This is a genomic window from Streptomyces tendae (assembly GCF_008632955.1).
Lineage (GTDB): Bacteria > Actinomycetota > Actinomycetes > Streptomycetales > Streptomycetaceae > Streptomyces.
The window spans coordinates 4,046,202-4,103,872 of sequence record NZ_CP043959.1 but is presented as its reverse complement, the minus strand read 5'-3'; the positions used below and the strand labels follow the sequence as shown (position 1 = coordinate 4,103,872).

The following is a 57,671-nucleotide window of genomic DNA, read 5'->3' as shown; positions in this document are numbered from 1 at the left end:
CTCGGCGAGGCGGCTCTCCAGCCGCCGCAGGCCGTCTTCCGTCCCCGTCTCGTCGGGGCGGGCGCTCGTACCCGCCGAGCTCAGCGTCCACCCGTCGTCGGACAGGCCGGCCGCGCGGGCGCTGCCGGTGACGGCGCGGTACAGGGCGCCGAGGTCGGTGCCGTCCCGCAGGCCGACGCGCGCGGCCAGGCGGCGGGTCTGGCGCACGGGGGCCACGACGTGGCTGCGCACCCAGGGGGCGGTGCGGTCGGCCCCGATCAGCAGGTGCGGTTCGTCGAGGGTGCGGGCGAGGTCGAAGGAGCGCAGCGCGGCGGGAACGTCGAGCAGCCGGTAGCCGCGGGCCTCGGTGAGCGCGGTGAGACCGTAGCCGCGGCTCATGCCGCGTTCGCGCCACATGCTCCAGGCGAGCGACTGGGCGGGCAGGCCGAGGCCACGGCGGTACCCGGCGAGCGCGTCCAGGTAGGCGTTGGCGGCGGCGTAGGCGGCGTTCATGGCGCCGCCGAAGAAGCCGTTGACCGAGGAGAAGGTGACGAAGGAGTGGACCGGGTGGTCGGCGGTGAGCCGGTGCAGGATCCACGCGCCGCGCACCTTCGCCTCCAGCGCCCGGCGCCAGGTGGGGGCGTCCAGTTCCCCGACGGGGCGCTCCACGAGCGTCCCGGCCAGGTGCAGTACCGACGTCAGGGGCACGCCCCACGCCTCGGTGGCGGCCTCGACCGCGGCGCGGACGCGGGCCTCGTCGGTGGCGTCTGCGCGGGCGTAGCGGACCTCCCCGCGTTCGCGCAGCCGCGGCAGGGCGTGGGCCTCGTCCTCCGGGGTGCGCCCGAGGACGAGCAGCCGGGTGCCTGGGGTGCGCAGCAGGTGGGCGGCGATCTCGGTGCCGACGCCGCCGAGGCCTCCGGTGAGCAGGGTGAAGCCGTCGTGCGCGGGCGGCTCGGTGCGGGGCGGGCTGTCGGGCAGGGGGCGAGGCGGCGTTCGTAGCGCAGCCCGTCCCGGTACGCCACGTCCGCGCCGTCCGCGCCGGCGGCCGCCTCCGCCGTCAGGAGGGCCAGCGGGTCGGTGCCGTCGCCCGGTGACAGGTCGAGGTGCCGGGTCCGCAGCCAGCCGCACTCCTCGGCCAGCGACTTGAGCAGCGCTCCGGACAGGGCGTGGGCCGGGGAGGGTTGGTCACCGGGGCGGACGGCGTGGGCGCCCGCGGACACGTGGACCAGGTCCACGGGGCGCTGCCGGCCGGGCCGGGCGGTGAGGGCCCGGACGAAGGCGAGCAGCCGCTCCGCGCCCGTCGTGTCGTCGGGCGCCGTCGGGGGGCCTGGCCGGAACCCGTCGAGGTGGAGGACGGCGTCGACGGGCCGCTGGTCCTGCTCCAGCCGGTCCAGCAGCGCGGCGTAGTCGGATTCCTCGGCGGGCCGGACGCGGTAGTGCGCGGCGTCGGTCCGGGTGTACGCCGGTCCTTCGCCGACCACCGTGCAGAGGCCCCCGGCGGAGCGCAGCGCGTCGGCGAGCCGTTGCGCGAGTGCGCCGGCCTGCGGGTCGCCGCCCGCGAGGACGAGGGTGTGCCGGCCGGACGGCGTGGGACGGGCTGCGGGGCGTTCCGCGCGCTGCCAGACCGGGCGCAGGAACCAGTCGGGGACGGTGGCCGCGGTGCCCAGCAGCAGCTGGGTCCGGCGCACCTCGTCGTCGAAGTCGCCCGCCTCGAAGCTCTTGCGGAGCCTGGTGCGCTGGATCTTGCCGATCTCCGTCTTGGGGACGGCGTCCCGCGCCACGGGGATGAGGAAGGACGGGCTGACTCCGATCTCCCGGGTGACCTTGCCGGCGATCTCGCGCAGGGCGCGAGCCGGGTCGGCGGCGGCCTCCGGGGTGAGGTGCAGGAACAGGGCGAGTTCGTCGGTGGGTGACGAGGGGTCGGTGCGCACCGCGACCGCTGCGGTGAAACTCCGCTCCACGTACGGCAGTTCCTCGACGCACGCCTCGATCTCGTGGCTGTAGTGGTTCACGCCGTTGACGATGATGACGTCCTTGGCGCGGCCCGTGATGTGGAGCTCGCCGTCGCGCAGGAACGCCAGGTCGCCGGTGTCGAACCAGCCGTCCTCTGTGAACGCCTCGGCGTTGGCCGCCGGGTTGTCGTGGTAACCGCCGGTCACCGAGGTGCCGCGGACCTGGAAGCGGCCTGCCTCGCCCTCGGTGAGGACCGTGCCCTGTTCGTCGACGATCCGCATGGCGAACCCCGGGTAGGGCCGGCCGCAGCTGACGAACGTCCCTTCGCCCGGGACGGGTTCGACGGGCAGGACGGCGTCGGTGACCACGGAACACGTCTCGGACATGCCCCAGCCGGGGTGCATCACGTCCTGCGGCAGGCCGAAGGGTTCGAGCGTGTGCAGGAACGCGCGGGCGGCGGAGGCGACGACGACCTCACCGGCGTTCATGACCAGCCGCATCGGCGACAGGTCCCAGGCGCGGCCGGTGAAGCGGTGGGCCTGTTCGGCGAGGAGCCCGAAGGCGAAGTTGGGCGCCCAGGTGACGGTGACCCGGTGCCGGTCGGCGAGGTCCATCCAGCGCAGGGGGTCCTGCAGGATCCAGGAGGTGGGGGCGTGGACCTGGCGGCAGCCCAGGTACACGTCGCGCAGGTGGAACATCACCACGCCGGTGACGTGGTCGAGCGGTATCCAGTTCAGGGAGACGTCGTCGGCGCCGAGGCCGTTCATCTGCTCGGTGGCGGCCGAGCGGGTCAGCACGTTGCGGTGGGTGAGCCGCACCGCCTTGGGCAGGCCGGTGCTGCCTGACGTCATGAGCATCAGCAGGAGGTCGTCCGGTGCGGCGGCGTGCCAGTCGTGGTCCTCGGGCGCCTCGCGCAGGGCGTCGGCGGTGGTGATGCGCGGCCCCGGCCAGTCCTGCCGTGCGGCGACCGCGCGCAGACCGGCCTCGCGGCCGGCGGAGCACACGATCCAGGGGCGGCCGAGCATCCGCCAGATGCCCTCCAGCTTGGTCAGCGCCGCGGAGGGGGTGTCGTAGGAGGCGGGGACGGTCAGCGGGACGGCGACGAAGCCGCCCAGGACGCAGCCCCACAGCACGGCGAGGAAATCCTCGGTGACGTCGCACTGGAGGATGACCTGGTCGCCCGGGCGCAGTCCGGCCCGGCGCAGTCCTGCCAGGACGCGGGAGGCCTCGGGGACGAAGGACGCGTAGGTGCGCCGGTGCTCGCTGCCGTCGGCGTGGACGTGGACGATGTCGCCCCGGTCCAGCTCGGCGGCGCGGCGCAGGGCCTCGGCCCAGCTCGGCACGGACGGCTCGGCGAGGGCGGGGCCTTCGCTGACGGCCGGAACGCCGGAGGCTTCCCCGGTGCGGGCGGCCGGGGCCGCTCCGGCGGAGCGGTCGGGCAGTCCGGTGTGGCGCCGGTCGAGTTCCTCCGGGGCGTTCTCGACCGACACGTCGACCGTGGTGACGCCGGGCAGCTGGGCGAGCCGCTCCCGCCAGGTCCGGGCCGTGGTCGCGTCGACGGCGGGCAGGGCGCGCAGTGCCGCACTGTCGACGGTGCCGTCCTCGGCCCGGGGCAGGGCGTTGACCGCCGTGACGCGGACGGAGCCGTGGCCCGCGCGGTCCAGGAACTCCTCGACGCGTTCGGCGGCGTCGGACCGCCCGGGCACCACGTACAGGCGCGACGGGGTCTCGCCACCTTCGGGCAGGGCGTGGGCGTCGCGGATGCCGGGCACGGACAGCGCCGCGTCCTGAAGGACGGCGGGATCGGCCGCGGCCGGGGCGGGGGTGCGTTCGGGGAGCGCGGGCAGATGCCCGAGGCGGGTCCCGGGGTCGGCGCTCACCGTGTTCAGGACGTCGTGCAGCGCGCGGGCGAACGCCTCGGCGGTGCCGGCGTCGTAGAGGTCGGTGGCGTACTCGACGTGCAGCGTCAGGCCGTCGGGGGTGCCCTCGGGGCCGTGGCGCTCCAGGACGTCCACGAAGAGGTCGAACTTGGCGGTGCCGGTGGCGGTGGGCCGCAACTCGGTTTGGACGCCGTCGAGTTCGAGGACGGCCGGCTTGTTGTTCTGCAGGGCGAGCATCACCTGGAACAGAGGGTGACGGCCGGGTGTGCGGGGCGGGTTGAGGTCCTCCACCAGCCGGTCGAAGGGCAGGTCCTGGTGGTCCAGGGCGGCCAGGTCGGCGGTACGCAGCCGGGCGAGGAGCTCCTGGAAGGCGGGGTCGCCGGAGGTGTCGGCGCGCAGCACCAGGGTGTTGGCGATCAGGCCGATCAGGGGGTCGAGGCCGGGTTCGGTGCGGCCCGCCACGGGAGTGCCGAGAACGATGTCCTCGCCGGCCCCGCAGCGGGTGAGGAGGGCGCTGACGGCGGCGTGCAGCACCATGAACAGGCTGGCGCCCTCCCGGTCGGCGAGACGCAGCAGGGCACGGTGCAGGGCGGGGGCGACGGCGAGTTCGACGTGCGCGCCGCCGCCGCGCGGCGCGGTGGGCCGCGGCCGGTCGCCGGGCAGGGTGCACTCCTCGGGCAGGTCGTCCAGCGCGGTGCGCCAGTGGGCGGTGAGCCGTTCGATCCGGCCGGGGCCGTCGGGTCCGGGGGCCAGCAGGGCGCGCTGCCAGAGCGCGTAGTCGGCGTACTGCACCGCCGGCGGGTTCCAGTCGGGTGCCCGCCCCTGGCGGCGGGACGCGTAGGCGGCGGACAGGTCGGCGGCGAAGGGGCCGAGCGACCAGCCGTCGGCGGCGCCGTGGTGCAGGACGAACAGCAGGACCCGCTCGGTGCCGGTGCCCAGCAGCCAGGCCGTGAGGGGGCTTTCGGCGGTCAGGTCGAAGCGGCGCCGCAGCGCGGCGGTCACATGGGCGGCGGTCTCCGCGGCGGGGCAGTCGATCCGCCGCAGTACCGGGCGCAGCTCTCCCGGCGCCAGGATGCGCTGGTAGGGCACTCCGTCGTGCTCGGCGATCACCGTGCGCAGGCTTTCGTGCCGGTCGGTCAGGTCGCCGAGGGCCGCGTCGAGCGCGTCGGCGTCGAGGTCGGGCCCGACGGGGACGAGAAGCGGGATGTGGTAGGTGGCCGCGCCGTCGTCGAGCCGGTGCAGGAACCACATGCGTTCCTGCGCGAAGGACAACGGCACGCGCTCGGGGCGCACGGCCTCGCCGAGGACCGGCCGGGGCAGGGCGTCCTGCGCTCGTACGGCGACCCGCCGTGCGAGCGCTGCGGGGGTCGGCGTCTCGAACAGCGCGGTGATGGGAATCTCCGCGCCGGTCTCGTGCCGCAGACGGGCCAGCAGTCTGGTGGCGAGCAGGGAGTCGCCGCCCAGATCGAAGAAGCCGGCGTCCACGCCCACGGACTCCCGCGGCAGCTGCAGCACGTCCTCGAACAGGGCGCACACCTGCGCCTGTTCGGGCGTGGCGGGGCGGGTGCCGGAGGCGGCGGCGGTGAAGTCGGGGTCGGGCAGGGCCTGGACGTCGAGCTTGCCGTTCGCGGTCAGCGGCAGGGTCTCCACCGGGACGCAGGCGGCGGGGACCATGTGCTCGGGCAGGTGGGCGGCCGCGTGGGCGCGCAGGTCGGCAGGGCTCACCGGTACGTCGGCCGAGAGGACGGTGTAGGCGACGAGGTGCAGGGCGCCGTTGCCGGCGTGGCGGGGTACGACGGCGGCGCGGGTGACGCCCGGGTGGGCGGCGAGGACGGCCTCGATCTCGCCGGGTTCGACGCGGAAGCCGCGCAGCTGGATCTGGGAGTCGGCGCGGCCGAGGTAGTCGAGGGTGCCGTCGGGGCGGCGCCGGGCCAGGTCGCCCGAGCGGTACATGCGGGTGCCGGGCGGGCCGTAGGGGTCGTCGAGGAAGCGTTCGGCGGTCAGTTCCGGCCGGTCCAGGTAGCCGGTGGCGACACCGGCACCGGAGACGTACATCTCGCCGGTCGCGCCGGGCGGCACGGGGCGTCCCGCGGCGTCCAGCAGGTGGACCCGCAGGTCGGCGAGCGGAGTGCCGATGACACCGGCGCGGCGCGGGTCGTCCAGGTCGGCCGCGGTGAGCCGGTGGTGGGTGACGTGCACGGTGGTCTCGGTGATGCCGTACATGTTCACCAGCGCCGGGCGGTCCAGGCCGTGCCGTTCGGTCCAGGGGCGCAGCCGCGCCGGGCGCAGGGCCTCCCCGCCGAAGACGACGTAGCGCAACGCCCCCGTGTCGCCCCCGAGTTCCGCGTCGGCGTCGACCAGCTGCTCGAACGCGGACGGCGTCTGGTTGAGGACGGTGACGCCCTCCCGGTGCAGCAGGGCCAGGAACTCGCGCGGCGAGCGGCTGACGGCGTAGGGCACGACGACGAGCCGGCCGCCGTGCAGCAGAGCGCCCCAGATCTCCCACACGGAGAAGTCGAAGGCGTAGGAGTGGAACAGCGTCCACACGTCGTCGGCACGGAAGTCGAAGTGCTCGGCCGCGGCGGCGAAGAGCCGTACGACGTTGGCGTGCGGCACGGGCACGCCCTTGGGGCGTCCGGTGGAGCCGGAGGTGTGGATGATGTACGCGGTGTCGGAGGGGCCGGTCGGGCCGTGCCGTTCGGCGTCGGTCAGGTCGGCGCCGGAGCGGTGGGCGAGGTCCGCGGTCACCTGCGGGTCGTCCAGCAGCACGGCGGGCACGGCGTCATGGGCGAGGTGGGCGTGGGCCTGCTCGGTGACCAGCGCCACGGGGGCCGCGTCCTCGACGACCAGCCGCAGCCGCTCGGTCGGCTGGCCGGGGTCCAGGGGCAGGTAGGCGGCGCCGGTCTTGAGGACGGCCAGCAGGGCGGGCAGCAGCCGCGGGCCGCGTTCCAGGGCGAGCGCCACGATCCGGCCGGGCCCCGCGCCGTGCGCGGTCAGCAGCCGGGCGAGCCGGTTGGCCTCGGTGTTGAGCGCGGCGTACGTGAGCCGTTCGTGCCCGTGGCTGACGGCCGTCCGTTCGGGCCCGGCCGCCACCTGTGCCTCGAACAGTTCCGTGAGGGTCCGCTCGGCCGGGAAGGTACGGACAGGCGTGTCGCGGGGGTGTTCACCGGGCAGCAGGACGTCCAGGTCGCCCAGCGGCGTCACCGGTCCGACTGCGGCCAGCCGTTGCAGCACCGCGAGGAACCTCTGGCGGTGCAGGGCGAGTTCGTCCTCCTCGTACAGGGCGGGATTGGCGTCGAAGGCCAGCCACAGGCCGCCGCCGCGGGGCCCGGGGCGCACCGAGATCTGGAAGTCGTCGACGGCTCCGCCGGACAGGTGGTGCCAGGTGGTGGGGTGTCCGGCGAAGACCGGGGACTCGTCGAACGGGACGATGTTGAGCACCGGTCCGTACAGCCGGCGTCCGGTGCCCAGCAGGCCCAGGTCGCGGCGGAGGAACTCGCCCCGGTAGCGCTGGTGGCGGCGCAGGGCCTTCAGTTCACCGGCGACGGCCCGGACCAGCTCGGCGACGGGCGTGCCGGGGGTGGCTTCCACGCGCAGGGGGAGGACGTCGGAGGCGGTCCCCGGGGTGCGCAGGGCGGCGCTGCCGAGGCGGCTCATCGTGGCCAGGCCCAGCACCAGGTCCTCGGCGCCGGTCATCCGGTGCAGGTAGGCGGCGGTCGCGGCGGTGAGCAGGTCCGTGCGCCGGACCCCGAGGCGGGCCGCCGCGGCGTCGAGCGCTTCGGTCTCGGCGGGCGTCAGTTCGGCGGTGCGGCGCAGGAAGGGCGCCGTGGGGGCCGCCGTGCGGGAGGTGAGCCGGGCAGGCTCGGGCAGGTCGGCCAGGCGCCGCGCCCAGTGGTCACGGTCCCGGGCGTGCCGCTCGGATGCCAGGTAGGCCGCCTCCTCCTCCTGGAGCCGGCTCACCGGTGCGAAGGCGCCGGGCTCCGGTTCGCGACCCTCGGCCAGGGCGTTGTAGGTGTCGGCCAGGCGGCGCCCGAGGAGCTTGTAGCTGTAGCCGTCCAGGAGCAGGTGATGTGCCCTCAGCAGCCAGAGGTGGCGGTCGGGCGCCAGGGTCAGCAGGGTGTGCGCGAAGAGGGGGCCCTTCTCCAGGTCGACGCGGGTCGCGAGGTCGGTGCGGACGTGTTCCCACGCGGCGGCCTCGGGGTCCCCGGCGCCGCTGACGTCGACCCGGTGGAGGGGCCAGTCGTCCGCGTCCGGTGCGGGATGGCAGCGCGGGCCGTCGTCGGTGTCGGCGAAACGCAGGGCGAAGGTGTCGGCCTCGGCGACGACGCGCCGCAGCGCGGTCTCGAACAGGGCAGTGTCGAGGGGTCCGTGGATCTCCACGGCCTCCGCGGTGTTGTACGCGGCACTGTCCGGTGCGAGCCGTCCGGCGTACCAGAGGCCCTCCTGGGCTCCGGACAGCGGTCGACGTGCGTCCTCCTGGAGTGACATAGCGCAACCCTCACGTGGCAAGCCGTAGATGTCCCGGACGGCGAAGGCCCGGCGGGATCGGACGGGTGCGGCCACCCCCTTGCCGCCCGCGCGTGTGGTGACGCACCGGGCCGCCGGCCCACGGGGCGGGGAAGGGGACCGCACGCCGAGGTCAGGGGGTCCACGTCACCTGCCCCGGTTTCACGGCACAGCACGGTGCTGCACCGGAACCGGCGGGGTCAAGGTGAACCGGCTCCCGGGGCACCGGTTCAGGGGTTTCCCTGAATTTCGGGGTGCCGGGGAGTGCGCGCCGACACGCAACTTCTAGGGAAATCACGCGACTTCGCCGCGCACCGGGGACCTCGGCTGGCCTCGGCCGTGGTCGGCCGTGCACTCTCGAACAGCCCCCCGACCTCGCCGCGGACCGCCGCGGTGGCAGCTGTGTCCCGGGACCGTGGATGCCCGGAACGGACGACGGAAAGAAGGCTGACGGCATGCACCGTGTGCTGTGTCCGGTCGAGACGCTCTATGTGGGCCAGAGAAGCAGGGCCGTGCTGTCCTGCACCCTGCGCGGACCGGTTGACCTCGCGGCGCTGTCCGCCGCGTTCGACGCCCTGACGGAGGCGAACCCGCCGCTGCGCTCCCGCATCGAACAGGACGGCGGCGGGCACGTGCTGCGCGTCCTCGGCGCGGACGAGCGGCCCCGGCTGATCACCCGGACCGGTGACGAGGAGGAGGCCTACGCGGCGGAGCTGAACAGGCCGCTGCCGGTCGGCGGCCCGCTCAGCCGTGCCGTTCTGGTCAGCGCGCCCGACGGCCGGAGCCACCTGTTCGTGCTGGTGATCGACCACACCGTCACCGACGGCCACAGCAGCATCGCGGTGCACAACTCGCTGTGGGACCGCTACCGGGCGCTGGTCGAAGGCACCACCGACGACATCGCCGCTCCGGAACTCCCCCGCTGGCCCGAGCCCGTGAGCCGGCTGCTGCCTCCGGCCGACGAGGCCGACACGGCGAAGTACCTCGACGGCCGGCTGGAGGAGATACGGCGCCACCCGGTCGAGCTGGTCCCGTACGACGCCGCGAGCGGGGAGGGTGCCGGCCCGGACGGGCACATCGAGGTCCGCCGGCTGACCCTGGAAGCGGACCTCACCTCCCGGCTGCGCGGTACGGCGCGCGCCTCGGGCGTCTCCGTGCACGCCCTGATCGCCGCGACGCTGCTGGTGACCGCCCGGCGGCGGCTGGCCGGGGACGACGGGGCGCGCACGCTCGGCTGCCTCTCCCCCGTCGACCTGCGTGCGCGGCTCACCCCGCCGGTGCCCGCCTCCGACCTGGTCCCCGCGGTCACCACCCATCTGCAGACCCTGGACGTGGCCGCGCGTTCCGAGCCGTTGGAGCTGGCCCGCGCCGTGCACGCCCGGCTGGGCGACTTCCTGGCCCGCGGCGACCACTTCCACGAGATGCGCATCACGCCGGAGATCCCCCGCAATCCCGCGCTGCAACTGGCCACGGTGATCGCCACGAACATGGGCGTGGTCCCCGGTCCGCGGCTGCCGGACGGGCTGCGGGCCGCCGACGTGCGCCTCGTTCCGGCTCGCGAGCACTACTTCCCGCAGGCGGGACGCAGCCCCGTCATGGCGTGCGTCGTCTCCTTCGCGGGCCGGCTCTCCATCGAGTTCCCGCACTCCACCGCCTGTTACAGCCCGTCCTTCATGCGGGCGTTCCGCGACGAGGTGCGCACGGGGCTGCTGCGTTTCACGGACGTCGTGGAACCGGGGCTCTCGCCCACGCCACCGGCTGATCACCGCCCGTTCGCCCCTCCGACCCCCGCCCGCCCGGCTGTGTAAGGAACCTCTGTCCGCCATGACGACCGTCAGCGAACTGCCCTCCCCCCTGACGCTGCTCCCCCGGGCCCAGGCCGGCGACGAGCACGCGATGAACCACCTGCTGACCGCCATCACGCCCTACGTCGCGCGCATCTGCAGGTCCATCACCCACGACGACGGCGCCGACGCCACCCAGGAGGCATTGCTCGCCGTCTACCGCGGCCTTGGTTCCCTGCGGGAACCGGCGGCGTTCTACGGCTGGGTGCGCTCGGTGACGGTCCGCGAAGCCATCCGCACCGCCAGGCGCTTCGGCGCGGAGAGCTGCTGCTCCGAGGTGGACTCGCGGGAGGAGACCAATCCCCTGGACGCGGTGCACATCAGTGACGTGCTGGAGCGGCTGTCCCAGGCGCACCGGCAGGTCCTCACCCTGCGCGCCTACGGGCTGAACGAGGAGGAGATGGCCGAGGTGCTCGCGCTGCCCGTGGGCACCGTCCGCTCGCGTCTGTTCCGGGCCCGCCGCCGGTTCCAGGAGGCGTGGCAGCCCTCGGCGGCGTGACGCCGGCGCGCCATCCCGGGGCGGGCCCTACGACGGCGGCCGTGGCGGTGTGTCTCCGCCACGGCCGCCTCCGCGGGGCGCGTCACGCCCCGACCTCGCACTACCGCACGCGCTCCGGGAGGACCCGCGGCGGCCACTGTCCATCGGCGAACATCCCGAGCGCGTGCGCCCGCGCCACCAGAGCGGGCCGGTTGGGGGCGTCGAAACGCCGCAGCATCTGACCGACGCGATATTCGATTCCCTGACGGCTCAGATAGAGACGGGAGGCCAACTGCACCGTGGACTCGCCACGCGCCACACCTTCCAGCACCTGCGCGTCGAGAGCGCTGAGTACGGGTCCGCCGTCGGCCGCTTGTTCGGCCCGGCGCAGAAGGACGACCAGACCGACGATCTCACCCGTGGGCTGTCCGACGGCGATCGCGGTGACTTCGGCCGGGAAATTGCGGCCCTCTCCGTCGCGACACGTCACCCTTTCCCTGAATCTCCGGCAACGCCCGGAGGAAAGCGCGGTGAACTGTTCCCGCAATTGTCCGGGAACCGGGGAACGGAGCAGTTCGAGCAGGCCGCGTCCGCATATCTCGTCGACGCTCAGGCCGAACTGCCGGGAGAATGCCGGTTCCGCGGCTGTGACGGCCAGCGTCCGGGGGGACACGTGAGCCGTGCAGGCGGCTTCCTGGGTGGGACCGTCCGGCGCGCCGATCGGGTCACGGCGGGCCGGGACAGCCGCGGCGGCGGTCTTCTTCTTACGGGGCGAGGCGTCGGGGAAACTCGTGGTCGCCACGGACGTACCGTCCTTCTTCCTGCGCGTGGGGGGCTGGGAAGTGTGTGCGGACGCGGAGCGGACCGGTGCGCTGTGCCTGGGTGTCGGCGAGCGCCCGGTGACGGCACGCCACCTCGTCGGTGGCCTGAGCCGGGTGTCCGCGTCGTTCAGGGCCGGCGTCGGGCGCCGGGTCCCCGGGGCGGGTCGGGGTGAGCAGAGAAAGCGGTGCCGAGGCGACCGTCGTCCCGGTCACCTGGATAACGTTGTCATGACCATTCGATCCCGCGGCGCGGTCCCGTCGGCCGACGACGGGGCGGGCGGGCGAACCGTACGTCCTGCCGTGACGAGAAGCCCGTTCGGGCAGTGCGCGGCACTGGAACCTCCACGGTACGGAGAGGGGGGGTTCATTTGAGGGGTCGCCTTAGAGACTAAGGGGAGGCACCCCCTGAGGCAAGAGTTTGTCAGGTGAACTCAGCAACTCGCCAACTGTTCCGCACCCGGGCCCCTTTCGGGCACGGAGAACCCCCGATGCAAACAAATCCCGGCGGAGTGACGACACCCCTTCCGGAATGCACCACGAGCCACGCTCAACGGCTTGTCGCCCCGTGTCGCGCTCCCTGAAGCGTGGACAACTCACGCGCCCGTTCGGGCAAACGGAACCGCGAATACCGTGCCGACCGGGCCACCGAACCCGTCACCGAACCCGAGGAGGGATCTGCTGGATCAGCCGCAGCTCGACCGTCGGCCGAAAAGGGTGCGTGCCGCGCGGGGCGTGAGCCAGGCCGATGTCGTCGGTGAGGCGATGTCGACGGGTCATCTGTCGCGCCTGGAGGTCCGGTCAACGGCGCCCCACAGAGCGAACCGTGGCCCGTCTCGCCCGGCGGCTCGGCCCCGGCGACTGCCTGGCCCAGAGGCGCGCGAGGCGGCCACCGTCAGCGCCAGAGGGTCAGGTTGTCTTGGTCTGACCGCCGTCGATGAGGAATTCCGCGCCCGTGATGTTCGCGGCGCGGGGCGAAGCCAGGAAGAGCGCGAGGTCGGCGACCTCCTCAGGTTCGGTGAAGCGTCCCGTGGTGATCCCCATCTGCTGGGGCACCACCACGTCGACAGCCTCCTGGGCAGTGGTCCCTGCGCCGGCCGCCACGGCCTCGGCGAAACCGCCGGGAGCGGTCCAGAACGGGGTGCGGACCGGTCCCGGCGCGATGGCGTTCACCCGTACGCCGCGCGGCGCGAACTCCTCCGACAACGCCTTGGTAAGGCTGGTCAGCGCGGCCTTGGCCGCCGAATAGTCCACCACGTTGGGGAAGGGCAGCCGGGCGTTCAGTGAACTGATGTTGACGATCGCGCCACCGCCGTCCGCGAGCAGGTGGGGCAGCGCGGCGCGGCTGGCGCGGACGGCGCTGAAGAAGTTCAGGTCGAAGCCCCGTTGCCACTGCGCGTCGTCGACAGCGAGGAAATCGGTGCGGGGCTGGGTGGCTCCGACGTTGTTGACCAGGACGTCGATCCGGCTGTGGCGTCCCATCGCCGTCCGGATCAGTACCTCCACGCCCTCTGTGGTAGCCAGATCACCGGCAACGAAGGCCAGGTCACGCGTCTCGCCCAACGCGGCCAGCTCCAGGGTTTCGGAGCGGCTGCCCGCAACCACACGTACCCCCTCGCGCAGGAATGCTTCGGTGATGGCCAGTCCAATCCCCTTGCCGGCACCGGTGACGACGGCGACTTTGTCGATGAGCCCCAGATCCATCGTCGCGCACTCCTGTCTCTTGAACTCAGCATGCATTTTTTTCGCATATTGGGCGTCCAGGGCATTGTGGGCGTCGGGTCCCGCGCGCACTCGCAGGCACGCCGTCCCCTGCTGCCGGAGAGTGAGACCGCCGTCAGCTACGGCCGACCCTCGGCTAAGCCTCCGGCCCGAGATCGAAATCGGCCCCACGAGACCCTCTCGGCACAAGCAGCCTCAGCCGATCCGCAGGAGCCGGGATGATTTCAGGCACTCTTGCGCCGTATGTGCAGGTGGCCGTCGCGAGGGAAGGAGGGCGGTGCCGCGGGCAGGATGGTGTCGAAGTCGTAGCGGCTCTTCTGAGCAACTCGGCACGATGCCGGATTGTTCACCTGGTGCAGGATCTCGAGACGCTCCAGCCCGTCGGCTGCGAAGGTGTCGAAGGCCCAATTGGTGAGTGCCTCCAGCGCTCGGGGCGCCACACCCCGCCCGCGAGCGTGTGCCGCGGTCCAGTAGCCCACTTCGGCCGCCGGTTTGCCGGAGGTGACTTCCTTGAGGACCACGTTGCCCACCAACTGTTCGCCCGCTGAACCGGGTTGTATCTCTAGGACGGCGAAGCAGAACCGGTTCCCTGCCGCCCACCCCCGCTGCTGAGCCTGCACCCAGCGTGCCCCTTCGGCGTCGGTGTCCACGACAGAGCTCGCCCACCGGCGCAGTGCCGGATCCTGGCTCACCTCGACCAATGCGGCAACGTCTCTCATGCGCCACGGGCGAAGAAGGAGAGGGGGAGAGACCGGCGACGCGGCCACCTGGAGTTCGACCGGGGCACTCGTCAACCGATGACATGCGGCGGCGTTTTCACCCGGCGCCGACTGTGTCTGTCCCATGCCGCCTTGCGACCGCCTCGTCATTGCTGTGCCCGGACACGCAGAGCGTGGACGGACCAGTCGAACACCGGAGCCAGACTCTCCGGGGCCGGCCAGCCGTTGACCACGGCAAGCAGCTGGAGGTACCGCTCCCTGCGGGGGTCGTTCACGCTCTCCAGTCGAGTCGCCAGCCGGCGGCGAAGCTCGACGCCGTCGGGGCGGCCGAGGAGGTGCGCGTAGTGCGCCGTGAACGCCGCGACGATCGGATCGGCCTGGGGCGAGGCCGGGTCGATGCCGGCGGCCAGGGCCGGGCCGACCTGGTCACGGACGACTGCGGCGATGTCCCGGCACGGACCCGTCATGTCGCTTCGCGCCTGCTCGACTGCCTGGTCCTCGGCCATCCGCCGCACCACGGTGCGGAAATCCGGATCAAGGGACATCTCGGCCAACTCCACCCATGCCTGTACCTGCTCTGCCTCGGGGTCGTCGGGCAGCTCGGGGGTCATCGAGCGCATGGCCCCCGCGAATGCCGGTACGGCGCCAAGACCGCCGAAGACGGCGTCGAGGAATTCGCCGATCAGACGTCGGCGTTCGTCCTCGGAGAGCTGTGCCAGCCGGTGCATGAGTTCCGTCTCCTCAGGTGTGGACCCGCGCTCGGCCACCGCCGTCAGCACCGCGCGACGCAGGCGCAGGACGCCGATCTGCACTGCCAGTGCTTCGGCGTGCGCCGCGGCGACCTCGGGAAGCGAGAGCTCGCGGTCCACGACCTTGCGGATCGTGGGAAGGTCCAGACCCAGCTCGCGCAAGGTCCGCACGAAGTCCAGGCGTGCGACGGCATCAATGCTGTAGAGGCGGTAGCCGGCCGGGCTGCGGTCCGTCGGCGCCACGATTCCGCGATCGGAGTAGAACCGAATGGTCTTGACCGTGAGACCGGTCCGTCGAGCCAGTTCGCCGATCGAGTAGAGAGTGTCGCCGTCCATGACCCCACCTTTGCGTCTCCCCCTACTGGAGACTCAAGTCCCTTCGCCTGCCGGCAGGCAACAGCCCCTGATCCACAAGTCCTGACAATTCCTGCAAGTCCAAGGGCAGCCGCCTCGATCCGACTCGTGCAACACGGCACTGTCCAGCACGGTCCGCGGCCGCTGGGACAGGGCCTGGGTCTTCGTACGAGGCCGCACCCAGCCCGCCGGCGCGGCGCGTTGGGCATCGGTCACTGACAGGGGCTGAATCCTCGGGCCTGGGCGACTCGCGCCGGTCAGCGGTGGATCCGGTCGTGGCTCCGAAGAGTCACGACCGGATGCTCCGCTTGTTGTCCGAGCGGCGCGACTACCAGGAGGACTTGGTGACCCCGGGCAGGAAGCCGGCGTGGGCCTGCTCCCGGACGCGGACCCGTGACAGGCCGAACTTCCGCAGGTGGCCACGCGGTCGCCCGTCCACGCTGTCCCGGTTGCGTACTCGGGTGGCGCTCGCGTTGCGGGGCTGGCGCCGCAGTTCTTCCGCCGCGGCCCGGCGTTCGGCGTCGGTGGAGGCCTGCCGGCGGATGATCTCCTTCAGCTCCGCACGGCGGACCGCGTACCGCTCGACGACCGCCTTGCGCTTCTCGTTCTGCGCGATCTTGCTCTTCTTGGCCATCAGACCTTTCCTCCTCGGGCACGGATGCGGGCCACGGCTGCCTCGATGCCGATGCTGTCGACCGTCTTGATCGCCTTCGCGCTGAGCGTCAGCCGGACATGCCGCCCCTCGCTGGGCAGCCAGTAGCGCTTGCGCTGGATGTTGGGGTCGAAGCGGCGCGAAGTGCGCCGATGCGAGTGGGAGATGGTGTTGCCGAAGCCCGGTTGGGCGCCGGTCAGTTGGCAGTGGGCGGACATGGTCGTACCTACCTCTCGTCGGGGACGGCTAGTTTTTGGTAATGGAAATCATTCCCATATAGTAGCGCTCATGGCACGCAACGAGGTACGCCCGATCATCAAGCTCCGCTCCACCGCGGGAACCGGCTACACGTATGTCACCCGCAAGAGCCGCCGCAACGACCCCGACCGCATGGTGCTGCGCAAGTACGACCCGATCGCCCGACGTCACGTCGACTTCCGCGAGGAACGGTGACCTCGCGCCGCTCCGCCACCGCCCGCCGAAACTGAAGGACGCCCCATGAAGCCCGGAATCCATCCCGCTTACGGTCCCGTCGTCTTCCGGGACCGTGCCGCGAACTACGCGTTCCTCACCCGCTCCACCATGACCAGTGACAAGACGGTCGAATGGGAGGACGGCAACACCTACCCGGTGGTCGACGTCGAGATCTCGCACGTCAGCCACCCCTTCTACACCGGAACCGCCCGGGTCCTGGACACCGCCGGGCGAGTCGAGCGCTTCGAGCGCCGGTACGGCCGACGCGGAGCCAACTGATGCGCGACAGGTCCCCACTGCCCGTCGTCATCGTCGCCGGGCTCCACTCCGAGGCACGCCGCAAGGTTCGTGGACCACCTCTTGCGCCTGGTTCCCGACAGCGTCGCTCTCCATCACGACCTGTCCACAGCCGCCGACGGCACCGTTCTGCGTCAGGTGCGCGACGCCTCGGGTGAGTTGTCCCGGGGCGAGGCCCCGCTGGTCAACGACTGCGCGTGCTGCGCCCTGCGCGAGGACCTGGTCCCCGAGTTGGAACGGCTCGCCGAGGCCGGCCTCACCCGGCTCGCCGTCGTCGAGCTGTGGGACTCCGTAGAACCCAGGGGGATGGCCGAGGTCGTCGTCCACCACGGCGGCGACACGGTCCGACTCACCAACGTGATCACGGCGGTCGATCCGGCTCTCGTACTCCCCTGCCTCGGCAACAGCGACGACCTGGCCGAGGCGGGCCTCGCCGCCGCGGCCGGCGACCAGCGCACGGTCGGCGACACCTGCGCCAGGCAACTGGAGTACGCCCCCGTCCTCGCCGTCATGGACAGCGAGGACGCCGACGACGAGGACCGGGCTCTGCTCACCCAACTCCACCCCACCGCACGCCAGGTGGGTGCCGACTCAGCGGAGCTCGCACGGTTGGCCTTCGCCGGCTTCGACGCCGAAGCTGCCGCCGCGGCCCAGCACCCTGCCTGCGCCCTGCTCCCCCAGGAAGCCGACGAGGCAGGCGTCACCACCTTCGTCTGGCGCCGGCACCGCCCGTTCCACCCCGAACGCCTCTATCAGGCACTGGAAGACCTCTGCTGCGCCGCTGCCCGCAGCAGAGGTCGGTTCTGGCTCGCCGACCGCCCCGACACCCTGCTCGCCTGGGACGCCGCCGGCGGAGCCCTGTGCGTGGAGAGCGTCGGCCCGTGGCTCGCCTCCCTGCCGGACGCCGCCTGGGAGATGGTCCCTCCCGTACGCCGGGCGGCCGCCGCACTGGACTGGCACCCCGAACACGGGGACCGCTGCCAGCACCTCGTCTTCACCTCACCCGGCCTGGACCGCGACGGACTCGCACGGGTGCTGGAGTCCTGCCTGCTCACCGACGCCGAGTACAGGGCAGGCCCCGAAGCGTGGAAGCGACTGCCGGCCGTCTTCAACTCTCTCCTCGACCCCGTCGCGTAGCACCGTCCCAACCGCCCCACACCACAGAAGGAGCACCATGCCCCCCCGCCAAGGCCCTCGCAAGCCGCTGAAGTCCCGTCCCAACCCGCTGGACACGGCCCGGATCACCTACATCGACTACAAGGACACCGATCTGCTGCGGAAGTTCATCTCGGACCGTGGCAAGATCCGCAGCCGTCGCGTCACCCGCGTCACCGCCCAGCAGCAACGACAGATCGCCACCGCGATCAAGAACGCCCGTGAGATGGCGCTCCTTCCCTACTCGAGCCGGTAAGCAGCGACCGCTCACCCCCCCCTGCGCAAGCGTTTCTGCGCGAAATGCGAAAGCACACAGAATGCACCCCTAGGAGCAGGGGTGCATTCTGCATTTCCGGGAGGGGTGCCCGCGAACAGTCAGTGGTCGTCCCAGTGGCCCTCGTGAGCCGCATGACAATGACAGCGCCTCCTCGCTCGGGGCCCGCGCGGTCCGACCGATCGGGTTCGTCACACCAGGGGGACGGCGGCGCCTGGTACGTGACCCGGCTGCGGCAGACGGGCACGTGGCGTCCTCATGGCGAACTGGGGTTTCCCTCGGCCTGGATGGCGCATTCGGGATCGCGCGCGCCTGGCAAGCTGCCGAATACGACAGCGCCTGAGGTGGTACCCCCAAGCGGCGTTCTCCCGCTGCTGACTTCAGGTCCCGGCGGGAGCGGGGAGTCCGCGCGTTCCGCCCATGATCGCCACCAGGACCGTACTGTCGCCGAACTGCCAGACCGGCGCGACGTGGGCGAAGCCGGCCCGGCGCAGCAGTGCGGCGTGGCGGCGCACCGTGACCTGCTCGGCGCCGCCGTGGTGGAGGGCGTGGCGCCGTCGGCGTTCGTCGAGCAGGTCGGCCAGTTCGGGGTCCCGGGCCGCGGCGTCCCACCAGGACCGCCAGTCCTCCCGCGTGTGGCCGCCCGTACGCTCCGACCTTCGGCGGCCCACGTGGGCGGTGAGGTTCGAACAGGGCCCCGCGTCCGGCGGGAGGTGGTCCCCGTTGACGAGGACGCCGCCGGGGCGTAGCAGGGACGCGAGGGAACGGTAGGTTCGCAGCAGTGCGGGCTCGGGCAGGTAGTGCAGCGCGGTCGTCGAGACGGCGGCGTCCAGGGGGCGGTCCAGCCCGAGGGCGTCGGTCCAGCCGTCCGCGCCGATGACGGTGTCCACGAAGCGGGCGGCGTTCGCATGGTGGGTGCGTCCCAGTTCCAGCAGCACGGGGTCCATGTCGGCGGCCACGATCTCCGCGTGCGGGAAACGGGCCGCGAGCCTGGCGGCCAGGGAGCCGGGGCCGCACCCGAGGTCGAGCAGCAGGGGGCGGGTGCGGCCGACGACGGTGTGTTCGACGACGTCCGCGATCACGGTGAACCGCTCCTCGCGGTCCACCGCGTACCGCTCCTGCTGCCGTTCCCAGCGCTCCACCCATGCCCTGGCCGTCCCCATGCTCACGCCCATCGCTCGCGCCACCTCATCCGTCTCTCGTTCATCCGTGGGCACAGACGAATCTACAGGTGGAAACGGTTATCAGTTGCTGTTCAGGACAACGACGCGAGGACGGACAGCAGGCGGTCGATCTCCTCGGGCGTGTTGTAGGCGTGCAGGCTCACCCGTACGGATGCGTCCCGCTCGTCGGTGCCTGCCTGGCAGAGGCTGTCGGCACGCACCATGAAACCGTGGCTGAAGAGGATGAACCCGAGGTCGTCGGACGGGATGTCACGGTGACGGAAGGTGACGATGCCGTGGCGACGCTGGGCCGCGGGCAGGGGGGAGTCGGCGGCGAGGCTCACCGGGCAGCCGAGGACCTCGTACGGGCCGAGCCGTCCGAGCCGGTCCGTCAGCCGGGTGGTGAGGGTGGTCGTCCAGCGCGCGATCCGCTCGACGCAGGTCGCGTCGAGCCAGTCGAGCGCGGCCCGCAGCGACACGATGCCCGCCGTGTTGGGCGTGCCCTGCCAGCCGTCCGGCCGGAACACGGGCCCTCGCGCGTTGCGCGCCCAGACCGCGCCTGATCCGGGCAGGGCCATCGCCTTGTGCCCGGAGAAGACCACGAAATCGACGTCCAGCGACGGATCGTCGAGGTGGACGGGCAGGTGACCGACGCTCTGTGCCGCGTCCAGGCAGATCGGCACGTCCGGGCCGACCGCTTCGCGGATGCGGTGCACGTTCATGTCGCCGCCGTAGACATGGTGGACGTGGGTGGCGGCCACGAAGCGGCTCCGCGGGCCGATGGCCTCGGCCAGGGCCCGGTGGTCGTAGTCGCCGGAGACCGCCTGGTACGGCAGCGCCCGTACGCGAACCTGGACACCGCGCTCGGCCAGCAGCCGACGGGCCTCGAGCCAGGGGTCGAGATTGGCCCGGTGGTCGGCATACGGCACGAGGATCTCGTCCCCGTCCCTGAGGTACGACACGAGCCAGTCACGGGCGACCGTACGCAGGCCCTCGGTGGTGCCGCTGGTGAAGTGGACGGCGGAGCTGCCCGGTTCGGGGTCGTGGAGGAACTCCTTGACCCGTTCTCGAGTCGTTTCCACGAGGTCCGTGGTCCGGTTGGCCCAGGGGTAGGTGCCGCGGCCGGCGTTGGCGTTCGACGTCGTGAGGTACGTCTGGACGGCCTCCAGTACGGCACGTGGCTTCTGGGACGTGGCCGCGCTGTCGAGATACGCCAAGTCCGGATGGCCGGTGACGATGGGAAACTGTTCTCTCACCTCCCGCTGCCAGAGCGGGCCCTCGCGTTCCACCGCGGACGGCGGGTGTGCCGTACTCACTCGCGCACCAGCGGTGCGCCCGCGTCCCGCCAGGCGACGATCCCGCCGGCCAGGCTGCGGACGTCCGGGTGGCCCATCCGGGTCAGCGCGGCGGCGAAGCGCAGTGACTTCTCACCCACGGGACAGGCCAGCAGCACGGGGGTGCGCTTGCTGAAGGGGAGCCCGCCCCGCAGCAGGTCCTCGAACACCTCGTCGACGATGTTGACCGAGCCCTCGATGTGCAGGGCGGCATAGGCGTGTGGACTGCGCAGGTCGACCACGAGTGGCCGGGGGTCACCCTCGGCAGACCAGCGACGGGCGTCGTCCACGTCGATGACGCGGCCCTCCGCACGGGCCTCGGCGTCGGTGACGGCCACCGCGGAGCGCCCCCGGTCCGTCCGGCCCAGGAGTTCGGGGCGTCGCTGACGCACATAGCTGAGGTAGCTCTCGGCCCGGTCGCACACGATGAACACCGCCGTCCGGCGCTGCCCGGTCCCGTTCAGCTCGGCGTCGGCATACCGCAGTTGCCGGACCGCCCCCTGGTAGGCGGCGCCGCCGGTCGGTCCGCTCAGCAGTCCGCACCGGCGGATCAGGGTGATCATCCCGTCGATGGCCTCGTCGGAGGTGACCGACTCGATGGTGTCGTACGTCGTCGGGTCGAACAGGCCCACCTGGTGGACCTCGTCAATGGTGCGGATGCCTGGTATGAAGTCCGACTTGTGGGCGACCAGGCCGAGCACCCGTACGCGCGGGTCGTGCTCACGCAGGACCCTGGCGACACCGGTCGACGAACCGGCCGTGCCCACGCAGGCGATGAACCAGTCCGGCACCCGGCCGTCCAGGTCCTTCACTATCTCGGGGCCGGTACCCTCCGCGTGGGCCTCGACGTTGCGTGGGTTGAAGTACTGGTCGGTGTGCAGGTACGTACTCCCCGGGTCGGACAGCGCCCGGTGGAAGTGCGTCAGCGGGTCGTCCGTGTCGGTCGGGTCAAGGCACTCGCTGCGCCCGGGAAGTTCCTCGATCTCGGCGCCGATGAGCAGCAGCAGTTCCTTGATCTCGGGCACGCGCATGCGGTTGGTGACGCTTTTGAAGCGCGCTCCGTGCATACCGGCCAACAGGGCGAGTGCCTTGGCCGTGTTGCCGCTGGAGAGCTCCACGACCGTCCCGTCAGGGCTGGTGGCGGCCTCCAGATGGGGCCGTGCCATGTGCCAGGCGGGCCGGTCCTTGACGGACCCGAACGGATTGAGCATCTCCAGCTTGGCATAGAGGTCGATGTTGCGCAGACCGTGTACGGCGGGATCGATGCGCACCAGAGGCGTGTTGCCTATGGCCTCGGTGATGCTGTCGTACCTCATCCGACTGCTCCCCCCAGGGGTGTGATCGGCCAGTAGTCCTCGTCCGGGCACCAGTGCCATGAGTCGCCCCGCCGCTCCACCGCCACCGTCCGCGCGACGGGCTGCCGCTGGGCGTGATGGGCGTGGAAGTCCATGGCGTACCCGGCGGTGTTGGCGAAGGCCAGCAGATCCCCCGCCCGCGGCAGCCGGGGCAGGAAGACCAGGCGGCGGGTGATGAGATCACCTTCCAGGCACAGATTGCCGGCGAGGTAGACGCCGACCGGCTCGCCGTCACCCGCCGCCGCTTCGCCGCGCGGCAGCAGGACGGGGTCCACCAGGACCCCGTGCTCCTCCAGGCTCATGTCACCCGCGTTCATGGCGAGTTGCACCAGGTGGTGCCCGGCGTCCGTGTCCGCGGGCCGTACGTCCAGCACGCGGGCGAGCGACAGTCCGCACTGGTCGACCAGGGAGCGACCGGGTTCGATGTACAGGTCGTGGAGGTGCTCCAGCAGAAGGGTGGCCGGCGGGCGGCCCAGCACCGACGCGGGCAGTGAGAGCAACTCGTCGAGGTAACCCGGGCCGGCGGTGGCGCGGTACGCGGGGTACAGCGCGGCGGCACCGCGCACCGTGCCGCCCTCGTTGCGCAGCCCGTATCCGTGGCCGCGCCAGGTCAACGGCGGGCGGACGCCGAGCACCGCCTCGGTCAGCGCGGTGGTCCACCGCTCCCATTCCTCCGCCTCGGCGACGTAGCCGACGCCGAATCCGCCCCCGATGTCGAGAGCGCGCGGCGCGAGTCCCCGCGCCCGGCATGCGTCCATGAACAGCACGCACTGCTCCAGCGCCCGCGCCTTCTCCTCCACGCCGGTGGTGTCGAGGTGGTAGGCGGCGCCGACGAACTCCACGGTGTCGGCGTTGCGTTCGAGCGCCGACAGCAGCTCCCCCATGTCACGTAACGGGGTGCCGAAGCGGCTGCGCCGGGAGAGCAGCCGGGTGCCCGCTCCCCCGTGGCCGGTGGCGCGCTCGAACCCCGACAGACGTACCAGCACGGCCACCCGGCCGAACGCGTGCGCGCGCACCAGTCCGGAGAGACGTTCCAGTTCCCCGGGCGAGTCCAGGCTGACCGTGGCTCCGACGCGCGCGGCCAGCCAGAGGAACGCGGCGTCCTTGGGGCCGGTGGCCATGATGCGGTCGCCGGTGAACCCACAACCCAGTGCGTGCCTCAGCTCCTCCGTGGAGGCGACGTCGACGCCGACGGTGGCCGGGTCCTCCGCCGCCAGTCGCCGCAGCAGGGCGCTGGACCGGTTCGCCTTGTGCGCGAAGTACACCCGCCCGGTGAGATGGTGGCGGCGGTAGACGGCACGGAAGCGGGCGGCGTTCTCGGACACGGCCTCGGGGATCAGCACGTTGAGCGGCGACCCCAGCGCGTCGACGAGCGAGTTCAGGAAGGGCCGGTCCGCCAGCAGGCGGGCGAGCGGCGGCTCCACCCTGGGCCTCAGATACAAGGGTGCGTCCACGTGAGACCCCTCCCGGTGCCGGCCGACCGCCGAGGCGACGATCGTTCGGGGGTAGTCGTTTCCAGGTACACCCGCCCCTAAGCGTCACTGGTCCGGTTCGTGGGCGAAGTGCCGTGCTCAGAAAGGGTGGTTGCTGCTGAGGATGCGGTTGAGCGCGCTGCCGGGGCGGCTCGTGAGTTCCTGCCACGTTCCCTCTTCCGTGATGAGGCCGTCCTCCAGGACGGCGATGCGGTCGGCGCGGCGGATGGTCGCGGGGCGGTGGGCGATGAAGATCGTGGTGCGGCTCTCCTCCCGCAGCGCGGTGGCGAGTTCGGCGTCGCCGGTGTTGTCGAGGTGGGCGGTGGACTCGTCGAGCACGAGGACGCGCGGACGGGCCAGCAGCGCGCGGGCCAGGGCGATGCGGGCGCGCTGACCGCCGGAGAGCGTGGCGCCCCGCTCGCCGACGAGGGTGTCCAGGGGGGCGATCCGGTCGACGCCGCACAGTCGTGCCGCCTCGGCCAGCGCCCGGTCGTCGGCCTCGGGCGCGGCGAGCCGCAGGTTCTCGGCGAGGGTGCCGTGGAAGAGGGGGGTGTCCTGTCCCACCAGCATCACCGCACGCCGCAGTTCCGCGTCGTTCACCTCCCTCACGTCCACGGGATCGCCGTCGGCGGGCAGCAGCTGGACCTCGCCGGCGGACGGGTCCCAGAACCGGGCCAGCAGGTGGGCACAGGTGGACTTGCCGGCCCCGGAGGCGCCGACGAGGGCGAGTGTCCGGCCGGGGTGGACAGTGAGGTCGACGCCGTCCAAGACGGACCCGCCGCCGTAGTCGAACCTCACGCGATGCAGCCGGACGCCCAGTGGCCCGGGAGGCAGGGGGCGTGGGGCGGTGGGCGGCGGTGCAAGGGCGGGGGCCTTGACGGCCGCGTCGACCCGGGAGGCGGCGGCGCGCAGTGCCACGGCCTGGCTCAGAGCGCGGGCCGACTCCGCCACCGGGCCGAGAACGGACAGGGCCAGTGCCATCGCGGCCGGCGCCCACGCACCGTGCAGCCGTCCGGAGGTCACGGACTGTGCCGCCGCGGCGACCACGCCGAGGACGGCGACCACGATGAGGAGATCGCGGACGGCGGCGGCGACGGCCTCCCAGGTGGCCTCGGCGCGCTGGGCGTTGCCCACCTGCCGACCTCGCTCCGCCAGTGTGCGGCGGCGTCCGGCCAGGGCGCCGAAGGCAAGCAGTTCGCGCAGCCCGTCGACGGTCTCCACCGTGTCGGCCGACAGCGCGGCCACGGCCGTGCGGGTGCGGCCGCCGCGTGCCGTGCGTGCGCGGGCGTCGGCGAAGGGCGCCGCGGCGAGCAGGGCCGCGACCGGCAGGACGGCCACCAGCAACCACGGCTCAACCAGGGACAGAAGTACCGAGCCGCCGGTGAAAACCGTTCCCGCCGCGAACAGTTGGGCGGTGGTGTGGGCGTAGAAGAACTCGAGCGCCTCCACGTCGGCCATGGCGGTGGCGGCGAGGTCGCCGCTGCGGCGGCCCGCGACCCGGGCGGGCGCGCTGCGGGCCAGTCCGTCGAAGACGCGGACCCGCAGTGCGGCCAGGACCCGGTAGGCAAGGTCGTGGGAGAGGTCCATCTCCCGCCAGGTCATCAGGGCCCGCGTCACGGCGAGGGCCACGAGCGCGGTGACGGTGCCGGCCGTGGGAGCGTGTCCGTCGATGACGGCGGTGCCCACGGTGTGCGCGGCCAGGGTCAGCAGCGCGACGAGGGATCCCTGTTCGAGGACGGCGGCGACGCAGGTGCGGGCCGTCATGGCGCGGTGCCCGGCGAGGGCGGGCAGCAGGGCGCGCAGCGCGCCCCGCGCGGGAGCGTCCGCCCCGGTGGCGGCGGGACCGGTGGCGGCGGGACCGGTGGCGGTGCTCATGCGGCGATTTCCCCTCGGTGGGCGCGGCCGGCCTCGACGAGCCGGGTGTAGACGCCACCTGCCTCGGCCAGGCCGGTGTGGTCGCCGATGGCGTCCACCCGTCCCGCGTCGAGGACGACGATCCGGTCGGCGTGCCGGACGGCCGCGAGGCGGTGGGCGACCACCAGGACGGTCCGCCCGCCGACCGCCTTCAGCAGCTCCCGGACGATGCCCGCCTCGCGTCGCTCGTCGACCGCGCTGGTGGCCTCGTCGAGCACGAGGACCGGGGCGTCGGACAGCAGGGCCCGGGCGAGGGCGAGCCGCTGTCGCTGGCCGCCGGAGAGCGTGGCACCCCGTTCGCCGAGGACGGTGGCGTAGCCGTCCGGGAGGGCGGCGATCTCGTCGTGGATCCCGGCGGCGCGCGCCGCCCGGGTGAGCTCGTCGTCAGTGGCGCCGGGCCGCGCCAGACGCAGGTTGTCGGCGATGGTGTCGTGGAACAGGTACGTCTCCTGCGAGACGACGGCGATGCCCTGCCGCAGCGCGTCGAGCGCGCATTCGGTCGTGGGGCGCCCGTCGAGAGTGATCCGCCCTTCCTGCGGATCGTGGTGGCGCAGGAGCAGGGCCAGGAGGGTCGACTTGCCCGCGCCGGACGGCCCGACGATCGCGGTGGTCCGTCCCGCCCGCGCGGTGAAGGAGACACCGTCCAGGGCGCGTGCGGGAGCGCCGTCGTAGCTGAACCGGACATTGTGGAAACGGAGTTCGGGCGGAGCGTGCCACCGCGCGGGCGCCGTTGCGGTGTCGTGGACCGTCGGCTCGGCCGTGCGGAGGGCCGCCAGCCCGTCGGCGGCCGACACCCCCAGATAGCCGGCGTGCCATTCCCGGGCGAGGTCGCGGACGGGGCGGCAGCACTCGGAGGCCAGCAGCAGCACCAGATAGGTGCCGGCCGCGGTGGTGGATCCGGTGACGGCCGACCAGCACGCCAGGAGCGCGGCGGCGGCGGTGCCGCCCTGGATGGCGAGGTCGGTGATGCCGGTGTCGACCAGGGACACACGCAGCTTGGCGACGGTCGCCCGGTGCAGGGCCGCGGACCGCTCCTCCAGGCGTGCGCGGGTGCGGCCGACGGCGCCCGCGGCGCGCAGGGCGGGCATGCCCTGGAGAGCCTCCAGGTAGTCGGCGCCCAGTCCTTCGTAGGTGTCCCAGTGCTCCTTCCCGCGGGCGGCGAGGAGCCGGTCCCAGGCGCGCGGGCCCAGCAGGGCCAGGAGCAGGGCGGGGGCGAGTCCGAGGAGGGCCAGGGGCTCGACCACAACGAGGACGGCGAGGACCAGGGGTGGTACCGCGAGGGTGACGAGGAGCTGGGGCAGGTAGCGGGAGACGTAGGCGTCGACGCCCTCCACCCCCTCGACCAGGGTCGTGCGGACGGCTCCGGCCCGTGCTGTGCTCAGGTACGCGGGCCCCAGTCGGCCCAGGTGCGCGAGGAGTTCGTCGCGCAGTGCCACCCTGACCCGGGCGCCGGCGCGGGTGGCGGTGCGCCGCTGCCACAGGGCGAGCCCGGCGCGGGCGGCGACGACGGCGAGCACCGCGGCGAGCAGCCACGGGAGTCGGCCGATGTCACCGCGGGCCAGGCCGGCGAGCGCGAGGGCCAACAGCGCGGCCTGCGCCAGGTGCGTGAGGGTGACGGCCACCTGCAAGAGGGTGGCCGCGAGCAGGGGGCGCCGTGCGCGCCGTGCGGCGCGGCGCAGCTCGGGGTGGACGGTCATGTGAAGTTCTCCTCGTCGGCGTGGCGGGTGCCGAGGGCCAGGGCGTGCACGATCCAGTCACGGCCCGGCGCGGCGCCGAGGGCGGCGCCGAGGTCCGCCTGCTGCCAGGAGCCGACGGGCCGGGCCGCCAGCCCTTGGCGCAGGGCTGTGACATGGGCCAGGTGGACGGCGAAGCCGGCTCGCAGGTGAGCGCGGCGGATGTGCGCGGTGTCGGCGTCCGTGGGGCAGCCGTGGGCGAGCAGTACGGCGCCGGCGTCCGCGAGCCACGCCTGGTTCGCCGCCCAGGCCGCGAGCGTCGGACGGGCCTCGCCGGACGCGTAGTGCCGCAGGGTCGTGCCCTCGGGAGTCAGCTCCATGAGACCGGGCCGAGGCGGGCCGACCGCGGTACACCAGCGCAACAGGCCACCGTCCCCGGATCGTTCGGCGGTGGCCAGGACTGCCCGCAGTGCATCGCGGGGTGGGAGGCCCGGCAACGGTGGCGGGGTACTGCGGCGCGCCAGCAGGTCGGCCGGGGTGGGCGGGTCCTCGGTCTCTGCAGGGCGCCTCCGGCTTCGCCCGTCGGGCGGTGGGATACGTACGACGGCCAGGGGGTCGTCCGTGCGTCCGTCGATCTGTACGTCGGATTGGCCCGCGCCGAGGACGCGGGCCGCCAGGAGCAACGCCGCGGCGGCGTGCCCGGTGTCCAGCAACAGGAGGGGCCAGGCCCGGTGGCCGTAGTGGGACACCGTGCGCTGCGCGGTGACGGAAAGCGCGGCGGTCACGCCCGGCGGCGTGCCGTCGACGGGCGGGCCGACGAGGTGGACGCGGTGGCGCAGCGGGTCGTACCCGTAGCGGCCGGGCGGCAGGGAGCAGCCGGTTCCCACGGCCAGTTCGGTGTCCACCGGGTGCAGCGCACCGGCGGAGGGGGTGGGCCTGAGGCGTCCGGAGGTGTCCGAGGCGGCCAGGGACAGACGCAGCAGGGCCCGCAGGTCGAGGTCAGCGGGTCCGGCCTCCGGGATCCGGCACGGTGGCCCCGGCCAGGGGCGGACGGCTGTCCCGGCGGGCGTGTCGGGGCCGGGGCGCTCCGGGGAGCGGGCCCGGGCGAGGGCGGCGACGAGGCCCGTCGGCGGGTCCTCGCGGTGGTCTTTCACAGCGGCCCTCACATGTGCGGCGGAGGTGCCAGCGTGAAGTCCTCCGGCGCGCTCGGCGCGGTCGTGCGCCATCCGCGCGCGACGGCGGCCTCGGCGAGGCGCGGGCAGCCGAAGTAGCCGAAGGCGGCGGGCGCGTTGGGCAGCAGTCCGGAGACGAGGACCCGGGCGACGCGCAGCGCGGTCTCCGCCACGTCCTCGGTGGTGAGGTCGAAGGTCATGACACGGTGACCGCCCCCGCGCAGGGTGCTCTCCAGCCGTTCCCGGCTGCCCGGCTCGACCTCTGCGACGGATACCGTCCCGAGCGCGGGCCCGGTGAACCTCCGGGCCTCGACCGCCATCCGCTCGTCCAGCCACACCTGCACGTGTGCTCCCAGGTCCCGCACGTGCTCGAACTGCTCGCCGCACACGTCGAGGTAGCGGCCGTCGGCCCGGTGATCCAGGTACAGCCCCCGGGCGAGCAGCCCGGCTTCGACGGCCTGGAACACCCAGCCGTCGGGGTCGGTCAGGCCCTGGGTGAAGACCCAGGTGTGGACGGCTTCGAGGACGGCCTTGCGGGCGGCTTCGGCCGGATCGTACTTGCAGGCGAACCCGGCGGCGTACAGGCCGAGGCGCGGGTCGTGGACGAGCGCGGCCATGCAGGGGGCGAACTCCGAGTGCATCTCGACGATGTGGACGTCGAGCGCGGAGCCGGCGAGGTCGTCGGCGAGGCCGGGCACGCTCGCCGGGTCGATGCCCCGGGCCGGGCCGTCCAGGTGCCACCACAGTTCCAGGGCGTCGCGTTCGACGATCTCCAGCAGGCCGCGCTCGACGGCGTCGTCGAGGCCCTGTCCGGTGGCGATCCCCGCGTAGTTGAGGTGGTGGGTGCGGGGCAGCTCGCGCAGGTCACCTTGGCGCCAGTTGAGGTGGGTGAGCGAGACGGGTGCCCAGACCTCGGCGGCGGTCCCGTCGGGCAGTCGTTCGGTTCCCCGTGTCCACAGCGCGGGGGTGTCGGCGGTGAGCGGGCGGTAGGGGAACTTCGCGCGGGCGTACTGCCAGGGTGCGTAGGCGGGCAGATCGGCGGGGCCGTACAGGCGCAAGCCCTTGTCCGCCAGTTCGGCGGCGTGGCGCGCAGGGGTGCGTCCGGGTGGCCGGGCGGCGGCACACGGTTGCCGCAGTAGCGCTCCATCCCCTCGGCTATCGCGGCGACGCGCGCCTGCTCGGGGTCGCCGAAGGTGGTGCCGAGGGAGACCCGGTCGGCGGGCCACAGGCCGTGTCTGCGGGCGTCGGACACCTCGGCCGTGAGCGCGGTGTAGCGGGGCGGGGCGCCCGCGGGGTGCTCGACGGGCTTGACCCTGCGGACGATTCCGCAGACGGGGTCGACGAGCGCTTCCAGCGGCAGAGCCGTCATCGCAGGATCTCCTCGGCGGGGTCGGTGGGGGCGGGAGGGGACGGGAGGACGGGCAGGTTCAGCACCACGCTGTCCGGGTCGACCTCCCGACGGGAGGCGAGCAACTGTGCGGCCGTCATCGGGTCGTCCCCGGTGTGGGGTTGCGGGCGTGGGCCGGGAAGTGGTGTCCGGCGATCTCCAGGCGCAGCCGCGTACCGGCCCGGAGCCGACGTGCGAGCCGTCCGAGTCCGACGGTGAACGCAGTTTCCCGGCCGGCCGGTTCGGCACGCCGGACGACACCGACGGCGAGCCGCTCGGCGGTCCCGTCCGGTGGGAGCACGACGAGCCTGGCGGCCCAGTCGGCGGACGGTGTGTGGGCGGCGGCCCGCAGCCGCACACTGACGGGGCCGACGAGGTCGAGCGGACGCGGCGACGGCGGTGTGACCAGGAGGCAGCGGTCGGGCGCGCCGTCGGCGGGGACGGTCAGGTCGTCGGAGCGAACGGGCCGGGCGGGGTCGGCGGTGAAGGCGGAGCCGTGCAGCAGGCGCGTGCGGTGGGCGCGCGGTTCTCCCTCGGCGTCGGCGGGCAGCCATAGGCCGGCGCCGCCGAGCGCCAGTGCGCCGTGGCGGCCGGGGGCGAGGTCGCCGGTCAGGGCGCGGCGGGCCCAGCGCACGTACAGCTCGCCGAGGTTCAGCCGGTGGGCGGGTCCCGCGTCCGGCCCCGGAGCAGCGGTCAGGGGGTGCCCCCAGGGGCCGAGCAGCAGACGCGCCGAGGATCCGCCCCAGGCGCGCCACAGGGCGACGGTCTCCTCGGTGAAGTGGTCGTGGTGGCCACCCACCGCGAGCAGGGGCGGCCCGGCGTGCGCCGCCCGCACCACGAGGCGCCCGCGGTCGGGCCGGCGCCACAGCCCCGCCCACGAGGGCACGGGGCGTCCCAGCCGCTCGGGCAGGGCGGTCAACGGCAGGTGGGCGAGCAGGCCGGGGTCCTCGGCGAGGGCCTTGGTCAGCGCACTTTCGTCGGAGTCGCGCCGGTCGCCGTGGGCGGCCCACCATCCGGCGCGGGAAAGCAGCCGTTCCACGCCGGACGCCTCGCGGGCGGTCTCCGCCAGGCCGAGGGCGGGCACGGCCGCGACGACGGCGTCCGGCCGGGCGTCCCGGGGCGCGTCGAGGGCGAGGACGAGGGCGCAGTGGGCGGCGTAGGAGGCGCCGGCGGCCACCAGCCGCCCGTCGCTCCACGGCTGCCGCCGGATCCAGCGGACGGCCGCTGTTCCGTCCGCGGTCTCGTGCGCGTACGGGTGCCACTCCCCCGGCGACGCGAACCGCCCCCGCACGTCCTGGACGACGGCGGCGAACCCGTGGCGGGCCCAGCCACGCGCTTCGGCCTCGTGCCGGGTCCGGTCGTAGGGGGTGCGCACCAGGACGGTCGGGAAGGGGCCGTCACCGGCCGGGAGCAGGACGTCGGTGGCGAGTCCCCCCACAGCCGTGCTGAACGCCGTCATCCGTTCTTCCTCGGCATGGGCGCGACGTCGGGCACCGGCAGCACGGGGTGCTCGGTGACGGTCAGCGTGCGCAGGTCCACCTGTCGCAGTCGGCGCCGCACCGGGAGTCCCCCCGGGTCGGAGGCTCCGCCCGCCCACCGGCCGAGGTCGTCCGCGAGCAGTGCGGCGAGCAGCGTGGCGGCGGGCGCGGCGAGCCGGACCGGTGCGCCGGAGGTACGCGGTCCGCTCCAGTACGCGGCCAGTTCGCGGTGAGCGGGCGTGGCGGCGAGCCGACGCGACCGGACGTGCGCCGAGGTGACGTCCCCGGGAGCGGCGGCCACCGGCTCGACGTACGCCTGCCAGCCCTCGCGGTGGCAGCGCAGCCACGCGACACCGTGCTCCGGCAGCCGGTCGGCGGCGTCCCACAAGCCGTCCGGCACGGGTCCGTCCAGGCACCACACGACCGCGGAGGGGTGTCCGTCGAGCAGGTCCTCGATACCCACCGGCGAGCTGCCGGAGGCGGTCACGGCCGGAGTCGTACGGGGCCGCGCGCCCAGGGCGGCCAGTTGTACGGCGAGCGGTTCGGTCAGGACCGGGTCGCCGAGGATCCTGACATCCTGGCGAGCGGCGGGCCACTCCGGGCCCAACGGCCCTTCCGCCAGATAACCGGCTTCTTCGAACGCCCGGATCACGCGATCCGTCCCCTCGTCCAGCGGGCCCGGGGTCCCCCCGGTGAGCAGGGAGAGCAAGGCGTCCTCGTCGACGTCTGCTGTCCTGACACTGAAGAACTCCCCTGCGGGGGTGCGGACGGCAAGCCCTCGCCCTGGCACGGCGACGACCTCGGCACCGGGGACGAGTCGGCTACGGGACACGGCGATTCTCCTGTCGACGGGAGCGGGGACGGGCGTGGGCCCGCCCGGAAGGCATCGGGCGGGCCCACGGTTAGAGGGTGGCCAGACCCTCGCTTACTCCTCGGTGTCCTCGAAGGGGTTCTCGACGAGCGCGTTGGAGTGGGAGGCCGAGTCATGAGCCAGCTGACCCGGGTCGGCGATCGGCGCGAAGACCTGCTCGTTTTCCATGAACTCTCCTTCATCAGCAGGGAGATACGGCGTTCGGATGAGCGCCGTGACCTCACTCTAATGAATTTGATTTTCATATTCTAGAGCCGCGATGGGGTGATCTGGGTAACACACAGGCCACCCCCCTTCCGGATCCTCACCGACCCGGCCCGCCACCTGCAGCACCTCCGCCAGCAACCTCGGCGTGACGACCTGCTTCGGCGCTCCGTCGGCCACCACACGGCCCTCCCGCAGGGCGACGATCCGCTCGGCGAACCGTGCCGCGTGGGCCAGGTCGTGCAGCACCATCACCACTGTGAGCCCGCGTTCCTCCCGCAACCGGACCACGGTCTGCAGTACGTCGAGCTGGTGGTGCAGATCCAGGTACGTCGTCGGCTCGTCGAGCAGCAGGACCCGGGTGTCCTGAGCGAGCGCCATCGCGAGCCTGACGCGTTGCCGTTCGCCGCCGGACAGCGCGTCGACGTCACGTTCGGCCCACTCCTCCACCCCGACGTCGCGCAGCGCCCTGCGCACGGCGGGGTCGTCGTCCTCGCGCAGCATGCCCAGCGGACCGCGTGCCGCATACCGCCCCTGACGGACGAGGTGACGCACCGTCATGCCCGGCACGGCCGGAGCCGACTGGTGCAGCAAGGCCACCTTCCGTGCCGTGGCGCGTCTGGAAAGCCGCGTGACATCGTCCTCGCCGAGCAGCACGCGCCCTTCGTCGGGTTTCAGCAGCCCGGCGGCCAGCCGCAGCAGGGTCGACTTGCCGCAGCCGTTCAGACCGATCAAAGCGGTCAGTTCGCCCGGCCGGACGGTCAGGTCGACGCCCCGCAGCACGGGTCGTCCGGGGTAGCCGAAATGAACCCCCTCGACGTGGATCCCCACGGACTCGTTCATGCTCTGTCCTCAATTTCGACGTCAGAACGTACGGCTCGGCGTGCGGCGCACGACGAGCAGCAGCAGCGCGGCACCAAGGCAGGCGGTCAGCGCCCCGACCGGCAGCGTGAGCCGTCCGGAGTCCAGCGCCGTCGCCAGCAGCCGCGAGGACCACTGCGCCACCGCGTCCGCGCCGCACACCACGACCGCGCCTGTCAGTGCGGCGCCGGGAAGGCTCCGGCGCAGGTCCGCACCGAAGACGGCCACGGCCAGATGCGGGACGAGCAACCCGATGAAGCCCAGCGCGCCGACGGCAGCCACGGCGCCGGCGGTCAGGGCCACCGCGCACAGCAAGGCCAGGGTCCGGGCCCGGCGAGCGGAGAGACCGGCGGCGAGGGCGATGTCGTCCCCGCAGCGCAGCAGGGTCAACGGCCCCGCCAGCAGCCAGGCAGCAACCCCCCAGACGAGCGCCCATGGCCACAGCAGGTGCCAGTGCTCCCACACCCGGCCCTCCGTGGTGCCCACCAGCCACTGCACGACGCTGCCGAGCTCACCCGGCTCCACCAGCAGGACCATGGCGGTGAGACCGCCGAGCACCGCCGACACCAGCACCCCGTGCACGGCGGTCTGCGCGGGGTCACCACGCCCGCGGCCGGCGAGCAGCCACAGCAGCGCTGCTCCGGCACACCCGCCGGCGCACGCGGCGAGGACCACGGCCAGGGGCGAATGCCACCCGGCGAGCCCCAGGGCGGTCGCGGTGACGGCGCCGAGGACCGCCCCCGGGGTCACGCCTGTCACCTCGGGCCCGGCCAGGGGATTGCGCAGTGCGGACTGCAGGACCAACCCTGCCACGGCCAGACAGGCGCCCGCGCCGAGGGCAACCAGCAGCCTCGGCAGACGCAGTTGGAACAGGATGTGGCGCTCCGTCGCGTCACCGCCGCCGCTGAGGACGTCCCAGACCGCCCCCGGGGACATGCCGCGCCCGGCCACCAACTCCACCGCGGCGCACACGGCGGCCAGTGCCGCGAGGGACGCGAAACGCCGGGTCACCGTGGATCCTCCGTGCCGATCGTTCCGAGAGCCGGCGAGGTCGGGCCGCCGGGCCCGGGTTCGCCCGGGTGAGCGTGATGCGATGCCGCGGCGGGAGCTACTTCGTCCGCCACACCCGCAGCCGTCTTCCGCAGCTCGGACAGCTGCTCGCGCGCACCGACCGAAGCGGCCTGTCCGTGCCGGGCCGTCCGGCGGCGGCCGCCCGACCGCATCAGCGCGACGCCGGCCGGAACCCCCAGCAGGGCCGTCCACGCGCCGGCGGGGGTCTCCACGGGTGCCAGCGCCAGCCGGGCCGGGACATCGGCGACCGCCACGACGACCGCGCCCCAGGCCGCGGACCAGGGGAGCCAGCGCACCGCTCCCGCCGCGGGGGCGAACCAGCGGCTCAGGTGCGGGGCGAGGAACCCCACCCACGCGACGGGCCCGCACACGGCCGTCACCGGGGCGATCAGCACCACGGCGATGGCCAGCGCCGCCAGCCGGGCGCGCTGCGCTCGCACACCGAGCGCCTCCGCGTCCTCGTCGCCCAGCCGCAGGACGGACAGCACCGGCGCGCACAGCACGAGTGCGGGCACCGCGACGAGCAGCCACGGCCACAGGCCCGTCACGTCGTCCCACGTCCGGGCGGAGAGGGAACCGAGCAGGTAGCGGTAGATCAGCTGGAGGTCCAACTGGTCGGCCATGACCATCAGCACGAGCAGCGCGGCCTGCAACGCGGCCGCCACCGCCGCGCCGGTCAGGAGCACGGCGGACGGACTGCGCCCGATCCCGGCGACAAGCAACGTGAGCCCGCCACCGAGGGCGGCCCCGCCGATGGCCGGCAGAGGCTGGACGGCGGCGGGCAGCGAGAAGGCCAGCACCAGCGGAGCGGCCACCCCGAGCGCCGCCCCGGACGACACACCCAGCATCTCCGGAACCGCCAGTGGATTGCGCAGCGCCTCCTGGAGCACCAGTCCGGCCGCCCCCAGACAGGCTCCGGCGACCAACGCCAACAGCAGCCGGGGCAGGCGGAGTTCACTCACGACGATCCCGGCGAGAGTGGTGTCCCCCTCCAGCACGCGGCGACCAGCCGGTGCGGGGGACGTAGGGGTGCCGAGGCTGAGCGCGCAGACCGAGGAGACGGCCAGCAACACGACCACCAGAAGCGGTTGCCGCTTCCGCGCACCGCGCGACGGCCGCTCTTCGCCCGCCGCGGCGCGATCGACTACGGCGGGCGCTGAATGGGGCGTCCTCACCGCAGCGCGGCCGTGGCCTCGTCGAGCACGATGCCCAGCGAACGGGTGCCGCGCCCCTTGGCCCACACCTCTGAGTTCACCTCGTGGACGTCACCGTTCCTCACTGCCGGAATCTTGCTCCAGAGCGGGTTCCCGGCGAGCTTCTCGGACAGTTCGCCCTCCGCGTCGCCGAAGCTCAGCGTCTCGACGAACAGCACGTCGACGTCCTTGGCGAGGATCTCTTCGAGACTGTAACTGCCCTCCACACCCCGGGACTTCCACGGGTATTCGGCGATCTTGGGGAACAGACTGGCGGCCACGTCACCTTCGGGCGTCGCGACGCCGAAGTTCTCGTCACTGCCGTAGATGATGAGCGCGGTCTTGTCGCTCGGGGTCTTCTCGGCGGCGGCGAGCTTCGTCCGGAACGTCCTCTCCGCCTTCTCCCCCTGGGCGGTGCGGCCGGTGAGCGCGGCGGTGTCGCGCAGGTAGCCCACGCTGTCCTGCCACGTCTCGGGCTGCATGGCCCAGAACGTGGTCGCTCCCTTCAGCGCTGGGGCGAGCTTGCCGTGAGTGTCCCCGAGGCCGATCACGAGGTCGGGCCTGTGGGAGAGGATCGCCTCCACCTCCGGGGCGATGAAGCCGCCGGGGATGATGTCCACTTCCTTGGCCTTCTCCTCCCCCAGGAAGTCCGGGTGGGCGAGCAAAGCGCTGTTGGTGGCCGTCGGGACGATGCCCAGTTCGGTCAGGATGTCGTCGCACAGGGCGAACAGGCAGACGATCCGCTCGGGCTCCTTCTTCAGGGAGATCCTGACGCCGTTGGTGTCGGTCAAGTCCGTCGAGGCCTTGATGGGTTCGACGGTCACCTCCGTCCTCGCCGTGGGCTTGGCCTTTCCGTTCGCGGGCTCTTCGGGGGACGAGCCGCAGCCGACCAGGAGCGAGCCCACCGCCGCTGCGGTGAGCCAACTGCGGACGAATCTCGACGATGAGCGCAGCATCGATGCCCTCGCTTCTTCTCAGGTGCTGGGAACGCACTGAAGATACATGATAATCATTTTCACCAGACCGGTTTCTGGAGGACTCATGCCTGCCGACACACCCGTCCTGCTGGTCTCCGACCATGTGGCCGGAGCCGTACACCTGCTGACCGTGCCCGACGGTGCCGTGGCAGGACGCCTCACCGGCCGTCACCTTTCGGAGCACGCAGGGTTCTTGGCTCTGCCGGGCGGGCGGGCGGCCTGCGTCGACGACCGCCGCGGGGAACTGCTGGTGCTCAACCCCTACGCCGGGAAACTCGTGGAGCGCGCGGTTCCGGTCGCCGTGCCGGCCGAGCACCTCGCCTGCGACCCGTCCGGCCGCCGACTGGCCGTCACCACCGGCCTCGGCAAGAACAGCGCACCGTGGTCGGACCTCCTGACGGTCCTCGACCTGGTCACCGGAGAGGTCGCACGGGTGCGGACGCGCGTCGGCGAACCGGGCGTCACCGTGCTGGGCGAGGCCGACCCTCTGGTCGTACTGCGGCACCGGGAGCCCGGTGCGCTGGCCGTCCACCGGTTCGCGGACCTCCTCGCGGCTCCGCCCGGCTGCCCCCTGGTCACCCCTCACGCGCTCCTGCCGCTGCCGGACGACGGACACGGGGACGCACAGGCACCCGGTTCGGAGCAGGTGTTCGCGGCCACGAGCCAAGGAGTGCACCGGGCCCGCAGGAAGGGCGACAGCCTTGTCGCCGAGGCGGTCATTCCGTGGGCGGCGCCGGCTCGGGGCTGGTACCTCCGGCTCGACACCCGGCGTCAGGCGCTGTGGACCACGCTGCGCGGCGGCGACCCGGACCCGCTGCGCTGGCCGGAGTGGACCAACCAGGCATGGCACCACCAGCTGGGAACCGGCCGCACGCTGCTCACAGACCTCGGTCCCGGGCTCGTCTTCCGGCTGGCTCTCGCCCGGCACCACACCGCCTTCACCCGTGTCCATCCCGACGGCGACGAGCTGATCCTGCTCGGCGCCTTCGGCACCGTCCGCCACTTCCCCCTGCCCGGTATGGACGGTGCTCCACGTCGCGGCGGCACTCCTTGGGAGGGCGTCCAACGCCGCGCGGTGGCCGCCTCACCGGGCTCCGACTGGATCGCCGTCACCCGGGGCGGCCACGGCGAGGTGCACATCGTCGACGCGGAGACCGGCCACGAGGCGGCGCGTCCGCGGCTGAGCACACCGCTGCATCACGGCGGCCACCTGACACTGCGTGTCCGGGACGACGGCGCGGACGGTGATCCCGTGGGTCGGTGACGGGCTGAGGGCCGACGCGAACTCAGCCGCGACGAACCCCTCGGCGAACGCGTACGCGTCGATTGGGACGGAAGTACCGCCCGTCAACGCGGCCTGGAGCGATCCACCACCACGTGGCACCACATCGGGATCGCAGCGCCGCTGAGAAGCACTTCCGACAGCGATGCGTAGCTGTCCGAAGGTAAGTGACCGGTCCGGCGTGCGCGGACGTGCGCACGCAGTGCGGGGACAGCTCGCGCAGCCTCCAGTGGGAGCCGGACTCGGCCTGACCCGGCGGCGGAGGGGGCAACAACTCCTCCGACGACACCGGCGAAGAGGGCGCGGAGACGACCGTTCTTCGGGCACCGGAGCGGCCGGTGATGACGAGCATCCGGCCTCGGTTCCTCGGACGGCGACGGCTCAACGGCCCATCCTGCGCTGCGAGACCAGCTCTTCGTCAGATGAGCAGGAGAACTCGGGGTATCCGCAAGCCGATGACGCTGTCCCGACTCCGCTTTCGAGGAGGTCTGCGCTGTGCTGTCGCTCAAGCGCTTATTCGACCGCAGTCTGACCGCACAGGCCGTCCTGGTGTTCCTGCTGGGACTGGGTATCACGGCCTTGTTCCGCAGAGACGAGCACCCGGCTGTCTGGGTGCTCCATAGCGCTCTCTACACCGGGATCGCCATGGCGTTCCTGGCCGTACAGCGCCGCCGGGCCGCCCGAGCCGTGGGCACCGACGCGGGCGGACTCGCGGATCTGAACCGAAAGATCCGTCACCATGAGGTACCGCAGGAACCCGAGGAACAGGCGGCCGTGCGACGGCTGGTGGCCGAGCAGCTCGACCAGATGGAAAGGGCCCGCAAGTGGCTGCCGTACTGGCTCGGCGCCATGGGCATCGTCGCGATCGGCCTGGTCGTACTCGGGGCCTTCAGCGGGTCCCTCGTCTTCCCCCTTGTCTTCGCGGCCGGCATGGTCGCGCTGTGCTTCTGGGTTCTGTGGATGCGCCGCCGCACCCTGGAGCGCCTCCACTGGATGCGCCAGGCCGTGCAGCACAAGTGAGCGCCGGACCGCCACTACCGGGGGCGGTGACGGCGAGGCCCACATCGTCAAGGTGGAGAGCGGCCACAGCGGCCCGCGGCGGGCCGCTGCGGCGAGGGCATGTCGCGCCGTCAGTGTCCGGCGACGACGCCCGACAGTTCGTTGGTGCTCTCCGGCAGGGTGACGGAGGTGATCTTCTTCCCCGTGTCCAGGTCGATGGCGTGCAGGGCCTTCTTGCCGGGGTCGGAGACGTACGCGGTGTGGTCCCGGACGAACAGGGTGGGCCGGGCCTGCTGCCAGTCCGGCGGCTCCTGCCACTCGCCCACGGCGGGGATCTTCTTCTCGATCTTGCCGGAGTTCTGGTCGATGACGTGGATGGCGCCGTCGGTGCCGAGGACCAGGGCCTCGCCGTGCGGGCCGCGGGCCAGTGAGCGGAAGGAGTAGCTGGTGCCCAGGTCCACCAGGCGCAGCTTCTTCTTCTCGGTGTCGATGAGGGAGACGCGGGTGGGCCGCTCCAGCTCGGCCTCGGGGTCGGTCTTGTAGTCGCCCAGGAGGATCGGTGAAGCATCACTGCCGGCCTGGTTGCCGATGCGGCCGTAGTCGTCGGGGGCGTCGATCTTGGTGAACTTGCCGTCCTTGTAGATCAGGACACCGTCCTCGCACCCGACGGCGACGGCTTCCGCCTTGGCTGCCGCCTCGCCGTGGACGCCGGGGCAGTTCTCGTTACGTGCGATCTCCTTGTTGTTCTCGTCCAGCACCAGCGCGCCGGTGCGCTTCTCCTCGGTGCCCAGGGTGCTGAGGAGTTCGCCGTTGGCCAGTTCGATGGCGACACCGTGGTGTGCCTCGGCGGAGGTGTAGGTGCGGCCTTCCGGCTTCTTGCCACGGCCCAGGTCGGCGGGGTCGAAGACGTTGACCTCTCCGGTGCCGTCGGTGAAGAGCACGGTCTTGCCCGCGTGGCGTACGACGTGGCCGGGCTTGGCGCCCTTGTACTCGATGTCCGTGAAGGTCTGGCCGGTGGCGTTCAGGACGCGGAAGCCGCTGTCGGTGGAGACGATGACGTGGTCCTCGTCGCCCGCGGGGTTGACCCGGTTGAAGCCGGGGAGCTCGATGGCCGTGGCGAGCTTCAGGCTCTCCCCGTCCAGGATGTAGAGGCCGCCGTCGAAGGTGGCGACCAGCGGGTTCTTGACCGCTGCCGCGGGCGTGGCGCTCGTGGTCCCGTCGGTCTTGGCGTCGGCGGAGGAGGAGTCACCCCCTCCGCAGGCGGTCAGAACGGTGGAGGCCGCCAGGGCGAGTGCCGCGCCCATGAAAGCTCTGCTGCGTATGGACTTGTTCATCTGTGTGCTCCTTTCCGCGCCGCCCGGTGGCGGCGGTGTGGTGTGACGGTGTGGGCCGGTCTGCCGGCGGGCAGGGAGACGCTGCAGGTCAGGCGCCGGTCAGGCCGTGGACCATGGCGGTGGTGTTGGCGCGCATCATCCGCAGGTAGGTGTCGGCGCCCTCGCCCTTGGCGGTCAGCGACTCCGAGTACAGTTCGACGACCCGGACCTGGCCGCGCATTTCCGTACGCAGTACCTCGGCGAGCCGTTGGGGCTGGGAGGAGTCGGCGAAGACGGTGCGTACGTCCGCCCTCTCCATCGCCTCGGTGAGTGAGCGGAGGTCCGAGGAACTGGGTGAGGCCAGCGTGGTGCCGCTGGGGATGACCGCGCCGATCACCTGGAAGCCGAAGCGGTCGGCGAGGTAACCGAAGACGTGGTGGTTGGTGACCAAGGCCCGCTTGCCCTCCGGAATGCGGTCGAAGGACTTCTCCATCCAGGTGGTGAGCTCCGCGAGCTTCTCGGCGTAGCGGTCGGCGTTGCCGCGTATCGTGTCGGCGTCCACGCCATGGACGTGCTCGATGATCTGATCGGCCATCAAGGCGGTGACCTTGCGCACCCGGTCGGGGTCGGTCCAGAAGTGCGGGTCGGGCTGTCCTTCCTCGCCCTCGGGACCGCCGTCGTCGGCCGTGTGGAAGGTGAGCGGCCCGGCCGCCTCGCCGGCCGCGAAGGTGGCGACGCCGGACTCGCGGGCGGCGTCCACGTGCCGCAGTACGTTCTCCTCGAGTCCCAGGCCGTTGTAAACGACGAGGTCGGCCTGTTCCAGCTCGGCGGCCTGCACCGCAGAGAGGCCGAAGGAGTGCGGGTCGGCGCCCGGCTTCATCAGGACGGTGACGTCGGCTTCGTCACCGACGATCTCCCGGGTGACGTCGCCGAGGATGTTGGTCGTGACGACGATGCCGGGCCGGTCGTCGCCGGTGGTGCAGGCGGTGGCGGTGGCGGCCACGGCGAGAGCCAGCAGGCCCAGGATCAGGCTGCGCAGACGTGCGATGCTCACCCTCGCGCGCTGCTTCGCCTCGGTCCGGCTCATCGTCCGGTCTCCGCCATGAGGACCGGCTTGACGTCCAGGTCGAAGGAGCGCGCGATACGCAATCCGTCGTTGTAGTCGATTTCGAGCACCTTCTTTCCGTCGGGGTCGTTCACGTAGGCGCGGCTGCGGTCGACCTCGATGACGGGGGCGCCGCCGTCGGTGCCGGCCCGCTTCCCTCCCGTCAGAAGCGGCTCGGTCCGCGCGGTCTGCTTTCCGGTGGCGATGTCGTAGCCGTGCAGCGAGCCGTCGGTCTCCAGGACGAGCAGTGGGGAGCCCTCTCCGGCTGTGTTGGCCGCGACGACCGGTCCGGTCTCCACCCGGGTCCAGGTCCGCTCCGCGACGTCGAGGACCCATACGGCGTCGTCTCCGGCCGGGGCGGTGAGGGTGTCGCTGCCGGGACGATGCCGGAAAGCGGTGGCCCGCTCCTTCGCCGGCACATGCCGTCCGTAGGGGATCTCCTCGGCGGTGAAGGCGCCACCCTGAGCCCGGACGAGCAGGGCGCCGCCGGCGCAGCCCAGGATCACGCCGCGCCGGGTGACGGCGTCTCCTCGCGGCTCCTCGCACTTCACATCCGGGGAGGCGACGCGCGCACCCTCGCGGTCGAGGACGACGAGCTTGGTTGCACCGCTCTCGTCCGCGAAGGCGAGCAGGTGCTCCTCGTACGGCACGACGGCGCCGCTGTAGGTGCGCGGCAGCGTCCGCGAGGACTCGATCCTGCCCTTCTCCAGCTTGCTCCGGTCGTAGAGGACGGTGCGCCCGCCCTCGCTGGTCACCGCGGTCACGACGGCGTCGCTGCGCACCTGTGCCCGGCTGTCCACGGGAAGCTCACCGACGTCGCGAATCGCCGCGCTGTAGTAGTGGACATGGTCCCCGTGGTCCACCGTCCAGGCGCCGCTGTCGAGCACATGGATGCCGCCGGAGGCGTGGAGGTAGCCGAACCTGCCGTCCGTTCCCAGCCGGACGGTTCCCTTCACCTGGGCGGTCCTGTGCACCTTGCCGGTGATGAGGTCGAGAACCCTGCTGTCCCCGCTGTCGGGGTCGTTCAGGAGGAGCCGGGACTGCGGCTCGGCGGCCTCCTGTGCTCCCTCGACGTACCCGTGCGGAGTGGCGGATGAGGAAGTCGCTGCGGGAGTGGAGTCGTTGTCCTTGTCTCCCGCGCAGCTCGTGGCGAGCAGCGCGGTGAGCACCAGGGCGGCCGAAGCCCACGGAGTGACGATTCTGCGGACGGTCATGGCGATCGCCTCAGGCTTCTTTCAGTTGACTTCGAGTACAGGGGCGGGGGCGGGGCGCGCACGGCGGCTCCGCAGCCCGGACAGCACGTGCGAGAGGAAGAACAGGCTCACCGCGAGGGCCGCGACGGTCGCGCCGGCGGCAGTGCTCAGGTGCCAGGACAGAAGCAGCCCGCCGAACGTGGCGGTGGCGCCGAGCAGGGCGGCGAGTGCCATGACCCCGCGCACACTGCGGGCCCAGGGCAGAGCGGCCGCCGGCGGGGCGATGAGCAGTCCGAGGACGAGCAGCGTTCCCACGATGTGGAACGAGGCCACGATCGCCAGACCGAGCAGGCCGAGCAGCACGGCGTGGGCCAGGCGCGGCCGCAGACCCAGGGTATGGGCCTTGCGCTCGTCGAAAGCCAGGGCCAGGAAGGCGCGGTGGCCGAGGACCGACACCACCAGCGCCGCGAGCGACGCCGCCGCGAGCACGAGGAGGTCCTGCTGCCGGACGGCGAGGACGTCACCGAAGAGAAAGCCGGTCAGGTCGACCGCGAAGGACTGCGAGCGCGAGACGATGATCACGCCGAGCGAGAGCATGCCCACGAACAGCAGCCCGATGCCGGTGTCCTGGGACAGCCTCGGTGTACGGCCGAGCGCGGTGACACCGGCCGTCATGACGACGGCGCTGGCCACCGCCCCCACCATCAGATTTCCGCCGAGCAGCGCGGCCAGCGCGACGCCCGGCAGCAACCCGTGGGACATGGCGTCACCGAGGAAGGCCATTCCTCTCAGCACCACCCAGGTGCCCGCCGGCGCGCAGATCGTGGACACGAGTATCCCGCCCCACAGGGCTCGTTGTACGAAGGTCGCCTCGAAGGGGACCGTCAGCCATTCCATGGCGGAGACACTACAATGAAAATCATGTTCAATAAACCGGACCCCTCGCCCACCTCACCCCTGGAGCGGACTGCTCATCTCCACTTCTCCGAGTTGTGCGCCGGCTACCCAGGCCTCCCGGTGCTTCGTGAAATCAGCGCGCAGATACCGAAGTTGGCCTCGACAGTGCTCGTGGGACCGAACGGCAGCGGCAAGTCGACCCTGCTCGGCGTGCTCGCCGGTGTGATCCGTCCGACATCCGGTGATCTCCACCGCACCGGAGACCGGCCACCGGCGTTCGTCCCGCAACGCGGAGCCGTCGGTGACGCCCTGCCGCTCACCGTCCGGCAGACCGTGGAGATGGGGCGCTGGGGCGACCGCGGCCCGTGGCGCAGGTTGACCCGCCGGGACCACGCGACCGTGGATGCGGTGCTCGACCGGCTCACGATCCGGGACCTCGCCTCACGTCAGCTGGGCGAGCTGTCGGGTGGACAACGTCAACGCGCTCTCATCGCACAGGGATTGGCACAGGAGTCGGACCTTCTGCTCCTCGACGAGCCGACCACAGGGCTGGATCCGGAGGCGAGGGAGCGGATCGGGACCCTGCTGACGGAACTGGTCGCCGACGGGGTGACGGTCGTCCAGGCCACGCACGACCTGGAGGTCGCACGCACGGCGGACGCATGCCTCCTGCTTCAGGACGGCCGCATCGCCGGACAGGGGCATCCGGACCAGGTCCTCACCACATCGGCGCCGGCCCACGTCTGGCAACCAGTCGTTCTCGCACCCCCCACGACTGCCGGCTGATGACGTACCTCGTGACCGGCCGGCACCGCGCGACGGCGGACCTCCGGCGGCCGTGGTGGCTCCGGACGCGAACACCGGCAACGACCGCCGCGTATTTCTCAGTTCTCGACGGCCCGCCGTACGCGCCGGGACGGGCCGAACTCGTACAGGCCGAGGATGTCCGGCGGGTCGGCGAGGCCCGGTCCGCCGGCACGCACCCACACCACGAGGTCGCCCGTCGCGCCGGGGTCGTTACCTGGCCCAGCCGGACCGGCCGCCCGCCCGCGGCCCGGCCCGCCCGCGCCAAGACGGCTGTACGACGATGACGTCGGCCTGCTCGCACGCGCCGAGACCGTTCACCGCCCGGACCTGGGCGATCGCCCCCAGTTCGGCATCGAGCACGGCGAGTCGGGCGACGTGGTCGGTGCCGGATACCTTGACCGTGCCGCAGCAGCACCCCCCGCACACGGTCACCGTGCACCGGGGCGCCGCCTGTGCGGGAGCCTTGCGGCGGCTCACTCGGCGGCCCTCCTCCAGGCCGCTTCCCGCAGCAGCCGCAGTCCGTTGAGGCCGACGATGACGGTGGAGCCTTCGTGACCCGCGACGCCGAGCGGCAGCGGCAGATGGCCGGCCAGGTCCCAGATCACCAGGCCGGTGATGAAAACTCCGGCGATGACCAGATTCTGCACGACGAGCCTGCGGGCGCGCCGAGACAGGGCGATCACCGCGGGGACCGGGGCGAGTTCGTCGCGGACGATGACGGCGTCGGCGGTCTCCAAGGCGAGGTCGGAACCCGCCCGGCCCATCGCGACACCGGTGTGGGCAGCCGCCAGCGCCGGGGCGTCGTTGACGCCGTCGCCCACGACCATCACCTTGCGGCCGGAGTCCTCCAGCTCTCGCACCGCACCCACCTTGTGCTGGGGCAGCAGTCCGGCCCGGAAGTCCTCGATGCCGACCTCCGCGGCCAGGCGAGCGGCGGCGCGCGGATTGTCGCCGGTCAGCAGTACGGGGGCGGTTCCGGTGAGAGACGTCAGCGAGGTGACGGTGGCGGTGGCGTCGGGCCGCAGCCGGTCTCCGACACCGAGCACGCCCACCGGCGTACCGTCCACCGTGACCAGGACCGCGGTCCGTCCTCCGTCCTCCAGCTCACCGACAAGCACCGCCGCGAGGGCGGAGTCCGCGTCCGTCGCCCCACCGAGGAGCCGCGCCGGGGCGCCGACCGCGACCACGCGCCCGTCCACGGAGGCGGTCACCCCGACGCCGGGCGTGGAGTCGAAGTCCTCCGCCACCGGAAGGGCGAGTCCGCGTTCGTGTGCCGCGTCCACGACGGAACGGGCCAGCGGATGCTCGCTCGGGTGCTCCGCGGCGGCCGCAAGGACCAGCAACTCACCCTCGCCCAGCCGGGATGCGGCGAGCGGTCGGACGTCGGTGACCCGCGGTGTGCCCTCGGTCAGCGTGCCGGTCTTGTCGAGCGCCACCGCGTCGACCTGCCCCAGCCTCTCCATCACCACCGCCGACTTGACCAGTACCCCATGCCGTCCGGCATTCGCGATGGCGGACAGCAGGGGCGGCATCGTCGCCAGGACGACCGCGCACGGTGAGGCCACGATCATGAACGTCATCGCCCGGAGCAACGCATCGGTGAGGTCCGCACCGAAGGTCAGCGGGACGAGGAACACGGCCAGGGTGGCCGCCACCATGCCCAGTGAATAGCGCTGTTCGACCTTCTCGATGAACAACTGGGTCGGCGCCTTCGTCCCGGACGCCTCCTGCACCATCCGCACGATCCGGGCGACCACCGTGTCGGAGGCCTCACGGTCCACACGCACACGCAAGGCGCCGGTGCCGTTGAGGGTTCCCGCGAAGACCTCGTCGCCCTGCCCCTTGGCAAGGGGCAACGGCTCACCCGTGATGGTCGCCTGGTCGACGTCGCTCGCCCCGTCGAGCACCCGGCCGTCGGCACCGACGCGCTCGCCGGGCCGGACGAGGATGATGTCGCCGACGGACAGCGTCTCAACGGCGACGGTCGCCTCGCTGCCATCGGCGTCGACGCGGGTGGCCGTGGCCGGTGCGAGATCGAGCAGGCCACGCACCGCGTCGGCGGTGCGCGCCGTGGCCACCGCCTCTAGCGCTCCGGACGTGGCGAAGATGACGATGAGCAGCGCGCCGTCCATCACCTGCCCGATCGACGCCGCCCCAAGAGCGGCGACGACCATCAGCAGGTCGACATCGAGTGTCTTGTCCCGCAGAGCCCGCAGGCCCTCCCACCCCGGCTCCCAACCGCCCGCCACATATGTCACGGCGTACAGCGGCCCCCACGCCCACGCCGTGACACCGGCCAGCTGCAGCGGCAGTGCGAGCAGGAAGAAGACGGTGGCTGCGGCGGCCCAGCGCGCCTCAGGCAGGGCCAGGACGCGGGTACGGTGCCGGGGCGCGCCGCCTTCACCCGCAGACGTTGCCCGGGCAACCGGGGCTGGAGTGACGGAGGTCATCGGAGCGCAACTCCTTCACGACGGCATGACGGAACGGCGGCCAGCCGGAGCACCGGCACCGCGCCCTCCACCGTACAGGACTACATGAAGAGTGATTCATGTGTTCATGGGTCTCTGTCCGTAGAATGGCAGCCATGGGCCACGGAGCTGACGCCAGAACCACCGCCACCGCGCGCGAGCGCCTGGAGACCGTGGGCGCCGCCGACGTGGCTGCCACGCTCCAGGCCCTGGCCACTCCCTCCCGGCTGCGGATTCTGGCCCGCCTTCATGAAGGCCCGTGCGCGGCGACCGACCTCGCCGAGGCCGTCGACATGGAACAGTCCGCCTGCTCGCATCAGTTGCGTCTGCTGCGCAACCTCGGCCTGGTCACCGGCGAGCGTCGGGGCCGCTCGGTGATCTACGCGCTCCACGACAACCACGTCGCCGAACTTCTGGAGCAGGCCCTCCACCACGTCGAGCACCTGCGGCTCGGCCTGCGCGACACACCGGCCACCGCGGGCCGGGCTCGCTCTGCGACGGACGGGCGGCAGTCCATCAGCGCCACGGGGACCGCCTCCTCAGGACACAGGCCGGCGTAGTACCGGTCGACGAGGATTCCGACCGGCCGACGGACAGGAGCAGTTGAGGCGTCGGACACCTGACGACGGGTCCGGGACCGGTCCCGTATTCCGGAAGAGTGGGACTTCGGCAATGATCCACACGGATGAGACGCCTGGTGAGGATTGGATGGTCATGCTGGAGACTCCCCGTCTGATGCTGCGTCGCTGGCGCGAGGAAGACGTTGCGCCCATGGCTGCCGTCAACGCCGATCCCGAGGTCATGCGGTGGATCCGTGACGGCAGGGTCCTTGACGAACAGCGGACTCGCGCCAGGGTGGAGGAATGGGAGAGCGAGTGGGAGGCCCAGGGCTTCGGACTGTTCGCCGTGGAGCTCCGGTCCACTGGCGAGCTGGCCGGGTTCACCGGCCTTTCGGTGCCCGGCTTCCTGCCGGAGATACTGCCGGCGGTTGAGGTCGGCTGGCGACTGGGGCGTTCCCACTGGGGGCAGGGCTTGGCCACCGAGGCCGCTGCGGCCGCTGTACGGTTCGGCTTCGAAGAACGAGGGCTGGAACGGATCGTCAGCATCGCTCAGGTGGGCAATGACGCCTCCGAACGGATCATGACCAAGCTGGGGATGCGTCTGTTCCGTGAAACCGTGGCACCCACCGGCGGCCGGCGCGTACGAGTGTTCGAGATGTCGTCGGACCAATACGTCGCGGCCACTCGTTGATGGCGACAATGAGTACGGCCGCCTCGTGGCGGACCGCGCGTCTGCCGAACCTGGCGGCCGCGGCTCGATGCCTCGCAAGGTGATCGACGCCGCACTCGACCGTGTGCCGGTCCGTGTGGGCCTCCGGGTCAGATATACGCTCGCTGCCCCCGTGGACACGCGCGGAAGCGGAGAACTTCTGAACTGTCCACGCTCGCGACTCGTGCGGCGCACCGAAACGCGCGCCGTGCCCCTCAACGACACAGAATGGGCGCGGACCCAGGGTGCTGTGACGGGGAGCGTCCGGGCTCTCCTACCACGGCGTCACCTGCGAACTGACTGATCTCCTCGCCTCACGTCGATGCCGCGGCCCCGCAGCCCCGGCCGGACGGCGGGCGTCGGAATGACGCGCCGCGCTTCGGGTGGTGCATGGATGAACGGTGAAGAGATGGGCGATCACTCCCGGCCGGCAGCCGGGCCGATGCACAGGGGTTCCGGCGAGAGGCTCGCCCACTGGGTTGACGGCCGACTGGGTCACCGCCGCATCATCGGCTCCGCCCGACGTCTCGCCTTCCCCGACCACTGGTCGTTCATGCTCGGGGAAATCGCTCTCTACAGCTTCGTCGTCCTTCTGCTCACCGGCGTCTATCTGAGCTTGTACTTTCACCCGTCCTCCGACCTGGTGGTCTATCAGGGCAGCTACGTCCCCCTGCGGGGCCGGCTCGTGTCGGAGGCGTTCGACTCGACCCTGCACCTCTCCTTCGACGTGCGCGGCGGCCTGCTCATACGCCAGGCACACCACTGGGCCGCGTTGATCCTCGTCGCCGCAGTGTTCGTGCACATGCTGCGGGTCTTCTTCACCGGCGCGTTCCGCAAGCCGCGTGAGCTGAACTGGGTCGCGGGATTCCTGCTGCTCGTGCTGGCCATGTTCGCCGGTCTGACCGGCTACGACCTGCCCGACGACCTGTTGTCGGGGACCGGGCTACAGGTCGTGAACGGCACGCTCCTCTCGATTCCCTTGGTCGGCACGTACCTTTCGTTCTTCCTCTTCGGCGGTGAGTTCCCCGGCGACGACCTGATCGCGCGCTTCAACACCGTTCACATCCTGGTCATCCCCGGGCTGATGGTCGCCCTGATCGTCGCGCATCTCATCCTGGCCGTACGCCACCGGCACACCCAGTATCCGGGGCCGGGCCGTACCAACTCGAACCTCGTCGGTATGCCGCTGCGGGTGTACGCGGTCAAGGCGAGCGCATACTTCTTCCTCGTCTCCGGTGTGATCTTCTTCCTGGCCGCCGTCGCGCAGATCAACCCGATCTGGAGCTACGGCCCCTTCCGGCCCGACCACGTGTCCGCCGGGTCGCAGCCCGACTGGTACATGGGTGTCGCCGACGGCTTCCTGCGCGTGATGCCCGGCTGGGAGATCGACTTCTGGGGTCACACCCTGGCCTTGGACAACTTCCTCCCCCTGCTGGTCGGAGTGCTGCTCTTCCTCGCCATGGGCGCCTATCCCTTCCTGGAGGCCTGGGTCACGGGCGACGACCGCGACCAGCATCTCCTGGACCGCCCACGTAACCGCCCGGTGCGCACCGCCCTGGGAGCGGCCTGGCTCAGCGTCTACACGGTGGCCCTGTTCGGGGCGGCCAACGACGTGATCGCCACCCACTTGCACGTCTCCGTGAACGCCGTCACCTGGACCGTGCGCGTCGCGCTGTTCGTCGCACCGCCGGCGGTCTTCGTGGTCACCAAACGGTGGGCGCTGGGGCTGCAGCGCCGCGACCGGGACAAGGTCCTGCACGGTCGCGAGAGCGGCGTCATCAAGCGCCTCGGGAACGGCGAGTACGTCGAGGTTCACGAGCCGCTCAGCCAGGCGCGTCTCCATGCCCTGACGGCGCACGAGCAGTACCACCCCTTGCCTGCCGCGCCCGTACAGAACGCCGACGGTCGCGCGACCGGCCTCGCCCAGCGCCTGCGCGTCAAACTCAGCCGCGGCTTCTACGGACCGGGCACACAGGTTCCCAAGCCGACAGTGGACGAGTACAAGGAGGTCACCCGTCGGCATGGAGTCTGAGCCGCGATACGGGAAGGATGGATCGTGGCGGGATCGGCCTCCGGCACGCACGGTGCGGCACCGGAGCGACGCCGAGGGCCGCGCCTGTTGGCCGTCGGCGTGGGCCCAGGACCTCGATGCGCGCCTCGCGCCGTCCGGTGCGCCTCCAGGCGAGTAGGTCCACGGCCACCGGGCACCCGTGGTCGCACTCGCACCCCTGCCCCGCAGGATCAGTCGCTCAGGGCGTTGAACAGCATGTTCAGCCCCTCCGCCATGGTGGGATGGGCGATGATCGAGTCCCTGAGCAGCGTGTACGGGGCGCCCGTGAGCATGGCGGTCTGCACGACGGTCATCACCTCCGACGCGTCCGGGCCGAGCAGGGCCACGCCCAGGATCCGGTCGCTGTCCCGGTCGACGACGGCCTTCCAGACGCCCCGGGTGTCCCGCAGCGTGCGAGCGCGTGGAACGGCGGCCACCGGCATGCGCGCGACGCGCACGTCGTGGCCGGCTGCCCGGGCCTCGGTCTCGGTCATGCCGACCCGGGCCAGTTCGGGGGTGGTGAAGACGTTCCAGGGCACCAGCCGTCCTGTGGTCCGCCGGTCGGCGCCGGCGATGTTCGCCTTGACGATGCGGTAGTCGTCGAGCGAGACGTGCGTGAACTGAGGGCTGCCCGCGACGTCGCCCACCGCCCACGTGCGCGGCGCCGATGTCGCCAGCCGGTCGTCGACCTTCACGAAGCCGCGAGCGTCCGTGCGTACACCTGCCGCGTCGAGGTCGAGTTCCCTGGTCACCGGCTCCCGGCCGACGGCCACCAGCACGTCCGTGCCGGTCACCTCCGTCCCGTCGCTCAGCCGTACGGTCATGCCGGACGGGCCGCGCGACACCTCGGTGAGGGTGACGCGCGTGTGCAGTCGTACGCCGGCGTCCGCGAGGAACCCTGCCACCGCCTCGGAGACGTCCGGGTCCTCCCGGGGCAGCACCCGCTCGCCGCGGTGCAGTATCGTGACCCGGCTGCCGAAAGCGGCGAACATGTGGGCGAACTCCAGTCCCACGTAACCGCCGCCGATCACGACAAGGTGTTCGGGGATGCGGTCCAGGTGCAGGAGCGTCTCACTGGTGAGGGGCCCGGCCTCGGCGATCCCGGGGATGTCCGGCATCGCGGGTGTCGTGCCGGTGTTGATCACCACGTCCTTGCCCCGCAGGACTCGGGTGCCTCCGTCGTTCAGTTCGACCCGCACGGTGCGTTCGCCGGTGAAGCGGGCGGTTCCCAGGACGAAGTCCATACCGCTGTCGAGGAACTGCCGGTGGTTGAGGTCCACCATGCCTGCCACCACGCCGTCCTTGTGCTCACGCAGGAGTGTCAGGTCGGCCACGGGTTTGCCGGCGCGGACACCGACCTGTTCCGCCCGGCTCAGACTGTCGAGGAGCCTGGCGCTGGTCACCAGGGTCTTGGTGGGGATGCATGCCACGTTGATGCACGTACCGCCGATCATGCCGCGCTCCACCATGGCCACCCGCCCGCCGCTGCGGGCCATGTCCATGGCGAGCGTCTTGCCGCCCTTGCCGCCTCCGACGACGAGGAGGTCCACGTCTTCCACGCCGGTGTCTTCCTGTGCCATGTCGCTCCTCCACCACGAACTCCGTACCTCCCCAGCCTCGGCCGCCCACCCGTCGGCCGCATCCGCTGGACACTCGCCACGTCGAGGCATCGCTCCGGGAAGCGTCCTTCCGCTGACCGGCTCGCCTCGGAGGCGGGCGTCGGCGGTCGGGCCTGATCGGTGGTCAGGCGGGGTCGGACCGTGCTCGACTCCTTCGTGTCCGCCCGGGCGGCTGCCGCGATGTGTACGGGAGCGCCGGCCGGGATCGTGCGCCCGGCGTCGCGGTACTGCCGTGTCCGCCGGAATGGCCGGGGACCTACGTCACCGCGACGCCGCCGGCTCCGGCTGGACACCTGTCGTGGCGGGAGACACGTCGAGACCGGGCGATCGGAAGCCTGAGCACGTCAGGCCGGCGCCTCCGAACGACCCGGCTGCCGCGCACCCCGCCGCGATGCCGTCGGCAGGGCGAGGACCATGGTCAGGCCACCACCGGGTGTGTCCTCGGCGTGCAGGCTGCCGCCGATGGCCTCGGCGAAGCCACGTGCGACCGCGAGGCCGAGGCCGACGCCGTTGCCGCGAGGCGTGTCGCCGTAGCGTTGGAAGGGCTCGAAGATGCGGGGTTTCGCTTCGTCCGGGACACCAGGGCCGCGGTCGACGACCCGGACCTCCACCCGGTCGGCCATGGCGCTGGCGGCGACCAGCACGCGCTCCCCCGGCGGGGCGTACTTCACGGCGTTCTCGACGACATTGGCGACCGAGCGTTCCAGCAGGCCGCGGTCGACGTCCACCATGGGCAGGGATTCGGGGATGTCCAGGTCCACGCTGTCCTCGGGAACGCCGCCGAGCGCCATCGGGATGACCTCGTCCAGGTCGGTCTCCCGGATGATCGGGGTGACGGTGCCGGTCTGGAGGCGGGACATGTCGAGCAGGTTGCCGACCAGGTGGTCGAGGCGGTCGGCGCCTTCCTCGATGGCCTCCAGCAGCTCCGCCTCGTCCGCCTCGGACCATGCGACGTCGTCGGAGCGCAGTGAGGTGACGGCGGCCTTGATGCCGGCCAGGGGGGTGCGCAGGTCATGGCTGACGGCGGCGAGGAGGGCGGTGCGGATCCGGTTGCCCTCGGCGAGTTGCTTGGCCCGGTCGGCCTCCTGCCGCAGGCGCCGGCGGTCCACGGTCACCGCCGCCTGGGCGGCGAAGGCGGCCAGCACCCGACGGTCCTCGGCCGGCAGGACGCGGCCGGACAGGGCGAGGGCCATGTGGTCGCCGACCGGCACGTCGACGTCCGCCTCGTCGGGTGTGGCGCAGGGGCGTAGGCCCGCGTAGCCGGCACAGGTCCAGGGCGCCACGTCGCTCTCCCGCTCCAGCAGCGCCACCGATTCCATGCCGAAGGTCTCGCGGACCCGTTGCAGCAGTTCGTCGAGACTCGTCTCGCCGCGCAGGACGCTGCCCGCGAGGAAGGAGAGGATCTCCGACTCGGCGCGCAGCCGGGCGGCCTGGTGGGTGCGGCGTGCCGCGAGGTCCACCACGGACGCCACGGACACGGCCACCCCGACGAAGACCAGAATGGCGAGGATGTTCTTCGGGTCGGCGACGGTCAGGGTGCGCACGGGCGGGGTGAAGTACCAGTTGAGCAGCAGTGAACCGGCCATCGCGGAGGCGAGCGCCGGCCAGAGCCCGCCCAGCAGGGCTGCCGCCACCGTCAGCGTCAGGAGCAGCAGCATGTCGTTGGCCAGGCCGGCGTCGGGTACGGCGCCGGTGAGGAGAAGGGTGAGCAGGACGGGGCCGAGTACGCCGACCAGCCACGCACTGAGCACCCGGGGTCGCCCGAGGTGTGCCCGGCGCGCCACCGGCAGTCCGCGGCCCTTGCCCATCTCGTCGTGCGTGACGAGGTGGACGTCGAGGTCGGGACCGGATTCACGGGCGACGGTGGCGCCGACGCCCGGCCCGAGGACGTACTGCCAGCTCCTGCGCCGGGAGGCACCGAGGACGATCTGGGTGGCGTTCACTCCGCGGGCGAAGTCGAGGAGGGCGGCCGGTATGTCGTCTCCGACGACGTGGTGGAAGGTGCCGCCGAGGTCCTCGACCAGGGTGCGCTGGAGGGCCAGCTCGCTCGGGGAGGCGGCGGTGAGTCCGTCGCTGCGGGATATGTAGACGGCCATGACCTGGCCGCCCGCTCCCTTCTCGGCCAGCCGGACGGCGCGCCGGATCAGGGTGCGTCCCTCCGGACCGCCGGTCAGACCGACCACGATCCGTTCGCGGGAGCCCCAGATGGCCGAGACATGGTGCTCGCTGCGGTATTCGGTCAGGTAGGCGTCGACCCGGTCGGCCACCCACAGGAGGGCGAGTTCACGCAACGCGGTGAGGTTGCCGGGACGGAAGTAGTTGGACAGGGCCGCGTCGACCTTGCCCGGCGTGTAGATGTTGCCGTGCGCCATGCGGCGGCGCAGCGCCTGCGGCGACATGTCGACCAGCTCTATCTGGTCGGCACGCCGGACGACCTCGTCGGGGACGGTCTCGCGCTGCCGCACCCCGGTGATCGACTCGACCACGTCGCCCAGCGACTCGAGGTGCTGGATGTTGACGGTCGACACCACGTCGATGCCGGCGGCGAGCAGTTCCTCGACGTCCTGCCAGCGCTTGGCGTTGCGGGAGCCCGGCACGTTGGTGTGGGCCAGCTCGTCGACCAGGGCCACCCTCGGCGCGCGGCGCAGGACGGCGTCCACGTCCATCTCGGTGAACGTGGCGCCCCGGTACCCGAGCTCCCTGCGGGGCACCTGTTCGAGGCCGTGGAGCATCACCTCGGTGCGCGGCCGATGGTGGTGCTCCACGAAAGCGACCACGCAGTCGGTACCGCGTTCGATGCGGCGGTGCGCCTCCGACAGCATCGCGTAGGTCTTGCCGACGCCGGGTGCCGCGCCGAGGTAGATCCGGAGCTTGCCGCGTGCCATGTCGTCCCTCGGTCATGCTTCGAAGCGATAGCCCATGCCGGGCTCGGTGATCAGATAGCGGGGGTGGGAAGGGTCCTTCTCCAGTTTGCGACGCAACTGGGCCATGTAGACACGCAGGTAGTTGGTCCTGTCGTGCCGTGAGATGCCCCAGACCTCGTGGAGGAGGTGCTGCTGGGTGACGAGCCGGCGCGGATGGGTGACCAGGATCTCCAGCAGATGCCACTCGGTCGGGGTGAGCCGCACGTCCCGCTCGCCCCTCACGACCTTCTTGGCGAGCAGGTCGATGACGAAGTCGGCCGTCTCGACCAGCGAGGTCTCCTGGGCGAGTGGGAGGTCCTCCGCGCGCCGGACGGCGGCCCGCAGCCGGGCCAGCAGCTCGTCCATGCCGAACGGCTTGGTGACGTAGTCGTCCGCGCCGGCATCCAGGGCCGACACCTTCTCACCGGACGACTGCCGGGCGGACAGGACCAGAATCGGTGCCCGGGTCCAGCCCCGCAGTCCTCTGATGACGTCGACGCCGTCCATGTCGGGCAGGCCCAGGTCGAGCAGGACGACGTCGGGCGGACGCGCGGAGGCGAGCCGCAGGGCCGTGGCCCCGTCGGGTGCGGTGTCCACGTCGTAGTGACGCGCCTGCAGGTTGATCACCAGGGCCCGCGCGAGCTGCGGGTCGTCCTCCACCACGAGCATCCGGGTCATGGATGTGCGCTCTCCTGTCGTACGTCGGGCCGTGCGTGCCGGCGGGAAGGCCGGCACGCACGGCGCTGTCGGAGCCGGCGGAGGCGGGGTGTTCCGCGCCGCCGGCTCCGCCGAGCCCTCAGCTCTTGGCAAGGAGTGCCTTGAGGGCGGTGTTGAGCTCCAGGACGTTCACGCGGGGCTCGCCCATGAAGCCGAGGGTGCGGCCCTCGGTGTGCTCGTCGACGAGCGACTGGACCTCGGCGACGGGCAGGCCGTTCCTCTCGGCGATCCTGTGGACCTGGAGGTGCGCGTACTGCGGGGAGATGTCCGGGTCCAGTCCGGAGCCTGAGGAGGTGACCGCGTCGGCGGGCACCTCGGACGGCTCGACCGTGTGGCCGGCGGTGGAGTTGACCTTCACGACGGCGGCCTTGGCGTCCTTCACCCATTGGATGAGCTCTTCGTTGTCGCCGGACCGGTTCGTGGCGCCGGACAGGACGAGCTTGTACTGGGTGTTGACGCTGTTGGTGCCCAGGCCGTTCTGCGGGCGGCCCTGGAACCATGTGAGGTCGGGCGCCGGGGTCTCCTCACCCTTGCCCAGCGGCAGGTTGTAGGGCTGCCCTATGAGGGACGAGCCGACGACCTTGCCGTCCGCCGTGATGTCGGAGCCGTTCGCCTTGCCGTTGAACAGCCCTTGTGCGATGCCGGTGATCACCAGCGGGTAGAGGACACCGGTCACCAGGGTCAGCACGAGCAGGGCCCGCAGGCCCGCCCCGAGCAACCGTGCGGTGTTCGTCAGGGAGTTGGTCATGGCGATCAGCCGATTCCGGGGATGAGGGAGACGAGCAGGTCAATGATCTTGATGCCGACGAACGGCGCGATCAGGCCGCCGAGGCCGTAGACGGCGAGGTTGCGGCGCAGCAGTGTGTCGGCGCTGCCCGGCCGGTACCGCACGCCCCTGAGGGCCAGCGGGACCAGCGCGATAATGACGAGGGCGTTGAAGATCACCGCGGACAGGATCGCCGAGTCCGGCGAGGACAGGCCCATGATGTTGAGCTTGTCCAGGCCCGGGTGGACGGCCGCGAACAGTGCCGGAATGATCGCGAAGTACTTCGCGACGTCGTTGGCGACGGAGAACGTCGTCAGCGCACCGCGCGTGATCAGCAGCTGCTTGCCGATCTCCACGATGTCGATGAGTTTGGTCGGGTCGGAGTCGAGGTCGACCATGTTGCCGGCCTCCTTGGCGGCCGACGTACCGGTGTTCATCGCGACGCCGACGTCCGCCTGGGCGAGGGCCGGCGCGTCGTTCGTACCGTCACCGGTCATCGCGACCAGCTTGCCGCCCGCCTGCTCCCGCTTGATCAGTGCCATCTTGTCCTCGGGGGTCGCCTCCGCGAGGAAGTCGTCGACGCCCGCCTCCTCGGCGATCGCCCTGGCCGTCAGCGGGTTGTCGCCGGTGATCATGACGGTCCTTATGCCCATGCGGCGCAGCTCCTGGAACCGCTCCCGCATGCCGTGCTTGACGACGTCCTTGAGGTGGACGACACCCAGGACCCGGACGCCGTCGGTGTCCTCGACGGCGACCAGCAGCGGGGTGCCGCCGGCTTCCGAGATGCGGCCGGCGACGGTGGCGGCGTCCTCGGTGACCTGGCCGCCGCGTTCCTCGACCCAGGCGATGACCGCACCGGCCGCGCCCTTGCGGATGCTGCGGCCGTCGAGGTCCACACCCGACATGCGGGTCTGCGCGCTGAACTCGGTCCACCGGGCGCCCGCCAGCTCGCCCTGGTGCCGCTCGCGCAGCCCGTACCTCTCCTTGGCGAGCACGACGACCGAGCGGCCCTCGGGCGTCCCGTCGGCCAGCGACGACAGCTGCGCGGCGTCGGCGACCTCGGCCTCGGTCGTCCCGCGCACCGGCACGAACTCGGACGCCTGCCGGTTGCCGAGGGTGATGGTGCCGGTCTTGTCGAGCAGCAGCGTGGAGACGTCACCGGCCGCCTCGACCGCACGTCCCGACATCGCCAGTACGTTGCGCTGCACCAGACGATCCATGCCCGCGATGCCGATCGCGGAGAGCAGCGCTCCGATCGTGGTCGGGATCAGACAGACCAGCAGGGCCACCAGCACGACCATGCTCAGTGCGGAGCCCGCGTAGTCGGCGAACGGCGGCAGGGTCGCCACCGCGAGCAGGAAGGCGACCGTCAGCGACGCGAGCAGGATGTTCAGCGCGATCTCGTTGGGCGTCTTCTGCCGGGCCGCCCCCTCCACCAGGCCGATCATCCGGTCGATGAAGGTCTCCCCCGGCTTCGTCGTGATCCTGACGACGATCCGGTCGGACAGCACCTTCGTGCCTCCGGTGACGGCGCTGCGGTCACCGCCGGACTCACGGATGACGGGCGCCGACTCACCGGTGATCGCCGACTCGTCGACGCTCGCGACCCCCTCGACGACGTCGCCGTCGCCGGGGATCACGTCTCCCGTCTCGCAGACGACCAGGTCGCCGATCCTCAGACGGGTACCCGGCACGCGCTCCTCCGGCCTGCCGTCCCCGCCGAGTCGCCGCGCCACGGTGTCGGTCCTGGCCTTGCGCAGGGTGTCGGCCTGCGCCTTGCCGCGGCCCTCGGCGACCGCCTCCGCCAGATTCGCGAAGATGACGGTCAGCCACAGCCAGGCGCTGATCGTCCAGCCGAACCAGTCGCCCGGGTCGGTGAAGGAGAAGACCGTCGTCAGGACGGAGCCCACGAGGACCACGAACATCACGGGGGACTTGACCATCACCCGCGGATCGAGCTTGCGGAACGCGTCCGGCAGCGACTTCACCAGCTGCCCCGGGTCGAACAGGCCCGCGCCGGTGCGGCCTTCAGGGTGGTGACCCGTCGGCGCGCCACGGTGGGGCGCCACGGTGGAAGTGGACATGGAGTCCTCTGATTTCTGAGTGCGGACGGTCATCACGCCAGCCCTTCGGCGAGCGGACCCAGCGCGAGAGCGGGGAAGTACGTGAGGCCGGTGATGATCAGGACGGCGCCCACCAGCAGCCCGGTGAACAGCGGCTTCCCGGTACGCAGCGTGCCCGCGGTGACCGGCACCGGCGTCTGCCGGGCCAGCGAGCCGGCCAGCGCGAGGACGAAGATCATCG

General features: G+C 72.1%; 41 protein-coding genes and 5 pseudogenes (2 of these 46 cut by a window edge). 12 read left to right on the top strand and 34 right to left on the bottom strand.

The genetic code is table 11. The annotated features are described in order from the left end of the window. Positions 1 to 8,300 (bottom strand): annotated as a pseudogene (locus tag F3L20_RS35315) (amino acid adenylation domain-containing protein) (it extends 336 nt beyond the left edge of the window). 473 nt (positions 8,301 to 8,773) lie between these two features. Here F3L20_RS35315 and F3L20_RS18770 point away from each other — a divergent pair. Next, entirely contained in the window at positions 8,774 to 10,126 is a 1,353-nt protein-coding gene (locus tag F3L20_RS18770; protein WP_150155361.1) for a phthiocerol/phthiodiolone dimycocerosyl transferase family protein, read from the top strand. Positions 10,127 to 10,142: 16 nt separating this feature from the next. Then, the gene (locus tag F3L20_RS18765; RefSeq protein ID WP_150155360.1) at positions 10,143 to 10,661 is read left to right on the top strand and encodes an RNA polymerase sigma factor; all 519 of its coding nucleotides are present in this window, start codon (positions 10,143 to 10,145) and stop codon (positions 10,659 to 10,661) included. A 100-nt stretch (positions 10,662 to 10,761) separates the two neighbouring features. Here F3L20_RS18765 and F3L20_RS18760 read toward each other — a convergent pair whose 3' ends face one another. The 6 genes from F3L20_RS18760 to rpmB all read right to left on the bottom strand — a co-directional run bounded on the left by F3L20_RS18760 (position 10,762) and on the right by rpmB (position 15,872). Continuing rightward, on the bottom strand, positions 10,762 to 11,442 hold the full coding sequence (locus tag F3L20_RS18760) for a PAS domain-containing protein (RefSeq protein WP_150155359.1): 681 nt from the start codon (positions 11,440 to 11,442) through the stop codon (positions 10,762 to 10,764). Between the two features lie 925 nt (positions 11,443 to 12,367). Then, positions 12,368 to 13,162, bottom strand: a complete 795-nt coding sequence (locus tag F3L20_RS18755) for an SDR family NAD(P)-dependent oxidoreductase (protein WP_150155358.1) — start codon at positions 13,160 to 13,162, stop codon at positions 12,368 to 12,370. Between the two features lie 242 nt (positions 13,163 to 13,404). After that, on the bottom strand, positions 13,405 to 14,025 hold the full coding sequence (locus F3L20_RS18750; RefSeq protein ID WP_346768024.1) for a GNAT family N-acetyltransferase: 621 nt from the start codon (positions 14,023 to 14,025) through the stop codon (positions 13,405 to 13,407). A gap of 20 nt (positions 14,026 to 14,045) precedes the next feature. Next, the gene (locus F3L20_RS18745; protein ID WP_150155356.1) at positions 14,046 to 14,984 is read right to left on the bottom strand and encodes a MerR family transcriptional regulator; all 939 of its coding nucleotides are present in this window, start codon (positions 14,982 to 14,984) and stop codon (positions 14,046 to 14,048) included. Positions 14,985 to 15,330: 346 nt separating this feature from the next. Next, on the bottom strand, positions 15,331 to 15,636 hold the full coding sequence (rpsN, locus tag F3L20_RS18740; protein ID WP_150155355.1) for a 30S ribosomal protein S14: 306 nt from the start codon (positions 15,634 to 15,636) through the stop codon (positions 15,331 to 15,333). After that, positions 15,636 to 15,872: a 50S ribosomal protein L28 gene (rpmB, locus tag F3L20_RS18735; protein ID WP_004936751.1), complete on the bottom strand. Its 237-nt coding sequence runs from the start codon at positions 15,870 to 15,872 to the stop codon at positions 15,636 to 15,638. The genes rpsN and rpmB overlap by 1 nt, the downstream gene beginning before the upstream one ends. Before the next feature lie 70 nt (positions 15,873 to 15,942). On the opposite strand from rpmB, the gene rpmG reads away from it, so the two are divergent. From rpmG to rpsR, 4 genes and pseudogenes are all read left to right on the top strand, one after another. Further along, complete coding sequence (gene rpmG / locus F3L20_RS18730; RefSeq protein WP_145824333.1) at positions 15,943 to 16,107, top strand: 50S ribosomal protein L33; 165 nt, start codon at positions 15,943 to 15,945, stop codon at positions 16,105 to 16,107. Between the two features lie 45 nt (positions 16,108 to 16,152). Next, a complete protein-coding gene (locus F3L20_RS18725) occupies positions 16,153 to 16,407 on the top strand; it encodes a type B 50S ribosomal protein L31 (protein WP_150155354.1) in 255 nt (84 codons plus the stop codon). After that, positions 16,407 to 17,562, top strand: a pseudogene (locus tag F3L20_RS18720) (CobW family GTP-binding protein). The gene F3L20_RS18725 and the pseudogene F3L20_RS18720 overlap by 1 nt, the downstream one beginning before the upstream one ends. A 37-nt stretch (positions 17,563 to 17,599) precedes the next feature. Then, positions 17,600 to 17,836 (top strand): 30S ribosomal protein S18, encoded by a 237-nt coding sequence (gene rpsR, locus F3L20_RS18715; RefSeq protein WP_150155353.1) that lies wholly within the window; start codon positions 17,600 to 17,602, stop codon positions 17,834 to 17,836. A gap of 398 nt (positions 17,837 to 18,234) precedes the next feature. Here the strand turns inward: rpsR and F3L20_RS18710 are convergent, their stop codons facing one another. The 15 genes and pseudogenes from F3L20_RS18710 to F3L20_RS18645 form a co-directional block, all read right to left on the bottom strand. Beyond that, positions 18,235 to 19,029 (bottom strand): class I SAM-dependent methyltransferase, encoded by a 795-nt coding sequence (locus F3L20_RS18710; protein WP_150155352.1) that lies wholly within the window; start codon positions 19,027 to 19,029, stop codon positions 18,235 to 18,237. An 80-nt stretch (positions 19,030 to 19,109) separates the two neighbouring features. Then, the gene (locus F3L20_RS18705; RefSeq protein ID WP_431193162.1) at positions 19,110 to 20,333 is read right to left on the bottom strand and encodes an aminotransferase class V-fold PLP-dependent enzyme; all 1,224 of its coding nucleotides are present in this window, start codon (positions 20,331 to 20,333) and stop codon (positions 19,110 to 19,112) included. Further along, on the bottom strand, positions 20,330 to 21,667 hold the full coding sequence (locus tag F3L20_RS18700; protein ID WP_150155351.1) for a pyridoxal-phosphate dependent enzyme: 1,338 nt from the start codon (positions 21,665 to 21,667) through the stop codon (positions 20,330 to 20,332). The genes F3L20_RS18705 and F3L20_RS18700 overlap by 4 nt, the downstream gene beginning before the upstream one ends. Next, on the bottom strand, positions 21,664 to 23,160 hold the full coding sequence (locus tag F3L20_RS18695) for a Y4yA family PLP-dependent enzyme (RefSeq protein ID WP_167534552.1): 1,497 nt from the start codon (positions 23,158 to 23,160) through the stop codon (positions 21,664 to 21,666). Before F3L20_RS18695 ends, F3L20_RS18700 begins: the two co-directional genes overlap by 4 nt. Positions 23,161 to 23,277: 117 nt before the next feature. Next, the gene (locus F3L20_RS18690; RefSeq protein ID WP_150155350.1) at positions 23,278 to 25,053 is read right to left on the bottom strand and encodes an ABC transporter ATP-binding protein; all 1,776 of its coding nucleotides are present in this window, start codon (positions 25,051 to 25,053) and stop codon (positions 23,278 to 23,280) included. Then, complete coding sequence (locus F3L20_RS18685) at positions 25,050 to 26,789, bottom strand: ABC transporter ATP-binding protein/permease (protein WP_150155349.1); 1,740 nt, start codon at positions 26,787 to 26,789, stop codon at positions 25,050 to 25,052. Before F3L20_RS18685 ends, F3L20_RS18690 begins: the two co-directional genes overlap by 4 nt. Continuing rightward, entirely contained in the window at positions 26,786 to 27,919 is a 1,134-nt protein-coding gene (locus F3L20_RS18680; RefSeq protein WP_240810689.1) for a SagB/ThcOx family dehydrogenase, read from the bottom strand. Before F3L20_RS18680 ends, F3L20_RS18685 begins: the two co-directional genes overlap by 4 nt. 8 nt (positions 27,920 to 27,927) lie before the next feature. Continuing rightward, a pseudogene (locus tag F3L20_RS18675) lies at positions 27,928 to 29,306 on the bottom strand (YcaO-like family protein). Further along, positions 29,303 to 30,783, bottom strand: a pseudogene (locus F3L20_RS18670) (CocE/NonD family hydrolase). The pseudogenes F3L20_RS18675 and F3L20_RS18670 overlap by 4 nt, the downstream one beginning before the upstream one ends. Then, a complete protein-coding gene (locus F3L20_RS18665; RefSeq protein ID WP_150155347.1) occupies positions 30,780 to 31,634 on the bottom strand; it encodes a hypothetical protein in 855 nt (284 codons plus the stop codon). Before F3L20_RS18665 ends, F3L20_RS18670 begins: the two are co-directional and overlap by 4 nt. A 93-nt stretch (positions 31,635 to 31,727) precedes the next feature. After that, a complete protein-coding gene (gene amiA, locus F3L20_RS34725) occupies positions 31,728 to 31,841 on the bottom strand; it encodes a streptamidine family RiPP (RefSeq protein ID WP_240449383.1) in 114 nt (37 codons plus the stop codon). A 57-nt stretch (positions 31,842 to 31,898) separates the two neighbouring features. Continuing rightward, positions 31,899 to 32,720: an ABC transporter ATP-binding protein gene (locus tag F3L20_RS18660; protein ID WP_150155346.1), complete on the bottom strand. Its 822-nt coding sequence runs from the start codon at positions 32,718 to 32,720 to the stop codon at positions 31,899 to 31,901. A 21-nt stretch (positions 32,721 to 32,741) separates the two neighbouring features. Next, positions 32,742 to 33,749: a FecCD family ABC transporter permease gene (locus tag F3L20_RS18655; protein ID WP_150155345.1), complete on the bottom strand. Its 1,008-nt coding sequence runs from the start codon at positions 33,747 to 33,749 to the stop codon at positions 32,742 to 32,744. Continuing rightward, the gene (locus tag F3L20_RS18650; RefSeq protein WP_150155344.1) at positions 33,746 to 34,888 is read right to left on the bottom strand and encodes a FecCD family ABC transporter permease; all 1,143 of its coding nucleotides are present in this window, start codon (positions 34,886 to 34,888) and stop codon (positions 33,746 to 33,748) included. The genes F3L20_RS18655 and F3L20_RS18650 overlap by 4 nt, the downstream gene beginning before the upstream one ends. Before the next feature lie 92 nt (positions 34,889 to 34,980). Next, on the bottom strand, positions 34,981 to 35,958 hold the full coding sequence (locus F3L20_RS18645; RefSeq protein ID WP_150155343.1) for an ABC transporter substrate-binding protein: 978 nt from the start codon (positions 35,956 to 35,958) through the stop codon (positions 34,981 to 34,983). Between the two features lie 85 nt (positions 35,959 to 36,043). Here F3L20_RS18645 and F3L20_RS18640 point away from each other — a divergent pair, with 85 nt between their 5' ends. Beyond that, complete coding sequence (locus F3L20_RS18640) at positions 36,044 to 37,243, top strand: hypothetical protein (RefSeq protein WP_150155342.1); 1,200 nt, start codon at positions 36,044 to 36,046, stop codon at positions 37,241 to 37,243. 513 nt (positions 37,244 to 37,756) lie between these two features. Further along, positions 37,757 to 38,281: a hypothetical protein gene (locus F3L20_RS18635; RefSeq protein ID WP_150155341.1), complete on the top strand. Its 525-nt coding sequence runs from the start codon at positions 37,757 to 37,759 to the stop codon at positions 38,279 to 38,281. Between the two features lie 110 nt (positions 38,282 to 38,391). Here F3L20_RS18635 and aztD read toward each other — a convergent pair whose 3' ends face one another. The 4 genes from aztD to aztB form a co-directional block, all read right to left on the bottom strand. After that, on the bottom strand, positions 38,392 to 39,594 hold the full coding sequence (aztD, locus tag F3L20_RS18630) for a zinc metallochaperone AztD (protein ID WP_150155340.1): 1,203 nt from the start codon (positions 39,592 to 39,594) through the stop codon (positions 38,392 to 38,394). Positions 39,595 to 39,682: 88 nt separating this feature from the next. Next, entirely contained in the window at positions 39,683 to 40,660 is a 978-nt protein-coding gene (gene aztC / locus F3L20_RS18625) for a zinc ABC transporter substrate-binding protein AztC (protein WP_150155339.1), read from the bottom strand. Continuing rightward, positions 40,657 to 41,892 (bottom strand): hypothetical protein, encoded by a 1,236-nt coding sequence (locus F3L20_RS18620; protein ID WP_150155338.1) that lies wholly within the window; start codon positions 41,890 to 41,892, stop codon positions 40,657 to 40,659. The genes aztC and F3L20_RS18620 overlap by 4 nt, the downstream gene beginning before the upstream one ends. A 21-nt stretch (positions 41,893 to 41,913) precedes the next feature. Then, a complete protein-coding gene (aztB, locus tag F3L20_RS18615) occupies positions 41,914 to 42,768 on the bottom strand; it encodes a zinc ABC transporter permease AztB (RefSeq protein ID WP_150155337.1) in 855 nt (284 codons plus the stop codon). Between the two features lie 15 nt (positions 42,769 to 42,783). Here aztB and aztA point away from each other — a divergent pair, with 15 nt between their 5' ends. After that, positions 42,784 to 43,554 (top strand): zinc ABC transporter ATP-binding protein AztA, encoded by a 771-nt coding sequence (gene aztA / locus F3L20_RS18610; protein WP_150155336.1) that lies wholly within the window; start codon positions 42,784 to 42,786, stop codon positions 43,552 to 43,554. Between the two features lie 98 nt (positions 43,555 to 43,652). On the opposite strand, the pseudogene F3L20_RS18605 reads toward aztA, so the two are convergent. Beyond that, positions 43,653 to 44,070 (bottom strand): annotated as a pseudogene (locus F3L20_RS18605) ((2Fe-2S) ferredoxin domain-containing protein). Beyond that, complete coding sequence (locus F3L20_RS18600; RefSeq protein WP_150155335.1) at positions 44,049 to 46,025, bottom strand: heavy metal translocating P-type ATPase; 1,977 nt, start codon at positions 46,023 to 46,025, stop codon at positions 44,049 to 44,051. The pseudogene F3L20_RS18605 and the gene F3L20_RS18600 overlap by 22 nt, the downstream one beginning before the upstream one ends. Before the next feature lie 134 nt (positions 46,026 to 46,159). Here F3L20_RS18600 and F3L20_RS18595 point away from each other — a divergent pair, with 134 nt between their 5' ends. The 3 genes from F3L20_RS18595 (at position 46,160) to qcrB (ending at position 49,344) form a co-directional block, all read left to right on the top strand. Continuing rightward, on the top strand, positions 46,160 to 46,603 hold the full coding sequence (locus F3L20_RS18595) for an ArsR/SmtB family transcription factor (protein WP_150155334.1): 444 nt from the start codon (positions 46,160 to 46,162) through the stop codon (positions 46,601 to 46,603). A 154-nt stretch (positions 46,604 to 46,757) separates the two neighbouring features. Further along, positions 46,758 to 47,294 carry a GNAT family N-acetyltransferase gene (locus F3L20_RS18590; RefSeq protein WP_276615853.1) on the top strand — a complete coding sequence of 179 codons (537 nt, stop codon included), beginning with the start codon at positions 46,758 to 46,760 and terminating at the stop codon, positions 47,292 to 47,294. A gap of 427 nt (positions 47,295 to 47,721) precedes the next feature. Continuing rightward, positions 47,722 to 49,344, top strand: coding sequence for a cytochrome bc1 complex cytochrome b subunit (gene qcrB / locus F3L20_RS18585; protein WP_167534551.1), 1,623 nt, complete (start codon positions 47,722 to 47,724; stop codon positions 49,342 to 49,344). Positions 49,345 to 49,553: 209 nt separating this feature from the next. Here the strand turns inward: qcrB and F3L20_RS18580 are convergent, their stop codons facing one another. The 6 genes from F3L20_RS18580 to kdpA form a co-directional block, all read right to left on the bottom strand. Continuing rightward, the gene (locus F3L20_RS18580; protein ID WP_150155332.1) at positions 49,554 to 50,942 is read right to left on the bottom strand and encodes a dihydrolipoyl dehydrogenase family protein; all 1,389 of its coding nucleotides are present in this window, start codon (positions 50,940 to 50,942) and stop codon (positions 49,554 to 49,556) included. Positions 50,943 to 51,325: 383 nt separating this feature from the next. Then, entirely contained in the window at positions 51,326 to 53,866 is a 2,541-nt protein-coding gene (locus F3L20_RS18575; protein WP_150155331.1) for a sensor histidine kinase, read from the bottom strand. 12 nt (positions 53,867 to 53,878) lie between these two features. Beyond that, positions 53,879 to 54,562 carry a response regulator gene (locus tag F3L20_RS18570; RefSeq protein WP_150155330.1) on the bottom strand — a complete coding sequence of 228 codons (684 nt, stop codon included), beginning with the start codon at positions 54,560 to 54,562 and terminating at the stop codon, positions 53,879 to 53,881. Between the two features lie 118 nt (positions 54,563 to 54,680). Beyond that, positions 54,681 to 55,349: a potassium-transporting ATPase subunit C gene (locus tag F3L20_RS18565; RefSeq protein WP_150155329.1), complete on the bottom strand. Its 669-nt coding sequence runs from the start codon at positions 55,347 to 55,349 to the stop codon at positions 54,681 to 54,683. 5 nt (positions 55,350 to 55,354) lie between these two features. Then, entirely contained in the window at positions 55,355 to 57,484 is a 2,130-nt protein-coding gene (gene kdpB / locus F3L20_RS18560; protein WP_206338796.1) for a potassium-transporting ATPase subunit KdpB, read from the bottom strand. Then, positions 57,484 to 57,671: the 3' portion of a potassium-transporting ATPase subunit KdpA gene (kdpA, locus tag F3L20_RS18555; protein WP_150155327.1), read on the bottom strand. The gene runs 1,474 nt beyond the window's last position; 188 of the gene's 1,662 nt are visible here — the last part of the coding sequence; its start codon lies off the right edge, out of view; the stop codon is at positions 57,484 to 57,486. Before kdpA ends, kdpB begins: the two co-directional genes overlap by 1 nt.

Coding starts and splice junctions, on each gene's coding strand:
- F3L20_RS18770 (WP_150155361.1), top strand. CDS start 8,774: ATGCACCGTGTGCTGTGTCCGGTCGAGACGCTCTATGTGGGCCAGAGA.
- F3L20_RS18765 (WP_150155360.1), top strand. CDS start 10,143: ATGACGACCGTCAGCGAACTGCCCTCCCCCCTGACGCTGCTCCCCCGG.
- F3L20_RS18755 (WP_150155358.1), bottom strand. CDS start 13,162: ATGGATCTGGGGCTCATCGACAAAGTCGCCGTCGTCACCGGTGCCGGC.
- F3L20_RS18750 (WP_346768024.1), bottom strand. CDS start 14,025: ATGGGACAGACACAGTCGGCGCCGGGTGAAAACGCCGCCGCATGTCAT.
- F3L20_RS18745 (WP_150155356.1), bottom strand. CDS start 14,984: ATGGACGGCGACACTCTCTACTCGATCGGCGAACTGGCTCGACGGACC.
- rpsN (WP_150155355.1), bottom strand. CDS start 15,636: ATGGCCAAGAAGAGCAAGATCGCGCAGAACGAGAAGCGCAAGGCGGTC.
- rpmB (WP_004936751.1), bottom strand. CDS start 15,872: ATGTCCGCCCACTGCCAACTGACCGGCGCCCAACCGGGCTTCGGCAAC.
- rpmG (WP_145824333.1), top strand. CDS start 15,943: ATGGCACGCAACGAGGTACGCCCGATCATCAAGCTCCGCTCCACCGCG.
- F3L20_RS18725 (WP_150155354.1), top strand. CDS start 16,153: ATGAAGCCCGGAATCCATCCCGCTTACGGTCCCGTCGTCTTCCGGGAC.
- rpsR (WP_150155353.1), top strand. CDS start 17,600: ATGCCCCCCCGCCAAGGCCCTCGCAAGCCGCTGAAGTCCCGTCCCAAC.
- F3L20_RS18710 (WP_150155352.1), bottom strand. CDS start 19,029: ATGGGCGTGAGCATGGGGACGGCCAGGGCATGGGTGGAGCGCTGGGAA.
- F3L20_RS18700 (WP_150155351.1), bottom strand. CDS start 21,667: ATGAGGTACGACAGCATCACCGAGGCCATAGGCAACACGCCTCTGGTG.
- F3L20_RS18690 (WP_150155350.1), bottom strand. CDS start 25,053: ATGAGCACCGCCACCGGTCCCGCCGCCACCGGTCCCGCCGCCACCGGG.
- F3L20_RS18685 (WP_150155349.1), bottom strand. CDS start 26,789: ATGACCGTCCACCCCGAGCTGCGCCGCGCCGCACGGCGCGCACGGCGC.
- amiA (WP_240449383.1), bottom strand. CDS start 31,841: ATGGAAAACGAGCAGGTCTTCGCGCCGATCGCCGACCCGGGTCAGCTG.
- F3L20_RS18660 (WP_150155346.1), bottom strand. CDS start 32,720: ATGAACGAGTCCGTGGGGATCCACGTCGAGGGGGTTCATTTCGGCTAC.
- F3L20_RS18645 (WP_150155343.1), bottom strand. CDS start 35,958: ATGCTGCGCTCATCGTCGAGATTCGTCCGCAGTTGGCTCACCGCAGCG.
- F3L20_RS18640 (WP_150155342.1), top strand. CDS start 36,044: ATGCCTGCCGACACACCCGTCCTGCTGGTCTCCGACCATGTGGCCGGA.
- aztD (WP_150155340.1), bottom strand. CDS start 39,594: ATGAACAAGTCCATACGCAGCAGAGCTTTCATGGGCGCGGCACTCGCC.
- aztC (WP_150155339.1), bottom strand. CDS start 40,660: ATGAGCCGGACCGAGGCGAAGCAGCGCGCGAGGGTGAGCATCGCACGT.
- F3L20_RS18620 (WP_150155338.1), bottom strand. CDS start 41,892: ATGACCGTCCGCAGAATCGTCACTCCGTGGGCTTCGGCCGCCCTGGTG.
- aztB (WP_150155337.1), bottom strand. CDS start 42,768: ATGGAATGGCTGACGGTCCCCTTCGAGGCGACCTTCGTACAACGAGCC.
- aztA (WP_150155336.1), top strand. CDS start 42,784: ATGAAAATCATGTTCAATAAACCGGACCCCTCGCCCACCTCACCCCTG.
- F3L20_RS18600 (WP_150155335.1), bottom strand. CDS start 46,025: ATGACCTCCGTCACTCCAGCCCCGGTTGCCCGGGCAACGTCTGCGGGT.
- F3L20_RS18595 (WP_150155334.1), top strand. CDS start 46,160: ATGGGCCACGGAGCTGACGCCAGAACCACCGCCACCGCGCGCGAGCGC.
- F3L20_RS18590 (WP_276615853.1), top strand. CDS start 46,758: ATGCTGGAGACTCCCCGTCTGATGCTGCGTCGCTGGCGCGAGGAAGAC.
- qcrB (WP_167534551.1), top strand. CDS start 47,722: ATGGGCGATCACTCCCGGCCGGCAGCCGGGCCGATGCACAGGGGTTCC.
- F3L20_RS18580 (WP_150155332.1), bottom strand. CDS start 50,942: ATGGCACAGGAAGACACCGGCGTGGAAGACGTGGACCTCCTCGTCGTC.
- F3L20_RS18575 (WP_150155331.1), bottom strand. CDS start 53,866: ATGGCACGCGGCAAGCTCCGGATCTACCTCGGCGCGGCACCCGGCGTC.
- F3L20_RS18570 (WP_150155330.1), bottom strand. CDS start 54,562: ATGACCCGGATGCTCGTGGTGGAGGACGACCCGCAGCTCGCGCGGGCC.
- F3L20_RS18565 (WP_150155329.1), bottom strand. CDS start 55,349: ATGACCAACTCCCTGACGAACACCGCACGGTTGCTCGGGGCGGGCCTG.
- kdpB (WP_206338796.1), bottom strand. CDS start 57,484: ATGACCGTCCGCACTCAGAAATCAGAGGACTCCATGTCCACTTCCACC.